Annotated in this window: 42 protein-coding genes and 1 tRNA gene (1 of these 43 cut by a window edge); 28 read left to right on the forward strand and 15 right to left on the reverse strand. The window is 72.7% G+C overall.

Features of this window, described 5'->3' with window-relative positions; translation table 11 throughout:
- From IEZ04_RS14480 to IEZ04_RS14550, 15 genes are all read left to right on the forward strand, one after another.
- Nucleotides 1-144, forward strand: the 3' portion of a protein-coding gene (locus IEZ04_RS14480; protein ID WP_189217249.1) for an ATP-binding protein. The gene continues 1,884 nt to the left of window position 1, outside the view; the window shows 144 of its 2,028 coding nt (coding positions 1,885-2,028); its start codon lies beyond the left edge, outside the window; it ends in the stop codon at nt 142-144.
- Nucleotides 135-428 (forward strand): hypothetical protein, encoded by a 294-nt coding sequence (locus IEZ04_RS14485; RefSeq protein ID WP_189217250.1) that lies wholly within the window; start codon nt 135-137, stop codon nt 426-428. Before IEZ04_RS14480 ends, IEZ04_RS14485 begins: the two co-directional genes overlap by 10 nt.
- A complete protein-coding gene (locus IEZ04_RS14490) occupies nt 425-7,315 on the forward strand; it encodes an eCIS core domain-containing protein (protein WP_189217251.1) in 6,891 nt (2,296 codons plus the stop codon). The genes IEZ04_RS14485 and IEZ04_RS14490 overlap by 4 nt, the downstream gene beginning before the upstream one ends.
- Nucleotides 7,316-7,386: 71 nt before the next feature.
- On the forward strand, nt 7,387-7,920 hold the full coding sequence (locus IEZ04_RS14495; RefSeq protein ID WP_189217252.1) for a hypothetical protein: 534 nt from the start codon (nt 7,387-7,389) through the stop codon (nt 7,918-7,920).
- Entirely contained in the window at nt 7,917-8,621 is a 705-nt protein-coding gene (locus tag IEZ04_RS14500; RefSeq protein ID WP_189217253.1) for a hypothetical protein, read from the forward strand. Before IEZ04_RS14495 ends, IEZ04_RS14500 begins: the two co-directional genes overlap by 4 nt.
- Before the next feature lie 8 nt (nt 8,622-8,629).
- Nucleotides 8,630-9,025, forward strand: a complete 396-nt coding sequence (locus IEZ04_RS14505) for a LysM peptidoglycan-binding domain-containing protein (RefSeq protein ID WP_189217254.1) — start codon at nt 8,630-8,632, stop codon at nt 9,023-9,025.
- Nucleotides 9,018-10,157, forward strand: a complete 1,140-nt coding sequence (locus tag IEZ04_RS14510; protein WP_189217255.1) for a hypothetical protein — start codon at nt 9,018-9,020, stop codon at nt 10,155-10,157. The genes IEZ04_RS14505 and IEZ04_RS14510 overlap by 8 nt, the downstream gene beginning before the upstream one ends.
- Nucleotides 10,158-10,196: 39 nt before the next feature.
- Nucleotides 10,197-10,733, forward strand: coding sequence for a phage baseplate assembly protein V (locus IEZ04_RS14515; RefSeq protein WP_189217256.1), 537 nt, complete (start codon nt 10,197-10,199; stop codon nt 10,731-10,733).
- 30 nt (nt 10,734-10,763) lie between these two features.
- Nucleotides 10,764-11,111 carry a hypothetical protein gene (locus IEZ04_RS14520; RefSeq protein WP_189217257.1) on the forward strand — a complete coding sequence of 116 codons (348 nt, stop codon included), beginning with the start codon at nt 10,764-10,766 and terminating at the stop codon, nt 11,109-11,111.
- 7 nt (nt 11,112-11,118) lie between these two features.
- Complete coding sequence (locus tag IEZ04_RS14525; RefSeq protein ID WP_189217258.1) at nt 11,119-11,523, forward strand: GPW/gp25 family protein; 405 nt, start codon at nt 11,119-11,121, stop codon at nt 11,521-11,523.
- Nucleotides 11,520-14,756: a baseplate J/gp47 family protein gene (locus IEZ04_RS14530; protein WP_189217259.1), complete on the forward strand. Its 3,237-nt coding sequence runs from the start codon at nt 11,520-11,522 to the stop codon at nt 14,754-14,756. Before IEZ04_RS14525 ends, IEZ04_RS14530 begins: the two co-directional genes overlap by 4 nt.
- Nucleotides 14,753-18,544, forward strand: coding sequence for a putative baseplate assembly protein (locus tag IEZ04_RS14535; protein ID WP_189217260.1), 3,792 nt, complete (start codon nt 14,753-14,755; stop codon nt 18,542-18,544). The genes IEZ04_RS14530 and IEZ04_RS14535 overlap by 4 nt, the downstream gene beginning before the upstream one ends.
- Nucleotides 18,541-20,634: a hypothetical protein gene (locus IEZ04_RS14540; protein WP_189217261.1), complete on the forward strand. Its 2,094-nt coding sequence runs from the start codon at nt 18,541-18,543 to the stop codon at nt 20,632-20,634. The genes IEZ04_RS14535 and IEZ04_RS14540 overlap by 4 nt, the downstream gene beginning before the upstream one ends.
- 53 nt (nt 20,635-20,687) lie before the next feature.
- Entirely contained in the window at nt 20,688-22,214 is a 1,527-nt protein-coding gene (locus IEZ04_RS14545; RefSeq protein ID WP_189217262.1) for a DUF6519 domain-containing protein, read from the forward strand.
- Entirely contained in the window at nt 22,214-23,092 is an 879-nt protein-coding gene (locus tag IEZ04_RS14550; protein ID WP_189217263.1) for a peptidoglycan-binding protein, read from the forward strand. The genes IEZ04_RS14545 and IEZ04_RS14550 overlap by 1 nt, the downstream gene beginning before the upstream one ends.
- Before the next feature lie 65 nt (nt 23,093-23,157).
- Here IEZ04_RS14550 and IEZ04_RS14555 read toward each other — a convergent pair.
- A tRNA-Leu gene (locus tag IEZ04_RS14555) sits at nt 23,158-23,245 on the reverse strand.
- Between the two features lie 210 nt (nt 23,246-23,455).
- Between IEZ04_RS14555 and IEZ04_RS14560 the strand changes: the two genes are divergently transcribed.
- The 3 genes from IEZ04_RS14560 to IEZ04_RS14570 all read left to right on the forward strand — a co-directional run bounded on the left by IEZ04_RS14560 (nt 23,456) and on the right by IEZ04_RS14570 (nt 26,455).
- Nucleotides 23,456-24,781 carry a M20/M25/M40 family metallo-hydrolase gene (locus IEZ04_RS14560; protein WP_189217264.1) on the forward strand — a complete coding sequence of 442 codons (1,326 nt, stop codon included), beginning with the start codon at nt 23,456-23,458 and terminating at the stop codon, nt 24,779-24,781.
- Between the two features lie 137 nt (nt 24,782-24,918).
- On the forward strand, nt 24,919-25,155 hold the full coding sequence (locus tag IEZ04_RS14565; protein ID WP_189217265.1) for a chaplin: 237 nt from the start codon (nt 24,919-24,921) through the stop codon (nt 25,153-25,155).
- Nucleotides 25,156-25,273: 118 nt separating this feature from the next.
- Nucleotides 25,274-26,455 (forward strand): chaplin, encoded by a 1,182-nt coding sequence (locus tag IEZ04_RS14570; protein ID WP_189217266.1) that lies wholly within the window; start codon nt 25,274-25,276, stop codon nt 26,453-26,455.
- Nucleotides 26,456-26,530: 75 nt separating this feature from the next.
- On the opposite strand, the gene IEZ04_RS14575 is transcribed toward IEZ04_RS14570, so the two are convergent.
- Nucleotides 26,531-26,719 (reverse strand): DUF5703 family protein, encoded by a 189-nt coding sequence (locus IEZ04_RS14575; RefSeq protein ID WP_189217267.1) that lies wholly within the window; start codon nt 26,717-26,719, stop codon nt 26,531-26,533.
- Nucleotides 26,720-26,766: 47 nt separating this feature from the next.
- Between IEZ04_RS14575 and IEZ04_RS14580 the strand changes: the two genes are divergently transcribed.
- On the forward strand, nt 26,767-27,462 hold the full coding sequence (locus IEZ04_RS14580) for a hypothetical protein (protein WP_189217268.1): 696 nt from the start codon (nt 26,767-26,769) through the stop codon (nt 27,460-27,462).
- A 99-nt stretch (nt 27,463-27,561) separates the two neighbouring features.
- Here IEZ04_RS14580 and IEZ04_RS14585 read toward each other — a convergent pair whose 3' ends face one another.
- Together IEZ04_RS14585 and IEZ04_RS14590 are read right to left on the reverse strand one after the other, a co-directional pair.
- On the reverse strand, nt 27,562-30,153 hold the full coding sequence (locus IEZ04_RS14585; protein WP_373296313.1) for a helix-hairpin-helix domain-containing protein: 2,592 nt from the start codon (nt 30,151-30,153) through the stop codon (nt 27,562-27,564).
- The gene (locus tag IEZ04_RS14590; protein WP_189217269.1) at nt 30,150-31,133 is read right to left on the reverse strand and encodes an aldo/keto reductase; all 984 of its coding nucleotides are present in this window, start codon (nt 31,131-31,133) and stop codon (nt 30,150-30,152) included. The genes IEZ04_RS14585 and IEZ04_RS14590 overlap by 4 nt, the downstream gene beginning before the upstream one ends.
- 172 nt (nt 31,134-31,305) lie before the next feature.
- Between IEZ04_RS14590 and IEZ04_RS14595 the strand changes: the two genes are divergently transcribed.
- Both IEZ04_RS14595 and IEZ04_RS14600 read left to right on the forward strand, forming a co-directional pair.
- Nucleotides 31,306-32,361, forward strand: a complete 1,056-nt coding sequence (locus tag IEZ04_RS14595; RefSeq protein WP_189217270.1) for an LLM class F420-dependent oxidoreductase — start codon at nt 31,306-31,308, stop codon at nt 32,359-32,361.
- Between the two features lie 237 nt (nt 32,362-32,598).
- On the forward strand, nt 32,599-33,405 hold the full coding sequence (locus tag IEZ04_RS14600; RefSeq protein WP_189217271.1) for a ferritin-like domain-containing protein: 807 nt from the start codon (nt 32,599-32,601) through the stop codon (nt 33,403-33,405).
- 24 nt (nt 33,406-33,429) lie between these two features.
- On the opposite strand, the gene corA is transcribed toward IEZ04_RS14600, so the two are convergent.
- Entirely contained in the window at nt 33,430-34,425 is a 996-nt protein-coding gene (gene corA / locus IEZ04_RS14605; protein ID WP_189217272.1) for a magnesium/cobalt transporter CorA, read from the reverse strand.
- Between the two features lie 119 nt (nt 34,426-34,544).
- Here corA and IEZ04_RS14610 point away from each other — a divergent pair, with 119 nt between their 5' ends.
- The 4 genes from IEZ04_RS14610 to mshC all read left to right on the forward strand — a co-directional run bounded on the left by IEZ04_RS14610 (nt 34,545) and on the right by mshC (nt 38,150).
- The gene (locus IEZ04_RS14610) at nt 34,545-35,231 is read left to right on the forward strand and encodes a histidine phosphatase family protein (protein WP_189217273.1); all 687 of its coding nucleotides are present in this window, start codon (nt 34,545-34,547) and stop codon (nt 35,229-35,231) included.
- 98 nt (nt 35,232-35,329) lie between these two features.
- Nucleotides 35,330-35,920, forward strand: a complete 591-nt coding sequence (locus IEZ04_RS14615; protein ID WP_189217274.1) for a DUF3090 domain-containing protein — start codon at nt 35,330-35,332, stop codon at nt 35,918-35,920.
- Entirely contained in the window at nt 35,884-36,729 is an 846-nt protein-coding gene (locus tag IEZ04_RS14620) for an SCO1664 family protein (RefSeq protein WP_189217275.1), read from the forward strand. Before IEZ04_RS14615 ends, IEZ04_RS14620 begins: the two co-directional genes overlap by 37 nt.
- A 191-nt stretch (nt 36,730-36,920) precedes the next feature.
- On the forward strand, nt 36,921-38,150 hold the full coding sequence (mshC, locus tag IEZ04_RS14625) for a cysteine--1-D-myo-inosityl 2-amino-2-deoxy-alpha-D-glucopyranoside ligase (protein ID WP_189217276.1): 1,230 nt from the start codon (nt 36,921-36,923) through the stop codon (nt 38,148-38,150).
- A 114-nt stretch (nt 38,151-38,264) separates the two neighbouring features.
- On the opposite strand, the gene IEZ04_RS14630 is transcribed toward mshC, so the two are convergent.
- The 8 genes from IEZ04_RS14630 to IEZ04_RS14665 form a co-directional block, all read right to left on the reverse strand.
- Entirely contained in the window at nt 38,265-38,930 is a 666-nt protein-coding gene (locus IEZ04_RS14630) for a hypothetical protein (protein ID WP_189217277.1), read from the reverse strand.
- Between the two features lie 102 nt (nt 38,931-39,032).
- Nucleotides 39,033-40,769, reverse strand: coding sequence for a S8 family peptidase (locus IEZ04_RS14635; RefSeq protein WP_189217278.1), 1,737 nt, complete (start codon nt 40,767-40,769; stop codon nt 39,033-39,035).
- A 471-nt stretch (nt 40,770-41,240) separates the two neighbouring features.
- On the reverse strand, nt 41,241-42,212 hold the full coding sequence (locus IEZ04_RS14640; RefSeq protein WP_189217279.1) for a PAC2 family protein: 972 nt from the start codon (nt 42,210-42,212) through the stop codon (nt 41,241-41,243).
- Between the two features lie 222 nt (nt 42,213-42,434).
- Nucleotides 42,435-43,106 carry a FadR/GntR family transcriptional regulator gene (locus tag IEZ04_RS14645; protein WP_189217280.1) on the reverse strand — a complete coding sequence of 224 codons (672 nt, stop codon included), beginning with the start codon at nt 43,104-43,106 and terminating at the stop codon, nt 42,435-42,437.
- A gap of 129 nt (nt 43,107-43,235) precedes the next feature.
- Nucleotides 43,236-44,852, reverse strand: coding sequence for a glycerol-3-phosphate dehydrogenase/oxidase (locus IEZ04_RS14650; RefSeq protein WP_189217281.1), 1,617 nt, complete (start codon nt 44,850-44,852; stop codon nt 43,236-43,238).
- A gap of 18 nt (nt 44,853-44,870) precedes the next feature.
- Nucleotides 44,871-46,412 carry a glycerol kinase GlpK gene (gene glpK, locus IEZ04_RS14655; protein ID WP_189217282.1) on the reverse strand — a complete coding sequence of 514 codons (1,542 nt, stop codon included), beginning with the start codon at nt 46,410-46,412 and terminating at the stop codon, nt 44,871-44,873.
- Nucleotides 46,413-46,491: 79 nt separating this feature from the next.
- Nucleotides 46,492-47,283 (reverse strand): MIP/aquaporin family protein, encoded by a 792-nt coding sequence (locus IEZ04_RS14660; protein ID WP_189217283.1) that lies wholly within the window; start codon nt 47,281-47,283, stop codon nt 46,492-46,494.
- 366 nt (nt 47,284-47,649) lie between these two features.
- Complete coding sequence (locus IEZ04_RS14665) at nt 47,650-48,414, reverse strand: IclR family transcriptional regulator (protein WP_189217284.1); 765 nt, start codon at nt 48,412-48,414, stop codon at nt 47,650-47,652.
- A 345-nt stretch (nt 48,415-48,759) separates the two neighbouring features.
- On the opposite strand from IEZ04_RS14665, the gene metH reads away from it, so the two are divergent.
- The 3 genes from metH (at nt 48,760) to IEZ04_RS14680 (ending at nt 55,245) form a co-directional block, all read left to right on the forward strand.
- Nucleotides 48,760-52,308: a methionine synthase gene (gene metH / locus IEZ04_RS14670; protein WP_189217285.1), complete on the forward strand. Its 3,549-nt coding sequence runs from the start codon at nt 48,760-48,762 to the stop codon at nt 52,306-52,308.
- 160 nt (nt 52,309-52,468) lie between these two features.
- The gene (locus IEZ04_RS14675; protein ID WP_189217286.1) at nt 52,469-53,185 is read left to right on the forward strand and encodes an HAD family hydrolase; all 717 of its coding nucleotides are present in this window, start codon (nt 52,469-52,471) and stop codon (nt 53,183-53,185) included.
- 455 nt (nt 53,186-53,640) lie between these two features.
- The gene (locus IEZ04_RS14680; protein ID WP_189217287.1) at nt 53,641-55,245 is read left to right on the forward strand and encodes an ABC transporter substrate-binding protein; all 1,605 of its coding nucleotides are present in this window, start codon (nt 53,641-53,643) and stop codon (nt 55,243-55,245) included.
- Nucleotides 55,246-55,328: 83 nt separating this feature from the next.
- Here IEZ04_RS14680 and IEZ04_RS14685 read toward each other — a convergent pair whose 3' ends face one another.
- On the reverse strand, nt 55,329-56,003 hold the full coding sequence (locus tag IEZ04_RS14685; protein WP_189217288.1) for a response regulator: 675 nt from the start codon (nt 56,001-56,003) through the stop codon (nt 55,329-55,331).
- Between the two features lie 14 nt (nt 56,004-56,017).
- Nucleotides 56,018-56,926 carry a RecB family exonuclease gene (locus IEZ04_RS14690; RefSeq protein WP_189217289.1) on the reverse strand — a complete coding sequence of 303 codons (909 nt, stop codon included), beginning with the start codon at nt 56,924-56,926 and terminating at the stop codon, nt 56,018-56,020.
- Nucleotides 56,927-57,671: the final 745 nt, after the last annotated feature.

A 57,671-nucleotide genomic window follows, 5' to 3' on the forward strand; every position in this document is an offset into this window, starting at 1 on the left:
CGCAACATCGCCCTCTCCGGCGCGTTCCTCGCCGCCGAGGAGGGCGGCCGCCTCGGGATGCGCCACATGCTCGCGGCGGCCCGCACCGAGTACCGCAAGCTGGAACGGCCCCTGACGCCCGCGGAGGTACGGGGATGGCTGTGACCAGAGGCCCCGGTGAACCCTCCGCCGTCCGGGTGGAGATCGCCGAACTCTCCCTCCAGGGCTTCCGCGCCGACCCGGAACGGGTCACGGCCGCGTTCGAACGTGAACTGACCCGGCTGGTCCGGGAGCACGGCGTACCACTGTCGACGGCCGGCCCGCTGTCCGTCGACACCCTCTCCGGCCTGCCGCCCCTCCCCGCGGGCCTCTCCGCGCGCCGCCTCGGCCAGGAACTGGCGCGCGCGGTGCACGCGGGGCTGAGCGGCGAGGGCGAGGTGACACGATGAGCGGTTCCCGGTCCACCGCCCGGCAGGACCGTACCGACCGGTCCGCCGAGCAACGCCGCCGCAGACGCAGGGAACGGGCGGCCAGGTCCCGCACCGCCGAACCGAAGGACGTCGTCAGCGGCGCCGGCCAGCCCCTCGACCCCGGCACCCGCCGCGAACTGGAGGAACAGTTAGGCCACGACCTCGGCCGCGTACGCCTGCACACGGACCGCGACGCCGGACAGCTGACCCGCCTGCTCGGCGCCGACGCGGTAGCCGTCGGCCAGGACATCTTCTTCGGCGAGGGCGCGTACGTACCCGGCACGGCCGAGGGCCGCCGCCTGCTCGCCCACGAACTCCTGCACACGCTCCAGAACCCGCACGGCCTGGGCACGCTGCGGGCGGGGCGGGAGCTGGGGGCGGTGAGCCTGCCGCAGGAGGGGATCGAGCGGGAGGCGGAGTCGGCGGCACGGGAGGCCGTACGACCGGAGCGGGAGTCCGCCCGGCAGGACGCCTTACCGGTCGAGGAGGGGCAGGCCACACCGGGCTGGCTGCGGTACGCGACGGTGGACGCCGACCGGCTGCGCGCCGAGGCCGTGGATCCGGCGACGCTCGTGGACCGGCTGGCGAACTCCGTGCTGCGGTCGCTGCGCGGCGATCCCGAGGACCTGTCGAAACGCACCCGCAGGCAACTGGCCCGGCTGCCCGGGGAACTGCTCGACGGGGTCCTCGTCAGGCTGGACGACAAGCTGCTCGGCTCGGAGTACGACCGGGTGCTCGACCTCGTGGACGAAGCCGAGGCGTACGACGACCACGCGGCCGAGGGACTGGAGCGGGACACGCAGGACGCGCCGGCGATCGAACCGGACACGGCCGACGACATACGGGCCGAGCGGCAGAACGAGCGGCAGCGCGCCGAAGAAGGGCGGGCGGAGGAGAAGCGGCCGGACCTCGCACCCGGGCCGGAGAAGGAACGGCCCGGCGAGGAGGGCGCGCCGGGCAGCACCCCGCAGAACGGCGGCACGCCGGAGCACGGCACAACTCCGCAGGGCGGGGCCGCGCCGCGGGAGCCGGATCAGGGATCGTCGGCGGCGGCACCGGCCGCCCCGACGGAACAGACCTCGTCGTCACCTCCGGCCTCCGCGGACAAGACGGACGCCGGGCAGCGCAGCGGCGGCGAGAGGCAGTCCGCAGCCCCGGCGGCCGGCAAGGAGAAGGGCGAGGACGAAGGCGGTCAGGAGGCCACCGAGAGGCAGGAGACGCCCGCCGCCGGCAAGGAGGAGTCCGCGGCCAGGAACCGTCCGGGCGCCGCCGAGGCGGCCGTGTCCGGGCAGCAGGTCAGGCAGGAGGACAAGCGGGGGCGGCAGCAGCCCACCGGTTCGCCGACCGTCGCAGGCCAGGACACCCGGCTGCCCGGTGCCGCGAGCACGTTGGAGGGCAGGCGCAGCCAGGACCTCGAAGGCATGGAGGAGGAGACGGAGGAAGATCTCCTCGGCTCCGGCAGCGAGTCGGAGGTCGAGGCCGGAGGCGGGGATCCGAGCGCCTGGGACATCAAGCTCCAGCCCGAGGACTTCCTTCCGCAACGGGACCTCGACGTGTCCGGCGTACCGACGGCCGACGACCTGGATCCGTCCTCCTCCGCGACTCCGCCGATGCCGTCGGTCCCCGCGCCGCCGCCGACCAGGGCCGAGGAGGTGCAGGCGCAGCGGGACGCCGAGGACGCGGAGGACGCGGCGGCGGAGGCCGAGGCGGAGGAGGAGACCGGTGACGCTCTCGCCGCCGAGGCGGAATCCTCGGCACCGGAGACCGAGGGCGGACCGGACGGCGACGGAGGACTCGGCGGTCTCGTACTGGAGCGGGCCGCCGCGGCGCTGCCCGTACCGGGCTCCGCGGCCCGCGACCCGAAGGCCGGTGACGACCCGAAGGCGGGCCCGGTCGCCGCGCAGACCACGGTGCAGGAGGCGCCGGGCGGGGCCGACGGGAAGTCGGAGGGCGGCAGCGACGTCAGGGAACCGGCCGCCAAGGAGGAGAAGGGTACGCCCGCCGCCGGCGACAGGACCTCCGCCGCGCCGGAGAAGGAGTCGCAGCAGGCGACCGGCGGGCGGTCGGCGCAGTCCGAGGCCGGTACCAGCGGGTCGGCAGGCGCGGACGCGGGCACTTCGGACACCCAGGACCGGGCGCCCGCACGGGAGGCGGCAGGGACCACGGGTGGATCGAGCGGTTCGGGGGCGGGCGCCTCGGGCGCGTCGGGCACGGCAACGACGGGTGGGGCGCAGGAGACAGGGGCCGAACCGAGCGCGCGCCCGGAGCCTTCGGTGACGGCGACAGCACCCAGGCCGGCTTCCGCCCCTTCCGAGCCCACCGCCGCGCCCGCCCCGAAGACGGCTCCCGGTGCGAAGGACGCCCGGGAGACCGAACCGGCCCCCCGATCGGCTGCACCGTCCGGCGGTGCCGCTCGTACGGGAGGGGGCGGTGGCGGCGCGGCCGCCCCGGCGCCCGGCAAGGGCAAGAAGGACTCCGGCCCGGCACCCGACCTCTCGGGCGTCTCCCCGGAAGCGGGCCTGGCCTCCGCCTCGAAACTCAAGCCGCACAAGGCACTTGAGGCCATGGGCGGTGTGGGTGGCGCGGTGGACCGTACGGTCGGCGACGAGCACCGGACGCTGGCTTCCGCACCCCCCGGAATGGAACGCCCGGCGGGCGCCCCGCGCACCCTGGAGGGCGATCCGAGCACGGACGCCCCGGCGCAGTACTCGCAGGACCCGGCGCAGCAGGCGGAGGAGCCCGACCGGGAGGACGCGGAGGTCACGGGGGAGAAGGAGCCCGAAGGCCAGATCGAGGCGGAGAAGGCCGAGGAGCCGAGCGGCTGGGACACCTTCAAGATGGCCCTGGGTTTCGGCATCGGCTGGGTCGCGGAGAAGCTGGGTTTCGAGGTGGACGCCCAGGAACTGGCGGCCAAGTTCGCCGGCCTGCCGACGAAGGACGAGGCGCTCAAGCAGGCACAGGCGGGCAACGCGCCGGGTGTGGAGATGCAGGGCGCGGCCGGCCAGAAGGCCGACGAGCAGGACGGTCACGTCGACGCGAAGGCCCAGGAGACCGTCACGACGGCACGCGACGACTCGGGCCGCGGGATGGGCGAGGATCAGGTCTACCCGAACGCGCCCAAGGAGCAGTTGACGGCGCGGGTGCCGGGCCGACAGGGCGGTGGCGGTGAGGGCGCCGGGGCGCCGGGCGGCGGAGCGACGGGCGCCGTACCTCCCGAGGCGGCCTCCGAAGTGGCCGAGCACGAGCGCGGACCGCAGTTCCAGGCGGCGTTCACCGAGGGCCGGAAAGGCATCTCCGAAGGTCGGCAGACCAAGGACCGCGACTTCCGTGGCGCGCAGGCCGAGCACAGGCAGCAGGTCGACGCCGAGATCGCGGCCGGCACCGACGCGCAGGCGGGCGAGCGCGAGAAGGCGATGGCCGAGGTCACCGCCCAGCGCGAGGAGTGGCGCACGGAGCAGGACGCGGAGCTCAAGACCCTTGGCGACAAGAAGACCGACCGCCACGACAAGGTCCGTACGGACGTCGAGGACCAGGAACGGGAAACAGACGACGACGTCGAGAAGGAGAAGGAGAGCAGCGACAAGAAGATCAAGGACGAGAGCGACCGCGCGGAGAAGGAGGCGGAGCAGAAGAAGGACGGCGCCGTCCAGGAGTCCGGCAACTGGATCACGAAGGCCTTCGAGTGGATCAAGCAGAAGGTCATCGAGATCAAGAACGCGATCGTCCGGGTCATCCGCGCGGCACGCGACGCCGTCGTCGGCTTCATCCGCAACTTCAAGGACACGGTCGAGCGCTGGATCAACGAGGCCCGCAAGAACATCGTCGAGGCGATCAGGACCTTCATCAGAGACCTGATCGAGTTCGCGAAGGCGATGGTCCGGGCGATCATCGACCTGGCCAAGCGCGTCCGCAACCTGATCGTTTCCCTGGTCAAGGCGGCGATAGCCCTCGTCAACCGCTTGGCCCAGATGCTCAAGCAGGCCGTCACGGACCTGCTGAACGCCATCGGCAGGCTGCTCAGCAGCATCATCGACACCCTGAAGAAGGCGCTCCAGGCCGCGGTCAAGGCAGTCGTGGACGCGGTGAAGGCGGTCATGCAGTTCGCCGCCGGCCTCCTGAGCGCGCTCGGCGACTTCATGCTCATCGCGGTCGACTTCCTCGCCGACCCCGGCGGCTGGCTGGGCGGCGCCAAGAACTCCGCGGTGGACGGCGCGAAGAACCACCTGTTCCGCGAGGTCAAGGCAGCCGTCAAGGACTGGTTCCAGTCCAAGATCGAGGAGATCCTCGGCGTACCGAGAGCCATCCTGGACAAGCTGATCAAGGGCGGCATCACCCTCGAACAGATCGTCAAGGAGACGTGGGACGCGATCGTCCCCCAACTCCCCGTGATCATCGGCGAAATCGTCATCACCAAGGTCATCGCCAAGCTGATCCCGGGCGCCGGCTGGGTGATGGCGGTCATCGACGCCATCCGCACGGCCATCGGCGCCCTCGGCGAGATCCTGCGCGCGATGGGCGCGGTCCTGGACTGGCTGAAGGCGGTGCGCAGGGGTGGTGCCGGCGTCCTCTTCGCCAAGGCGGTGGCGGCGGGGATCGTGGCGCTGCTGGAGCTGGCGTACGAGGCGCTGCTGAGCGGCATCGGCAAGTACGTCGCAAAGGTCGGCCGACGCTTCAAGGACGTCGCCGCGAAGCTGGGCGGCAGAGGCAAGGGGGACAAGCCGGGCGGCGACAAGGGCGGGGACGGGAAGCCCCCCACCGACCCCGCGAAGAGGCCCGCCACGGACCCGAAGACCCAGACGGCAACGACGCTGAAGCCGGGCCAGGGCAAGGACGGCGCGCCCGGGAAGGCCGGTACTCAGGCCGACGCCAAGAAGCCCGCACCCGTAACGAGCAAGGACAAGAACGGCCGACCACAGGACAAGGACGGGAAGCCGGACACGGCGCCGGCCCCCACGGCAAAGCCGAAGCCGAAGACGGAGCCCCCGGCCAAGCCGAAGCCCGAGCCGGGCGCCAAGCCGAAGGGCACCGACGGCAGGGGGCAGGACGACCGGAGGAGCACGGACGGCAGGGACCAGGGCGAGCCCAAGGTCGCCAGGGACACCACCGGGGGCACGCCGAGGTCCAAGGACGCGGACGGCGAAACTCCGGACAGTCCGAAGAACCAAGACACGAGCAAGCCCAGGGGCGATGGTAGGGACTCTCCTGCCAAGCCCATGCACGACAAGGGAGGCCTCAGGTCGAAGCTGGACAAGGACACTCCGGGCAAGCCGATACAGAAGCCGGACAAGGGTGGTGCGGACAGACCCGGGTCCAAGCCGGGCGGGAAGGGCCTCGACACGTCGAAGGCTCGCCCGGAGAGGAGCGGTCCGGGCAGGCCGAAGTCCAAGCCGCAGAAGGAGCGGCGAAAGAAGGACGAGGATTCCAAGGATTCGAAAGACGCTCGGCTGACGAAGATCGTGGCCCGTATCCGGCCGAAGGTGCGGCAGATGCTGAACCGGGGCACGGGACGGCGCCTCCACACCGCGGCATTGGGTGCCATGCGTGCCTGGTACCGGCTCACGGGGCTCGACCTGAGCGGCGGATCGGCCTTCCAGGACATCGCCTCGCTCAACCCCCAGCGCCTCGTCATCAACGGCGCGACCTTCGACTCGGAACCCGTCCTTCGGTTCATCCGGAAGGCCGAGCGCGACATCGACACGCAACGGGCGCAGCAGCTTCAGGGCGGGGCGTCGGGCGTCTTACAGGAGCAGAACGATGCCAAGACGACCACGAGCACGGTGAGACCGGGAACGGACATGCTGACTGCCGGTCTGCTCATGGAAGATGAACTGGGGGAGCCGGGCAGGCACAACATCGTCAACTACCAAGGGCCCGGCGGCGGAGAGATCTCCTCGAAGAAGCTCGGGAGCAGCGCTGCACGGTTGTACGTGGAGAAACGGCAGGACGGGAAGATTCAGCGAGAGAGCGGCACGTACGACGCGGCACTCAGGCGCATTCTCGAGGATGGGTTGATCGAGGAGAGTGCGCAGTCGCTCGGAACGTATCAGAGCGGACGGGCCACCGACTTCGGGGCCGACAACTCCGAGATGGCTCTTCTGGGGCATCTGGCACACAACACTGAGCCTGCTCGCAATGCTGGTACCAAGGTGCTCTCGGTGCTGCACCAGGACTTCTACCGGACAATTCCCGGTCTGACGAGCAGGCAGGAGAAGGTCAGGGCCTTCATCCGGGCGTATATGCGGCAGACCATGCTGCCGGTCGGCTCCGCAGGTGCGGCTACGCTGTGGCACAAGCATATGAAGACGCCAGGATCCCTCGATAACGCCATTGCCAAGCAGGTGGCTCTGATCCAGAAGAACATGCGGAAGAACGGCACCAATCCGTCGCTGTACGAAGGGGACCTCAGAGCCAATCCCCACTGGCAGCTGCGCACCCGGTCGATCCGGGAGGCGGAGCAGCAAGTTCAGCGTGCAGGCGGCGCGGTGGCCAGCCGTAAAAAGGATCTCAGGGAAGCCGAAAAGTCGAGCGACCGGCAGAGAGCAGCGGATGCGCAGAAGGCGCTGGACGAAGCCAAGAAGGCTCAGACCGTGGCCCGAAAGAAGCTGAGTCGAGAAAAGTTGCAGTTCCGCACCAGGGAGGGGACGTCGTACAACTCGCTCAGAAATCTCGAACGCCTACAGGATGCCGAGAAACTGGCCAACCGTGAGGTAGCACTGATACAGAGCTGGTTCAACACGAACGGGGCGATCGATACGGAATCCCAAGGAAAGGCTGCTGAGACCGAGATGCTCCTGAAGAAGAAGATCGTCGAGCGCCTGCAGCGTGAATTCCCCTGGTGGCAGCCTAGTGGAGACTTGTTGACATGAATGTGATGGAACGACCCGGGGGTTTTCGGTCCCGGCGATTCGTCTTCAGGGACCTTCATGCACTGGCGGAGGTGCAGAGCATCGCGAACGCCGCCGGTTGGCGCCAGACGCTCAACCGGCCGGCTGAGGGCGACACCCCGCTGCTCGCGAACTGGGAGGTGTTGCCGGGGCTCACCGTCTCCTACACGGAGAAGACCACCATCGAGACGTCGTTCGCCATGGCTGCGAGCTCGCTCGGCGCCGAGGAAGTCGAGGGATGTGTTGCGGTCTTTGCCGCGCATCCACATGTGCTCACGTTCGACGAACTCATCGCCGGTTGCGACACCGCCGACACTCCACCCGTGCAGGGCATGACACTCGCCCGGGCGGGACTCGGCGCCCCCGTCGAGCCGGACGAGCGCTTTGTCGAGCGGCTCGAGGCGGGTGCGTTCTCCGGCGACGGGGCAGTGCGCGAAGGCGCCCTCTGGGGCATGGCGTACGCCGAGTGGCCCACATTTCGTGCCTCTTTGCGACAGGCGTCCCAGAGCGACCCCGACGAATTCCTCAGGCGTGTCGCGATCAGTGCGCTGCGTTCCTTCGACCGGATTGGGGTGGCCGAGCAGTGACCCGCTACCCCGACATCCCCAAACCCATCCGCTCCGGCATGGTCACCCTCGACCCCGACACCGGCACCCCGCAACGCGTCATCGTCCTCCAGTTCAACCCGGACACCCTCGAACGGAGCGTCAGCCCCCAGTCCGCCGGCGACAGCAGCGACTCGGGCAGCGGCGGCACCGGCAGCGGTGACCGCAACGAAGCGCTCCGGCTCAAGGGCCCCGCCCAGGAGACCTGGAAGTTCACCGCCGAGATCGACGCCACCGACCAGTTCGAGATCGCCGCGCCCGACGGCATCCACCCTCAGCTCGCCGCCCTCGAGATGCTCGTCCAGCCGACCACCGAGCAGCTTCGCGCCGCGACCCGGCTGTCGCAGCGGGGGGCCATCGAGATCACTCCGATCGAGATGCCGCTGACCCTCTTCACCTGGGGCGGCAAACGGGTCCTGCCGGTACGGCTCACCGAGCTGTCCGTCAACGAGTCCGCCTTCGACGTCGATCTCAACCCGATCCGGGCCTCCCTCTCCATCGGCATGAGGATCCTCACCATCAGCGACCTGCCCGCCGGGCACCGCGGGGCCGACCTCTACATGGCGCACCTCGCGCAGAAGGAGCGGCTCGCGGCTGCTGCGCGCGGGGGCGGTCCGAGCTCCCTCGGGAGTCTCGGGGCCCTGGGGATCACAGGACCCGGCGCCATGACAGGAAGGGGCTGAAGCACACCATGGCCGACATCGAACCGTACGAGACCGCCCTGGACGCCATACCCGGCACCCACCCCTACCCCCGCACCAGCCGCTACCACGACGCCGAGATCGGGATTCACCGTCAGCCCGACGGCACGGAAGTGCGTTACACCAAACGCCGGTTACTGCCCCCGCTCGACCAGGCCGTCGACGGCACCGACGGCGCCGGCAGCGACGCCGTCCAGCCCCACACCGTCACCACCGGCGACCGCCCCGACCTCCTCGCCCAGCGCTACTTCGGCGACCCCGCCCAGTGGTGGCAGATCGCCGACGCCAACCCCGTGCTCCACCCCGACGAGCTGACCGACGAGCCCGGCCGGGTCATCGGCATCCCGCTCGCCGGCGGCTTCCCGCAGGGCGGTCGGCGTGTTTGACGTCCCCGTGGGTCAGGGCCCCGTCCACATCACCCTCCTCATGGGCCCGCGGACCGCCCGCCCCGTCCCCGCCGAGGTCACCGAAGCCCTGCTGTCCGCCCAGATCACGGCCACGGCGGGGGAGCGCAGCGGCTTCCAGCTCGCCTTCGACCTCACCAAGAACGGGATCATCGGCAGACGACTGCTCCCCGAGGGCTTCTTCGATCCCAAGACCCGTCTCGTCGTCACCGTCAACGTCAGGGGCACGACCGCCGTCCTCTTCGACGGTCTGGTCGTCCGCCAGGAGGTCGGCGCCAGCAACCAGCCCGGCCACTCCACCCTCACCGTCACCGGCGAGGACCTCTCCCTCCTGCTCGACCTCGAGGAGCGCACGACGAGCTATCCCAACCTGTCACCCTCCGAGCGCGTCCTCGCGATCCTGCGCCGTTACGCCGACTACGGCATCCGGCCCGACGTCTACCGCGAGAAGATCGCCCAGCCGCCTCACCAGAACCTCCGCGTGCACTACCAGACCGGCACCGACCTGCAGTACGTCACCGAGCTGGCCCGCGCCAACGGCTACACCTTCTACCTGGAGCCCGGGCCCACCGCCGGCCGGTCGTCCGCCCGCTGGGGACCCGAGGTCCGGCTCGGCGTCCGCCAGCACGCCCTCAACGTCAACATGGACGCCCACTCCACCGTCGACCAGCTGACGTTCGCGTACGACGGAACCGCCCGCGAGGAGCCGCAGGCGCGCTGGCAGGATCCCGGCACCCGCCGGTCGACCCTGCTCCCGCAGCCGGCGATCAGTCCCCTGCGGCCGGCCCTCGGCGCACGGCCGACGCCCGCCCTCAAGCGCAGGACACTCCCCGGCACCGCCAAGCACCAGCGAGAACAGGCCGAGGCCGAGCTCCTCGCACGCGCCGCCGTCTCCGCCGACGTCGTCTCCGGGTCCGGCTCGCTCGACGTCAACCGGCACGGCTACATCCTGCAGCCCCGTCAGCTCGTCGGCGTACGCGGCGCCGGACGGGCGTACGACGGCGACTACTACGTCAAGTCCGTGACGCACAACCTGCGTCCGGGCTCGTACCAGCAGAACTTCACCCTCTCCAGGGAAGGGCTTGAAGCCCGCAGCGACTACGTACGGCCGTGACGACGAACACCGGACCGATCCCCACCAGGAGCGCCTCACATGGCAGCACCCAGCAACCGCCACCTCGGCAAGTTCCGCGGCCGGGTCGTCGACAACGACGACCCGCTGCGCATCGGCCGTGTCACCGTCGAGGTCCCCGACGTCCTCGGCAACGAGCCGTCGACGTGGGCGCTGCCCTGCCTGCCGTTCACCGGACCCGAGGCGGGGCAGTTCGTGGTGCCGCCGCCCGGTGCCGGCGTGTGGGTGGAGTTCGAGCAGGGAGATCCGAGCTTCCCGGTGTGGACCGGATGCTGGTACGGGGCCGCGGAGGAGCTGCCGCCCGACGCCCGACGCGAGCTCCAGGCGTCCTCGCCGCACAAGCCGGTCGTCGTGCAGACACCGCAGAACCACAAGCTCGTGCTCAACGACACGCCCGGTGCCGACCAGGGGATCCTCCTGCAGGCCCAGGGCGGCGCGTACATCCGCATCACCGCCGAAGCCGTGGTCATCGCGACCGGGGCGGGCGCCGAGATCCTGCTGCGCGGTGAGGAAGTGACCATCAACGAGGGTCAGTTGACCGTGCTCCCGAAGCGATAGACAACTGCGACAGACAACGGGGGAACCATCTTGTCCGGGACTCTGCTCGACGCGGGTGCCGTCATCGGCTGCCCGCACGGCGGCCGCGTCACCGCCGCCACCACACTGTCCGGGGACGTCACCGTCGCCGGTGCCGCCGTCGCCACCGCGGCGCACGGGTACGTCGTGACCGGCTGCCCGCACACCGTCGACGGGGTGCCCACCCCTTGCGTGTCGGTCGACTGGACCGCGGCCGACACCGGCATCACGGTCGGCGGCGCCCCGGTACTGCTGGACGTCTCGGCGGCCCAGTGCCTGACGGCGGCCTCCATGCCGCAGGGCCCGCCCGTCGTCCAGGCCGCGCAGCGCACCGTCACCGTCCGACGAGCCGCCAGGTGAGCCACTCATGAACCCACGCACCCGTACCAGCGCCGGCACCCGCCCCCGCACCGACATCGCCTTCCCCTTCCACCCCGACCCCCGCGGCCGCACCGCCCACGCCCGCCCCGACGAGCACATCCGCGACCTGATCGAGCAACTGCTGTTCACCAGCCCCGGCGAGCGCGTCATGCGGCCGGACTTCGGCTGCGGCCTCCTCGATCTCGTCTTCGCCGCAGGCAGCCCCGAGCTGCTCAGCACCGTCGAGCTCTCCGTGCAGGCGGCCCTCCAGCGGTGGCTCGGCGACCTCATCGACGTGGAGGACCTCGACGTGGCCGGCGAGGACCACGTCGTCCGCGTCCGGCTCTCGTACACCGTCCGCGCCACCGGGACCCGGCGCGAGGACGACTTCGAAGGGAGGGCCGCCGCATGACCAGCCGCACCACCGCCACGTCCCGGCGCGCCAAGGTCAGAGCCGCCCGCCTCAACGGCGTGGACGCCGTCGAGGTGAGCGACGACGGGCTGCTCCTCACCGTCACCTTCCTCGGCAAGGCCCCGCGCGGCCTCGGCCCGGAGAACGTGCGCATCGACGGCGGCCGGCGCGTCACCGGCATCACCGCGGTCGACGTCAGCGTCGAGCGCGAGGAGGACCCGGAGCTCGACGACCGGCTGTACGTCACCCTCGACAGGGCCGGCGACACCTCCCGCTACCTGCTCTCCCTCGTGGAGGCCGACCCGTACGGACGGCCCGGCACCGAGCCGTACCGCGGCTTCGACCAGCGCTACCACCGCGCCCACTTCGGCTTCCACCCCGACCGTCCGACACCCTTCGACCACCACAGGGACGACCACGCGGAGCAGGCGCGGCCGGACTTCCCCGACACCCCCGTCATCGACTACACGGCCCGCGACTACGACAGCGTCCGCAAGCTGCTCCTGGACCGGCTCGCCCTCACCACCCCCGACTGGGTCGAGCGCAGCCCCGCCGACCTCGGCGTGACGCTCGTCGAACTGCTCGCGTACGCCGGCGACCGGATCGGTTACCAGCAGGACGCCGTGGCCACCGAGGCCTACCTCGACACCGCGCGCCGCCGGGTCTCCGTACGCCGGCACGTCCGCCTCGTCGACTACCCGATGCACGACGGCTGCGCGGCCCGCGCGTACGTCACCGTCGAGACCGCCGACGATCACACGCTCGCCCCGGGCACCTACCGCTTCGCCTCCGTCGACGTCCGTGACCTCAACCGGCACGACCACGAACGGCCCGGCACCGTCATCGGCGACGACGAGCTCGCGGACCTCGACGAGCGCGGCGCGGCGGTCGAAGTGTTCGAACCGGTCGTCGCCGCCGATCCGCTGGAGCTGCGCGTCGCCCACAACGCGATCCGCCTGTGGACCTGGGGCGGCGAGGTCCGCGCGTTACCCAGGGGCGCCACCTCGGCCACCCTGCGCGACGAGTGGCGGGACCCCGAGACCTGCCGGGAGCGGCGACTCGAACTGGAGCCGGGGGACTTACTCCTCCTGGAGGAGGTCAAGGGAGCGCGCACCGGAACCCCCGGCGACGCCGACCCCGCCCACCGCCAGGCCGTCCGGCTCACCTCCGTCACCCCCGGCGTCGACCGCATCGAGGACCAGCCGGTGCTGGAGGTCACCTGGGCCGCCGAGGACGCCCTCCGCTTCCCGCTCCGCCTCACCACCCGCGGCGGACCCGACTGCCTGCCCGTCGAGGACGTCACCCTCGCCCGCGGCAACGTCGTCCTCGTCGACCACGGGCGCACCCTCCACGGTCTCCGCGAGACCGTCACCGTGCCACCCGTACCCGCTGTCCTCGCCCCCTGCGGCCCGTCCGCCTGCGGCTGCCCGGACGGGTTCGGCGGCGGGGGACGGGCCAGCGCGCCCGCCCGGCTCATCACCTCCCTCACCGACAAGGCCGAGCGAGGCGTTCCCCTCACCGCCGACGACATCCGCGACCTCCACGACGTCGTGGGCGAGCCCGCCACCACCCGCGCCGGCCTCGGTCTCGGCGCCGGGCAGCGGCAGCACGACCATGTCGTCCCCGGTACGGCGCCCGCCCAGGCCACAGCCCTCCGGACGCTGCTCGCCCAGTCCGCCCACCCGGGGATCAGGCCCCGCTTCCGGCCCGTCCTCGGCCACGCACCGGTCACCCAGGCCGTACCGTTCCCCGACCCGCGGACCGTCTCCGCCGGGCAGGCCGAGCGCATCGCCGCCATCCCGGGGCGGGTACGGCAGCGGCTCGTCGAGCTGTGGCGCAGCGCCCGCGACCGCGACGGGCTCGGCGGCGACGAGATCGCCGAACTCGCCGTCGTCTACGGCCTGAAGGTCCTCGACCGCACAGAACTCCGCCGCCACCCCGTGCGTGCCCTCCGCGAACTGCTGCACCGCACCGACCACCTGCTCGCCGCCAAGCTGCGCCGCATCGAGATCCTCGCCGCGCGGGCCCGTGCGGGCACGGTCCTCGACGAGAACGTCGTCTGGGAGATCGAGCAGAGCTGGGGTCCGGCGTACGCGGCCGGGCTGCACCCCGGCGATCCGGTGCTCCGCGGCTCCGCGACCGGCGCGCTCACCCAGGACCCGCGCCGCGCCCTGCCCGCCGTGCGCCTCCTCCGTGACACGCCTCACGACGAGGAGATCTGGGAGCCGCGCCGCGACCTCCTCGCCAGCGGCCCCCGCGACCGCCACTTCGTGGGCGAACTGGAGGACGACGGCCGCCTCGCCCTGCGCTTCGGCGACGGCCGCAACGGTGCGAGGCCCGCTCCCGGCACCCGGCTGACCGCCCGTTACCGGCTCGGCGGGGGCACCGCGGGCAACGTCGGCGCCGAGGCCATCACCCACCTCGTCGTGCGCCTCCCCGGCGACCACAAGCATCACGACGGCCACAAGCATCACGACGACCACAAGCATCACTACGACCACAAGCATCACTACGACCGCGAGATCCCACCCGTCACCGCCGTCCGCAACCCGCTCCCCGCCACCGGCGGCACCGAACCCGAACCCGTCGAGCAGGTCCGCCGGCTCGCCCCGCTCGAAGCGCGCCGCACCCGCCTGCGCGCCGTCACCGCCGACGACTACGCCGCCCTCGCCTCCGCACTGCCCGGCGTGCAGCGGGCCGCCGCCGAGATCCGCTGGACCGGCAGCCTCCAGGAGGCGCACGTCGCGATCGACGCCCACGGCACCGGCACCCCGTCCGGCGAACTGCTCGCCACCGTCGCCCAGTCGCTGGAGGCGTACCGCCGCATCGGCCACGACCTCGTCGTCGGGCCCGCCCGGCTCGTACCGCTCGACATCGCGCTGACCGTATGCGCCCGGCCCGGCCATCGGCACGGGCAGATCCTGGCCGACCTGTACCGCGCCCTCGGCACCGGCCGGCTGCCCGGCGGACGGCTCGGCGCCTTCCACCCGGACGCGCTGACCTTCGGCGAACCGGTCCGGCTCAGCCGTCTGGTCGCCGTCGCCGCGGCGGTCCCGGGCGTGGACGACGTCCGGGTGACCCGGCTGCGGCGGCTGTTCGAGCCGGACCGGGGAGAGCTGGCGGACGGCCTGCTGCGGCTGGGCCCGCTGGAGATCGCCACCTGCGACAACGACCCCGACCGGCCGGAGAACGGCCGGCTGTCGATATCCCTGGACCTGGGAGGTGCCCGATGACCGCGACCGGCGGCTTCCACGACGATGACGGCGGCGGGTGCGGGTGCGGCGGCGCCTGCGGGCGCGCCGGCCACGACGAGCGCCTCGCCCCCGCCCCGCCGCACAACCCTCCGGGCCGCACCGCCCTGGACCACCGCGTCGGCGAGTACGGCTCCTTCCTCGCCGCCCTCCTGGACCGGCTCGCCTCCCCCGCGTACCCCGCGCTCGACGGACTCACGGTCCGTACCCCCGACGACCCGGCGATCGGCCTGCTCGACGCCGCCGCCGTCCTCGGTGACCTGCTGACCTTCCACTCCGAGCGGATCGCCGACGAGGCGTACCTGCGGACCGCCGACGAGCACCGCTCGCTGGTCCTGCTCGGCCGGCTCGTCGGCCACCGTCCGCGCCCCGGCGTGGCCGCGTCCACCCACCTCGCGTACACCCTCGAACGAGACCCGCGCGCCGGGGCCGTCCCCGTGCTGATCCCGCGCGGGGCGCGCAGCCACAGCGTGCCCGCCTCCGCCGACGAGGAGACCCTGACCTTCGAGACCGGCCGCGACCTCACGGCCCGCTGGGACTTGAACGAGCTGAAGGTACGGCGCCGCCGCCCCTCCCTCATCACCCCGGAGGACCTGGAGCGCCGCTCCGCCCTCTTCGTCGAGGGCACCGCCACCTCCCTCCGCACCGGGGACCAGCTCCTCCTCGTGTTCGGGGAACGCGCGGGCGGCGAGCGGAAACTGCTGCCCGTCCGATCCGTCCACGTCGACCGCGACGACGCGGTCACCGTCGTCTCCCTGCCTCCCTCGGCCCCGCCGACGCTGGGCGAACTCGTCGAGGAGGTACGGCGCTGGACCGCCGCCCCCACGGCCCCGGGCGAGCCCGGCGAGGAACCGCCCACCCCCGACGTCCCCAACCCGCGTCCGGTCAGCCGGCTGATCGGGGACTTCGACGACCAGGTGCTCGCCCCGCTGCGGGCGGACCTGGAGGAGGTGACGACGCCCGAACGGCTCGCCGCCCGCCTGGCGGAGCCCGTGGCCCGCCTCGGCGAGGCGCAGGTGCTGGCCGCGCCGTACGAGGACGTGGCGGCGTGGTTCGCGCGGCTGGAGGCCGTACTCGCGGAACTCGCCGACCGCGCACTGGACCTGGCACCCGCGCAGCCCGTACAGCCCGACCCGGTGACCGCACACACCGCTGTGCCATCCGACCCCCGCACCACCGCCCTCCGCACCCTCACCACCCTCGTCCCGGCCCTGCGCACCCCCGTCCCCACGGTCACCTCCCGCCCGGGGGGCCCGGACCCCGCCCGCCTCCTCCCCGCCCTGAACCCCGCCCTCGGCGGCCTCCACCAGGCCTGGCGCACGACCGTCGTAGCCCCCGGCACCCCCGACACCCCCGACACCCCCCAACTCCTGCGCGAACTGCTCGCGATGCGCGTCACCGCGGCCCCCTTCGGCGCCACGGCCCCCCTCAAGCCGGTCCAGGACGAGCGCGGCCGGGTCGTCCGCACCGCGGGCTGGCCGCTCGCGGGCGCCTCCCTGGTCAGCATGCGCGTCGTGTACGACACGGCGGGCAAGGTCCCGGTGCGGGCGGAGTTCCAGTACGTCGAGGGCAGCGGCTCCGACCAGCGGTCCGAGAACCTGCCCGTCGCCCAGCCGGTGACCTTTCCGCTCGGCGCGGGCGAGGTGCGGCTGACCTCGCGCGAGCAGGAGCCGGACGCCGTCGTCAGGGCCGAGCTGACCGAGGGCCTGCCCGCGCGCACCCTCACCGTCTCGCACCCCGGCGACGACGGCCGGGTCCGCGTGACCGTCGGCACCGGCGGCGACAGCGGCGACGGCGGCACCGACGGCACCGAGGAGCGCACCCTGCGCCCCGGCGCCCCCGCCGAACAGTTCACGCACGGGGCGTACGAGATCAGCCTCCGCTACACCGTCGGCAGCACCGAACCGAACGTCGAGGCCGTCGTCGCGAGCAGACCGGAACCCGCGGCCCGCCGCGTGCTCCGGCTCGACACCGTGCACAGCGGCATCACCGTCGGCAGCTGGGTCGCGATCCGGCGCCCCGCCAAGGGCGCGGAGAACGGCGTACCCGGCGACCCCGCGCTCGCCTTCGTCACCACCCGCGTCGTCGCCGCGCGCACCGCCGCGTACGCCCAGTACGGCATCACCGGCCGCGGCACCGAACTCACCCTCGCCGACCCCTGGCTGGACGAGTCCGACGTGCTCCTCTCGCACATCCGCGACACCACCGTGCACGCGGCGGGCGAACCGCTGCGCCCGGCGGACGAACCGCTCGGCGAGGACGTGCACGGCAACGAGATCGAACTCGCCGAGCTGTACGAGGGACTCGAACCCGGCCGCACCCTCGTCGTCACCGGCGAGCGCAGCGACCTCCCCGGCACGGCGGGCGTCACGGCCACCGAGGTAGTGACGGTCGCCGCCGCCGACCCCGTGGTCGATCCCGGGCTCCCCGGCGACCACGTCCACACCGTGCTCACCCTCACCGCCGGCCTCGCCCACCGCTACCGCCGCGACACCGTCCGCGTCCTCGGCAACGTCGTCGAGGCCACCCACGGGGAGTCCCGCGAGGAGGCCGTCGGCAGCGGCGACTCCGGGCGGACGAACCAGACGTTCGCGCTCTGGCAGTCCCCGCTCACCTGGCTCGCGGACCCGGGCCCCCTCGGCGCAGCGCCCGTGCTGGAGATCCGCGTCGACGGCGTCCTCTGGCACGAGGCGGACAGCCTCGCCGGGCGCGGGCCCCGCGAGCGCGTCTACGTCACCGGCACCACCGCGGACGGCCGTACGACGGTGACGTTCGGGGACGGCGTGCACGGCGCCCGGCTGCCCACCGGCCACGACAACGTCCGGGCCCGCTACCGCTTCGGCACCGGCGGGGCCGCGAACGTGCCGGCCGACCGCATCACCCAGCCCCTCACCCGGCCGCTCGGTGTCACGGCGGTCACCAACCCCCGTCCGGCCACGGGCGGCGCCGACGCGGACGGGCCCGCCCTGACCCGCCGTACCGTCCCGCTCGCCGTGTCCGCCCTCGACCGTCTCGTCTCCCCGGCCGACTACGAGGACTTCGCCCGCTCCCGCGCCGGCATCGGCCGGGCCGCCGCACGCGAACTCTTCGACGGACGGCGGCGCGTGCTGCACGTGACGGTCGCGGGCGCGGACGACGCGCCGCTCGCGGACGACTCCGAGCCGCTCCGCGCCCTGCGCGCCGCCCTCACCGAGTACGGCGACCCGGGCCTGCCCGTCCGCGTGGACGTTCGCGAACTGGTCCTGCTGCTCGTCGCCGCGAAGGTCGGCACGGCCCCCGGCCACGCCTGGGAGACCGTCGAGCCACGCCTGCGCCGGGCACTGCTGGCCCGGCTCGGCTTCGCGGGCCGCGAACTGGGACAGCCGGCCCGCCTCTCCGAGGTCCTCGCCACGGCCCACACCGTGCCCGGCGTCGACCACGTGGACGTCGACGTCTTCACCGGCATCCCCGCGTCCGCCACGCCCGAGGAGCTCACCGAACTGCTCACCCGGCCCGGCCCGCCGAGGCCGGCCGTCCCGGCGCGCCCGGCGGCGTACGACGAACGGACCCACACCGTCCGCGCGGCGGACGGCGAGACCCTGTCGTCGGTCAGCGCCCGGTACGGCGTCCCGCTCGACGGACTCCTGCGCCTCAACCCCGACATCACCGACACCCGGCGCCTGGCCCGGGGCCGGTCGGTGGTCGTCTTCCGCGGCATCCGCCCGGCCCGGCTCGCGCTGCTGTCACCGGCCGTCGCGGACACCCTCATCCTCACGGAGGTCAAGCGATGACCAGGGACCCCGACGCGCTGGCCGCACTGCTGCCCCGCCGGCACCGGCAGCGCGACGCCGAGGAGGGCGAGCCGCTGCGCGCCCTCCTCGCGGTGATCAACGAGCAGCTCGACCGCGTCCGTGACGGCGTGGAGCAGGGCTACGAGGACCTGTTCGTGGAGACCGCGGCCCCCTGGGCGCTGCCCTACCTCGGCGACCTCGTCGGATACCGCACCCTCCCCGGCCACGAGTCCGTCGCGCCGCGCGCCGACGTCGCGGCCACGGTCGCGAGCCGCCGCCGCAAGGGCACCCTCCACCTGCTGGAGGAGATCGCCGGCCGGGTCACCGCCTGGCCCGCCCGCGCCGTCGAACTGTCCCGCCTCGTCGCCCACACCCAGCCGGTCAGGCTGTACGGGACCGGCGCCGCGGGGGACCGTGCCCGCCGCGGCCGCCTCGCCGACCTCCGCGACGGCGCCGCGCTCGCCCTCGCGGGCGGCCCCTTCGACACCACGGCCCGCACGGCCGGCGTCCGCAGAGCCGGCTCCGCCCGCGGACAGGGCGGCCGGACCCCGGCCGGCGTCGGGCTCTTCGTGTGGCGGCTGAAGGCGTACCCGCTGACGTCGTCCCCGGCCTACTGCGTGGACCGGGCCCGCAACCTGTACACCTTCTCCCTCCTCGGCAACGACAGCCCGCTGGTCACCCGGCCGGTCCCGGAGCCCTCGCCCACCCACGTATCAGCCGTCGACAACGTCCCCGGTTTCATCACCCGCCGCCTGCTCCACGACCGCCTGGCCGACTTCTACGGTCCCGGCAGGAGTTTCGTCATCCGGCGCGACGGCACCGACCGGCCCGTACCGCCCTCCGACCTCGTCGTCGCCGACCTCTCCGGCTGGCGCTACCGTCCCGGGCGGGATCAGGTGGCCGTCGATCCCGAACTCGGCCGGATCGCCTTCGGCTCCCGCTCCGCGCCCCGTCAGGGGGTGTGGGTCGACCACCACTACGCGTTCGCCGCCGACATGGGAGGCGGCGAGTACGCGCGCGACCGCGAGCCCCGCCCGGACGCCGCCGTCCACCGGGTCGGCCCCGGGCAGCCGCACCGGCAGATCATGGACGCCTACCGCGCCTGGCGGAGCGACCGCCGGGCCGGGCGCACCGGCCCCGACGGCATCATCGAGATCACCCACAGCGGTGCCTTCCAGGAGCAGCTGGACTTCGACCTGGAACCCGGCGACCGGCTCGAGGTGCGGGCCGCCGAGGGCACCCGGCCCGTGATCCGCCTGCTCGACTGGTACAGCAACCGCCCCGACGCCCTCAACATCCGCGCGATCTCCGACGACTGCGCCCCGCACGAACGGCCCCGCGTCGTCCTCGACGGGCTCCTCGTCGCCGGCCGCGGCGTCAACGTCACCGGCCCGATGGGCACCGTCGTCCTCCGCCACAGCACGCTCGTCCCCGGCTGGTCCCTGGAACCCGGGTGCGCACCGCACTCCCCGGACGAACCGAGCATCGTCCTGGAACGCACCACCGCCTGCCTCCAGGCCGAGCACAGCATCCTCGGCACCATCGAGGTCATCGGCGACGAGGTGTCGGAGGACCCCCTCGGCATCCACCTGAGCGACAGCGTCCTCGACGCCACGGGACACGACCGCGTGGCCCTGTCCGCCCCCGACTGCCGCCACGCCCACGCCGTGCTGCACCTGCACCGCACCACCGTGATCGGCGAGATCCACACCCATGCCGTGCGGATCGCCGAGAACTCGGTCCTCACCGGCAGGCTCCATGTCGCCCGCCGGGGCATCGGCCACCTGCGCCACTCGTACGTCCCCGCCGGCTCCCGGACGCCCCGCCGGTACCGCTGCCTGCCGGATCCGGCCGGCCCGGCGGACGCGGCCCGCGTACGGCCGCTGTTCACCGCCGAGCGGTACGGGACGCCCTGGTACGGCCTGCTGTCCGACCGCTGCGCCGAGGAGATCCGGCGCGGCGCGGACGACGGCGCCGAGATGGGTGCCTTCCACGACCTGTACCGGCCGCAGCGCGAGGACGCCCTGCGGGCCCGGCTCGCGGAGTACACGCCCGCGGGCACGGACGCCGGGATCTTCTTCGTGACGTGAGCGGCGCGCCGTACGACCCACCCGCACCTTCTCGAACCAGGGGGACCCCTTTCATGCACGCTGACCTCTCCCGTTCCACCTTCCGTCCGGAACGGCACTACTCCGCGGTCGTCGCCCAGCAGGGCCGCGTCCAGCTCGACGCCGACCTCAACGAGCAGACCGCCATCCAGCTCCACCAGACCCGCACCCTCGCCGCCGACCTGATCGGACCGCACGGCGGGCCGAGCGGCGCCACGGGGTTCCGTATCGAGTACGTGAGCGGCAAGCAGGACATCGACAGTCTGAACATCCACGGCGGCCGCTACTACGTCGACGGCATCCTGTGCGACGCGGACCGGCCCGCCCCCGGCACCCCCGTGCCCGACGAGGACACGGACGCCGGCACGGAGGAGCAGCGGTCCGCGGCCCCGCCCGCGCACTGGACCTACTGGGACCAGCCCGACGGCTTCCGCGACCCCGAGCGGGCCGGTGACCGGCTGCCCTCGCCCGCGCAGGCGCCGTTCGTGGTCTGCCTGCGGGTGTGGGAACGTTCGGTCGGCGCGGCCGAGGACCCGGCGCTGCGCGAGGTCGCGCTCGGCGCGGCCATGCCCGACACCGCCGTCCGCGCCAAGGTCGTCTGGCAGGTGCTGCCGCTGTCCCTCGCCGAGCTGGGGATCGGGGACACCGATCCGTCCGCGGAGGCGGTCCGCGAGGCCTTCGCCCGCTGGGCCGAGCGCGAGGCGGCCCCCTCGGCCCGCATGGCCGCCCGCGCCGAACGGCCCGGCCACGCCGACGAGGACCCCTGCCCGGCCGCCCCCGACGCCCGCTACCGCGGCCCGGAGAATCAGCTCTACCGCGTCGAGGTGCACGAGGGCGGCGAGGCGGGGGACGCCACGTTCAAGTGGTCCCGCGAGAACGGCTCCGTGGTCTTCCCGGTCGACGCGCTGGACGGGACCTGGGTGGAGCTGGCCTCCCTCGGTCCCGACGCCGGGCTCGGCCTCGACGTCGGCGACCTCGTCGAGTTCACCGACACCGCGTACGCCTCCCGCCTGGAGGCGCTGCCGCTGCTCCGGGTGGAGGAGCTGGACCTGCCGGGCCGCCGCGTCCGGCTGTCCGGCGAGCCCGCGCCGGGCGTCGGACGGCTGCCCCGGCGCCACCCGTTCCTGCGCCGTTGGGACCACCGCGGGGGCCCGCGGCGCAAGGGCCGTACGACCGCCCTGCGGGGCGGCGCGGTCCCGGTCACGGAGGGGGAGTGGCTGCCCCTGGAGGACGGCGTCGAGGTGTACTTCGCCGAGGGCGGCGCCTACCGCACCGGCGACCACTGGATCGTGCCCGCCCGCACCGCCACCGGAAGCGTCGAATGGCCGGCCGACCCGGCCCGCCGCCCCCTGCTGCGGGCCCCCGCCGGCATCGCCCGCCACCACGCCCCGCTGGCCCTGGTCAAGGGCGAGGGCGACATCGTCGACCTGCGGCTCGCCTTCGGCCCGGCGGCGGTCGTGGCTCCGGCGGCGGACGACGTCCCGGCGGCGGAGGCCGCCCCCTCCCGCGGCCGGTCGCGAGCCGCGCGGCGGGCGGGGCACGCCAAGGAAGGAGAGAAGTGATGGCCACTCCCCTGAGCGCTTCGAGAATGGTGCAGATCCTCCGTGCGGAGGGCCTCACCGTGCACGAGATACGCAACTGGCGCACCCACAACCGCAACGCGAAGGGCCCCTGGGGCCCGGTCAACGGTGTGATGATCCACCACACCGTCACCTCGGGCACCACCGCCTCGGTGAACCTCTGCTACGACGGGTACTCCGGCCTGCCGGGCCCCCTCTGCCACGGCGTCATCGACAAGCAGGGCCACGTCCACCTCGTCGGCAACGGCCGCGCCAACCACGCGGGCCTCGGCGACAGCGACGTCCTGCGCGCCGTGGTCAACGAGACGGCCCTGCCCCCCGACAACGAGGCCGACACCGACGGCAACCGGCACTTCTACGGCTTCGAGTGCATCAACCTCGGCGACGGCAAGGACCCCTGGCCCGAGGTCCAGAAGGAGGCGATCGAGAAGGTCGCCGCCGCGATCTGCCGCCATCACGGCTGGAACGAGCGGTCCGTCATCGGCCACCTGGAGTGGCAGCCCGGCAAGATCGACCCGCGCGGTTTCACGATGGCGAGCATGCGCACCCGCATCGGCGCGCGGCTGCGCGGCAGGCCCGACGGCGGGAGCGGCGGGCAGGCCCCGAAGCCGGCGTACGAGCCGTTCCCGGGCAGTGGCTGGTTCCGCGAGGGCCGCAGATCCCCGGTGATCACCGCCATGGGCCGCCGTCTGGTGGCCGAGGGCTGCGGCCGGTACCGGGAGGGCCCCGGCCCCGAGTGGACCGAGGCCGACCGCACGTCGTACGCGGCCTGGCAGCGCAAGCTCGGGTACACGGGCCGGGACGCGGACGGCATCCCCGGGCGGACCAGCTGGGACAGGCTGAGGGTTCCCGCGTCCTGAGCGGCCCGCGCTGCCGCGGTCTCATGCCGAAAGCCCCGCTCCGAAGAGAAGCGGGGCCTTCGCCGTGGTGTCCGAGGGGGGACTTGAACCCCCACGCCCGATAAAGGGCACTAGCACCTCAAGCTAGCGCGTCTGCCATTCCGCCACCCGGACAAGGTGTCTGTCGTGCGGGGTTTCCCTCGCGGCGACAAAGGAAACATTACCAGGCTTTCGAGGGCGTCCGATCACCCCCCGGCGCCGCTCGGCCGTCGTCCTCCGCGTTCCGCGTGAACGGCGTGTGACGGGCCGGGCCCCGTCTTGGGCGGGCGGGGGAGCGGAGAGAGGATGGACGGGACCACCAGCACGACAGCGGGAGGAAGCACCGTGAGCGAGACGGGCACGACCAGGGGCGTCACCGGCGAGGACGAGGTCGTCGACCTCTGCCGCGACCTCATCCGCATCGACACCAGCAACTACGGCGACCACTCGGGCCCCGGCGAGCGCAAGGCCGCCGAGTACGTCGCCGAGAAGCTCGCCGAGGTCGGCCTCGAACCGAAGATCTTCGAGTCGCACCAGGGGCGCGCCTCCACGGTCGCCCGGATCGAGGGCGAGGACCCGTCCCGGCCCGCGCTCCTCATCCACGGCCACACCGACGTCGTCCCGGCGAACGCCTCGGACTGGACCCACCACCCCTTCTCCGGCGAGATCGCCGACGGGTGCGTGTGGGGGCGCGGCGCCGTCGACATGAAGGACATGGACGCCATGACCCTGGCGGTCGTGCGCGACCGGCTGCGCAGCGGCCGCAAGCCCCCGCGCGACATCGTGCTGGCCTTCCTCGCCGACGAGGAGGCGGGCGGCACGTACGGCGCGAAGTACCTGGTCGACAAGCACCCGGACCTCTTCGAGGGCGTCACCGAGGCGATCGGCGAGGTCGGCGGGTTCTCTTTCACGGTCAACGAGAAGCTGCGGCTCTACCTCGTCGAGACCGCCGAGAAGGGCATGCACTGGATGCGGCTCACCGTGGACGGCACGGCCGGGCACGGCTCGATGACCAACACCGACAACGCCATCACCGAGCTCTGCGACGCCGTCGCCCGGCTCGGGCGCCACACCTGGCCGGTGCGGGTCACCAAGACGGTACGGGCCTTCCTGGATGAGCTGTCCGACGCGCTCGGCACCGAGCTCGACCCGGACGACATGGACGAGACGCTCGCCAAGCTCGGCGGCATCGCCAAGATGATCGGCACGACCCTGCGCAACTCGGCCGCCCCGACCATGCTGGGCGCCGGCTACAAGGTCAACGTCATCCCGGGCCAGGCCACCGCCCACGTCGACGGCCGCTTCCTGCCGGGCTACGAGGAGGAGTTCCTCGCCGACCTCGACCGGATCCTCGGCCCGCGGGTCAAGCGGGAGGACGTGCACGCGGACAAGGCGCTGGAGACCGACTTCGACGGCCGGCTCGTCGACGCCATGCAGAGTTCGCTGCGCGCCGAGGACCCGATCGCCCGGGCCGTGCCGTACATGCTCTCCGGCGGCACCGACGCCAAGTCCTTCGACGACCTCGGCATCCGCTGCTTCGGCTTCGCGCCGCTGCAGCTGCCGCCGGAGCTGGACTTCGCCGGCATGTTCCACGGCGTGGACGAGCGGGTGCCGGTGGACGGCCTGAAGTTCGGCGTGCGCGTGCTCGACCGTTTCATCGACGCCTCCTGACGGGCTATTCGTCAGCACGTACGATGATCGACCTGCCCGAGTGAATGCGACCGTAAGCTCGTATCCCTTTCCAGTTCTCCTCGTTGCCAATCATGTGATCCGAATATTCGGATCCTGTTGGTCGACTAGGAGGAATAATGATCAAGAAGGTCGCCGCCGTCGCTGTTGCCACGGGCGGTCTCGTTCTCGCGGGTACGGGCATGGCCGCCGCCAGCACGGGCGGCGCCCAGGGCACGGCCGTCGAGTCCCCGGGGATCGTCTCCGGCAACGTCATCCAGGTGCCCGTCGAGGTCCCGGTGTTCGTCTGCGGCAACACGATCAACGTGGTCGGTGGGATGAACCCCGCAGTTGGCAACACCTGCTCCGCCAACTGACGTTGTGCCCCGTCCCGTGAGGGTCTGAGTCCGTCGGCCCCGGAGTGCGCGATATGCGCTCCGGGGCCGACCGGCTTTTCCGGAAGGTCAGCGAACAGTGAAAGCAGGAATTGCAGAAATGCGACAGGTCACCCGCAAGAGCCTGATGACCGTGGCGGCCGCGACGGGCGTCATCGCCGCGACCGGCGGCCACGCGAGCGCCGACTCCGGCGCCCAGGGCTCCGCCTCCCACTCGCCCGGTGTGCTCGCGGGCAACTCCGTACAGGTGCCGGTGCACGCCCCCGTCGACGCCTGCGGCAACACCGTGAGTGTCGTGGGTGCGTTCAGCCCGTCGACGGGCAACAGGTGCACGCAACGGAGCGACGGCGCACACGAGGACGGCCACGGGCGCGGACAGGGAGCGGAGGCGCGGACCGCCGACTCAGCCGGGATCGGCTCGGGGAACAGCGTCCGGGTCTCGGTCGACGCCCCGGTCGACGTCTGCGGCAACAGCGTGAACGCCGTCGCCGTCGACGACCCCGCCACCGGCAACGAGTGCGGTGACGGCTTCGACGGGAACCGTCGGACACCTCCGGGCGGTGGCCACGGGAACTCACCCGGTGACGGCCGTGGGAACCAGGTGGGTGATCGCGGGCGGCCGGCGGACCCCGGGGCTCCGGGGAGCGCGGGCGGTGCCGGTCGCTCGGGAGGGTCCGAGGGGGCGGACCGGTCCGACGAGCCCGGGAGTTCCGGTGACGGTGCTGAGGGCGGCGAGGGAGGCGAGAGCGGTGACGGCGCATTCCCCGAGGACCCCGGGATCGGCATCGGGCCTTCAGCCGCCGGTGACGCCGAGGTCACCGATGAGCATGAACACGGACTTCCCGGTGACTCCGGAACCGGCGGACGGGAGCAGGCCGGTGGCCGCGGCGGGCCGGGCGGGCCCGGGACCCCGAGTGGTACCGGCACTCCTCACGGCGCCGCGGCCGGCGGACCGGAGCACGAGCCGTTCCGTGATCTCGGTCACCCCGTCGCCGAGGCGCCGAGCGTCGAGGAGCCGGGTGCCGAGGATCCGGGCGGCGTGGTTCCACGAGGTGCCGGCGGCGACGGGGAAGCGCGCGCCGCGGCCTTCGGCGCCGGTGCCGTGGTCCCGGGCGGCAGCCGGGGGAGCGCCACGGATGCGCCGGCCGTCACCCGGCCCCGGGGCGCCGCGCAGCTCGCCCGGACCGGTGGGGGACTGCCGCCCGGTCCCGTGATCCCGATGAGCGCGGGCACGCTGCTCGGCGGGGCCCTGCTCTACCGCAAGGCTCGCGCGGCCATGTGACGGACGGGCGCGCGCACGACGTGGCGGGCCCCGTACCCACGGGGCCCGCCACGTCCGTTCCTCGGCCGCCCGTCCTCACCACGTCGCGCGCAGCTGGCGGATGATCCGCCGGCGCAGTCGCACCCTGCGGCTCCCGTCACGCAGCAGGCTCAGGCGGTCCAGTTCCCAGTGACCGTATTCGGCATGGTCCGTCAGGAGACGCGTCGCTTCCTTGCGGGAGACCCCGCGCGGCACGTACACGTCGACAAATTCGTATTCCGGCATCGCATCTATTGTGCGGGCTGGGGCCCGGTACGGATAGCGTCTGCACTATGTCTGATGCTGCGCAGCCGACCGCTGCCGAGGTACGCGCCGCCGCCGAGGCGGTCAAGACCGCGCTCGACCGCCATCTGGCGGCCGTCGAGCGGGGGACGGGGAAGGACACCCCGACCGTCACCGAAGCGTTCAACGAGCTGGCCGCGGCTGCCGAGGCCTACGACGAACTCCTCTTCCAGCGTTACAACGAGGTCACGCCCTTCGACATCCCGGGCACGGTGCCGCCCTACGCCGGACCGGAACCCGAGGCCATCAGCGTGCTGATCCGCCGCGACTACACGGTGGCGGAGCCCCAGCGGCTGCTGGCCCAGGCACAGCGGGTGGAGGCCGTCGAGGACGAGACGGACGGCGAGGACCCCGGCGCCGGTACGGCGCACGCGCTGGACATCGTGTTCGGCGAGTTCGAGGCGGACGAGATCGCCTCACGGCACAAGGAGTTCGGCCTGGAGGAGGGCGACTCCACGCTCTGGGTCACGGTCCTGGACGAGCCCGCCGAACCCGGTGAATGGCTGGAGGCCCCCTTCGAACAGCCCGAGCAGGACCGGGTGATCTGCCGGTTCGACGCCAGTGCCGTCTTCGACGAGGACGAGGACGAGGACGACGACCTGGGGAGCGGCCTTCGCCGCGCGCCCGCGTACGTCGGGGAACTGGACGACGACGAGGACCTGGAGCCGCTGGACGCCGATCGCTGAGCGGGCCGGACGGCCGGCACGGGGCGGTCACCGCACCGCGGCGACCGCCCCGTCCGTGTCCCGGCCCGCGTTCGATGGCCGGTGGCCGGGCCGAGGGGGTCAACCGACCGTCGGCACCTGTGTCTTGAGCAGCGTGACCAGACGCGTCGTCCGGGGGGCCGCGGGCACTTCGGCGACCGCCCGGGGCAGCGCCTGCTCCACGCCGTGGACCACGGACAGATGGCGCTCGGCCCGCCCGAAGGCCGTGTAGATCCACGGCCGGGTCAGCGCCTGGGCCGCGTCCCCGGGCAGCACCACGACCACGGCCGGCCACCGCTGTCCCACGGCCTGGTGCGCGGTCAGCGCCCACCCGTGTCGTACGGACCGCTCCACGCGCTCCCTCGGTACGACGACGGGTGCGCCCGCGCACTCCAGGCGCAGCCCGTCGGCGTCGGCCCCCACCACACGGCCGGGCACCGTACGGCCCGGCGCGGGGGACCAGGCGATCCGGTCGCCCGGGTCGAAGCCGCCGAAGCGGCCCGGACCGGGGTTCAGCCGCTCCTTGAGCGCGGTGTTGAGCGCACGCGTGCCGGCCGCGCCGCCGTGGCCCGGAGTGATCACCTGGGTGTGCTCCGCCGGCACCCCGATCGCCCGCGGCACCGAGTCCACGACCAGCTGGACGGTGCGGTGCACGGCCTCGCCGGCGTCCCGCACCGGCACGATGACGATCTCCTTGCCGGGTGCGCCGACCTGGTTCAGTTCGCCGATGCCGATGCCGGAGACCAGCTCGCCGAGCGGCCCCGGGTCGGGCGTGCGGGAGGCGACCTGGGGGCAGACGCGAGCGGCGAGCAGGTCGGCGAAGACCCGCCCGGGGCCCGCGGACCACAGGACGCCGGGATCGCCGCTCAGCACGAGCCGGGCGCCGTCGGGCAGCGACTCGGCCAGCACGGCCGCGGTCTCCACGTCGAGCTGCGGGGCGTCCAGCACGACGAGGAGGTCGAGGTCCAGCGCCCCGTCCGCGTCCCGCCCGGGCCCCTGCGCGCCGGAGAGCAGCCCGGCCACGGTGGTGACCGGCGGGAGGGCGTCCTGTGCCTCGCGGGGCGCCCCGCCCGTCCCGTCCCCCGCCGCGGCGGCGAGCAGCCGTGCGAACCGCTGCCTGCCGTCCGGGCCGTGCGCGGCGGCCCAGGCCCGCAGGCCGAGCGTGTGGGCCGCCGCGAGCAGGGCCGCCGGTTCGGCGCGGGACGCCTCGCCGCCGGTGTGCAGGACCAGGCCGTGGCCGGCGACGGCGCGGATCAGGTCCGCCGCGGCCCCCGGGGCCGACGCGGCGGCCGCGGACCAGTCCGCCGGGTCCTCCTTCGGCAGGGAGTTGATGACGCGGGCGAGCCCGTCGGCGAGGCTCTCCTCGGCGAGGGCGTACCGCTCGGAACCGATCAGCACACGGACGGGGCGCTCCTCCTCCGTGTCCGCCGCGGCCTCCGTGTCGTCCTCTGGGGATCGTGTGGCTTCCGCGGGGGCGGCAGCCGGGGCCGTCGGGTCGAGGGCGTCCTGGAAGACCAGGGCCTCGCCCTCCGCGACGGTGCTCCGCACGGCCGCGTCCGGATCCGGTACCGCGTACCGGCCGAGGGCCGCGGCGAGGGCCGGGACCTCCAGCGCCGTGTGCCCGGCGAGCGCGGCCTGCTCCAGCAGCCGGACGGTGAGCGCCCGGCCCCGCCGCTCGTCATCCGGGCCGCACTCCGCGCCGAGCAGGGCCCGGGCGAACCCGTCCGCCTGCTCGGGCCGCACCCCGGCGACGCGCAGCAACTGCCAGGGATCGGCCCGTAGTTCCCCGGCCGCGCCGTCGCCGAGCGCCGCGGCGACCGGCGTGGCGAGCGACTCGGGCGCGCCGCCCTGGGCCAGTACGGCGCGGACGGCGTCGACGGTCTCGCGCGCGGGAGCCGCGGCGGCGGGAGGGGGCGCCGCGGGCTGCGGGCGCCGCACCGGTTCGGGCGCGGCCCTGCGCGGCGCGGGCTCCGGCTCGGCGAACGCGGTGGAGACGGGCTTCCGGCCGCTCTCCACGGCCCGTACGGCGGCGAGCAGATCGGCGGCCGTGCCGCTCAGCCTGCTCCCGCTGTCGATCGGTGCCGCCTTCTCGGCCTTGCGCCGCTCGATCCGCTCCCGCTCCACCCGCTGCGCCACCAGCTCGGCCTGCGCCTCGGACAGGTCGGACGCGTCACCCGGGGTGCCGTCGGGCGTGCCGTCACCGGCCACCGCCGCACCGTCACCGGCCACCGTCGCACCGTCATCGGCCGCCGCGCTGCCGTCTCCGGCCGCCGCGCTGCCGTCTCCGGGCTCCGCGGTGCCGTCTCCGGGCTCGGGCGTGCCGTCACCGGCCACCGTCGCACCGTCATCGACCGCCGCGCTGCCGTCCCCGGGCTCGGGCGTGCCGTCACCGGCCACCGTCGCACCGTCACCGGCCGCCGCGCTGCCGTTTCCGGGCTCCGCGCTGCCGTCCCCGGGCTCGGGCGTGCCGTCATCGACCGCCGCCGCGCCGTCCCCGGCCGCCGCGGGGCCCTCCGTCGCCTCGCCGTCGTCCGCGTCCGCCCCGCCGTCGGGCGTGTCCGGGGTCTCCGGTGTGTCCGACGTGTCCGCCCCCGGCGCCCCGGCCGCGGCGGCTTCCCCGCCGCCCGGGCCCTCGGGCTCGGCCGGCTCCGTGGTCGCGGGGTCCGTGGTCACAGCGTGCTCCAGTCGTGATCGGGATAGCGGTGCACGGGCGCCGACACGTCGTCGAGCGCCCGGCAGATCTCGTCAGGAAGCGTAAGGCTCTCCACTGACAGTGCCGCCGTGAGCTGCTGCGCGGTGCGCGCGCCGACGATCGGGGCGGTGACGCCGGGCCGGTCCCGGACCCAGGCGAGGGCCACGTGCAGCGGGGTCGTGGCGAGGCCGTCCGCCGCCGTCCGCACGGCGTCCACGATGCTGTTCGCCGCGTCGTCGAGGTACGGCGCGACGAACGCGGCCAGGTGCTCCGAGGCGCCCCGCGAGTCGGCGGGCGTGGAGTGCCGGTACTTGCCGGTGAGCACGCCGCGGCCGAGCGGTGAGGAGGGCAGCAGGCCCACGCCCAGATCCAGCGCGGCGGGCAGCACCTCCCGCTCCACGCCGCGCTGGAGCAGCGAGTACTCCATCTGCGTGCTGGCCAGGCGGGTGCGTATGCCCGGCGCCGTGAGCTGCCAGGTCGCCGCCTTCGCGAGCTGCCAGCCGCAGAAGTTGGACACGCCCGCGTACCGCGCGCGGCCGCTGCTCACCGCCAGGTCCAGCGCCTGCAGGGTCTCCTCCAGCGGGGTCCGGGGGTCGTAGGCGTGGATGTGCCACACGTCCACGTGGTCCGTGCCGAGCCGGGCCAGGGAGGCGTCCAGCGCGGAGAGCAGATGGCCACGGGATCCGTCGAAGCGGTGCTCGGGGTCGGGGACGCTGCCCGCCTTGGTCGAGACGACCAGGTCCCGGCGCGGCACCAGGCCCTCCATCAGCTTTCCGAGCAGGTACTCGGCCTCCCCGTCGCCGTACACGTCGGCCGTGTCGACGAGGGTGCCGCCCGCCTCCCAGAAGGCCTTCAGCATGGCCGCCGCGTCGTGCTCGTCCGTGTCACGTCCCCAGGTCAGGGTGCCGAGCCCGATCCGGGACACACGCAGGCCGGTCCGGCCGAGATGCCTCTGCTCCATGCACGCGACATTACTGGCCTGAACACATGACGTGGGGAGCCTGTGGACAACCGGCCGCACCGCCGGTGCCGGCCCCCGTCCGCACGGGGCGAACCGCCCTCTCACCACGGCACGTGCCCGCGCGCTAGTGTCTGCGACGACAGCGACGTTACTGATCGGTAAGGGGATCGGCATGCAGCTCGGGATCAACCTCGGCTACTGGGGTGCCGGAATGGACGCGGACAACCTCGCCGTCGCCCGGGAGGCCGACCGGCTGGGCTACGCGGTGTGCTGGGCCGCCGAGGCGTACGGCTCCGACGCGGCCACCGTGCTCGCCTGGGTCGCCGCGCAGACCGAGCGCATCGACGTCGGTTCGGCGATCTTCCAGATCCCGGCCCGCCAGCCCGCGATGACCGCGATGACCGCCGCCACGCTCGACTCGCTCTCCGGCGGCCGGTTCCGCCTCGGCCTCGGCGTCTCCGGCCCGCAGGTCTCCGAGGGCTGGTACGGCGTGAAGTTCGACAAGCCGCTGGCGCGGACCCGCGAGTACGTCGGGATCATCCGCAAGGCGATGACCCGTGAGCGCCTCAGTCACCAGGGCGAGCACTGGACCCTGCCCCTGCCGGACGGCCCCGGCAAGCCGCTGAAGCTGACCGTCCACCCGCAGCGCGAGCACATCCCGCTCTACATCGCCGCGATCGGGCCCAAGAACCTGGAGCAGACCGGAGAGATCGCCGACGGCGCGCTGCTGATCTTCCCCTCGGCCGCGCACCTGGAGGACACGGCCGTGCGGCACCTGCGCGCCGGACGGGAGAGGGCGGGGCTGACGATGGACGGCTTCGACGTGTGCCCGACGGTGCCGATCGCCGTCGGCGACGACAAGGACGTCACCGCGCTCGCCGACACCTTCCGGCCGTACACCGCGCTGTACGTCGGCGGCATGGGCAGCCGCAAGCAGAACTTCTACAACCAGCTCGCCCGGCGCATGGGGTACGAGGAGGCGGCCGGCGACGTCCAGGACAGGTACCTGTCCGGGGACAAGGACGGCGCGGCGGCGGCCGTCCCGCACCAGCTGATCGACGAGACGACGCTGCTCGGCTCGGTGCAGCGGATCGCCGACCGGATGACGGCCTACGCCGAGGCCGGGGTCACCACGCTCACGCTGGCCCCCGCGGGCCTCACGCTCGAGGAGCGGACCGCCTCGCTGCGGGCCGGCGCCGAGGCGCTGGAGCTGGCCGGGCTCGCGTAGGGCGGCGGGGAGGGACGCGCGGGACGGCGCTGAGCGGTATCCGCGGCCGTGGTGGGGGCTCGGGGGTCTTCCCCGCCACGGCCGGCACCGGGACAACGCCCCGCCGTCCCGGTTGGTTACGCCCCCTGGAGTCCGTCCCGTCCGTCGTTCGACGGATTCGCCCGACCCGGGTGTTGCACTGCCCCTGCCGCCGCATTTGACTCCTTCCCTGCGGAGACCTGCAGAGAGGCGCCCAGCATGCTGTCGGCCAAGAGCCTGTTCCAGGAGATCCTCGACCACGACGAGTCCTTCCGGCTGTTCTGCTCCATCGCCGCCGGCGGGGAGGCGCAGGGAGGCTGGGAGAACGGCCGTATCGCGGCCCTCGTGCCGGAGATCGAGCGCGCCCTCGCACCCAGGATCGCGCGGCACGGCGCCGACGAGGACAAGCACGGGCGCATCTTCGACGCCCTCCTGAGGAAGCGCGGCCTCGAACCCGTCGAGGTCCCGCCCGACACCGACTACACGATGCTCCTGGAGCGCGGCGGCATCGGTCTCGCCCACGACCGGCTCAGGTCCGACCGGCCGCTCACCGTCGGGGACATCGTCGTCTACCTCGCGCACAGCAGGGTCACCGAACAACGCGCCGCCGAGCAGATGGCACTCCTGCGCAAACACTTCGCCGACCATCCCGACATCGGCCGCGCGGTGAAGATGATCTCCCAGGACGAGGACGCCCACCTCGCCTACTGCCACGAGGAACTGCTGCGCCTCGCCGCCGCGGGCCACGGCCGGACGATCCGGCGCACCCTGCGGGAGTGCGCCCTCGCCGAGATCCGCGTCCACCGGGACGTGAGCCTCGCCGTGACGGCCGCCATGGGCCGCCTTCTCCGCTGGCCGGGGGCCAAGGCGGCCGTCCTCGCCGCGGGCATCCACGGTGTCTATCTCTACGAACGGCTCGGCGGCTGGCGGCGCATGGTGGCGCTGCGGATGCCGGAGCGCCGCGACGCCCTGGGCGGGCCGGCCGCGGTCTCCCCGGAGGCTCCCGAGGCTCCCGAGTTCGCGTGACCGCACGCCACGCGCGCGTGCGCCCTACAGCCACCCTCTCCGCTTGAACAGCCGGTACAGCAGCACCTCCAGAACCGCCATCACCGCGATCACCGCCGGGTACGACCACGTCCAGTGCAGCTCCGGCATGTGCTCGAAGTTCATGCCGTAGACGCCCGCGAGCATCGTCGGGACCGCGGCCATCGCCGCCCACGAGGAGATCTTCCGCATGTCGTCGTTCTGCCGGACGCCCATCTGCGCCAGGTGGGCCGACAGCACGTCCGACACCAGCCGGTCGAGGCCCTCCACCGACTCGTTGACCCGCGTGAGGTGATCGTTCACGTCACGGAAGAACGGATGGGCGCCGGCGTCCACGAAGGGCACCGCCCCGGCGGCGCCGCCCGGACCCGAGAGCCTGCTCATGGGCGGGGCGAGCGGACCGGTGGCCCGCCGGAACTCCAGGACCTGCCGCTTGAAGGTGTAGATCCGGGACGCGGTGTGCCGCGAGTCGCCGTCGTCCGGCGAGAAGACCTCCGCCTCGAGCTCCTCCAGGTCGTTCTGGAGCTCGGTCGCCACGTCCAGGTAGTGGTCCACCGTCGCGTCGGCGATCGCGTACAGCACGGCCGTCGGGCCCTTGCCGAGCAGTTCGGGCTCCTGCTCCAGACGGCGCCGTACGGCCGCGAGGGGCGCGCCCTCCCCGTGCCGCACGGTCACCACGAAACCGTCGCCGAGGAACACCATCACCTCGCCCGAGGAGACGGAGTCGCTGGCAGGCTCGTACACGACCGGCTTCAGCACCAGGAACAGCGAGTCCTCGTACACCTCCAGCTTGGGCCGCTGGTGCGCCTTCAACGCGTCCTCGACGGCCAGCGGGTGCAGCGCGAACTCGCTGCTGACGTGGTCGAACTCCTTCTCCGTCGGCTCGTGCAGCCCGACCCAGACGAAACCGCCCGCGGCCCGCGCCGCGCTCAGCGCCTCGGAGAAGTCCTCCGGTCCCTCCGTACGGCGCCCTTCGCGGTAGACGGCACAATCGACGATCACCGAGCGAGTCCCTTCGCCGTGCGGAACGGTACGTGGCGCCCCGTCGTACGGCCCGGGAGGCGTCCCGGGCCGTGAAATACCCCGTGGAATAGCCGGGACACCCGTTTAGGCTGGGCCGCATGCCCACGTTGATCCTTGTCCGGCACGGGCGGTCCACCGCCAACACCTCCGGGGTGCTCGCCGGGTGGACGCCCGGCGTCGCCCTCGACGAGCGCGGCACCGCGCAGGCCGCGGCGCTGCCCGGGCGGCTCGCGGCGCTGCCGATCTCCGAGGTGGTCACCAGTCCCCTGCAGCGCTGCCGGGAGACCCTCCGGCCGCTCCTCGACGCCCGCCCGGAACTGCGCCCGCACACCGAGGACCGGATCGGCGAGGCCCACTACGGCGACTGGTCCGGCCGCAAGCTCGCCGAGCTGACGGACGAGCCGCTGATGGAGGTCGTCCAGGCCCACCCCTCCGCGGCCGCCTTCCCGGGCGGCGAGTCGATGCGGGCCATGCAGGCACGCGCGGTGGAGGCGGTGCGCGAGTGGAACGCGCGCGTGGAACGGGACCACGGCGCCGATGCCGTGTACCTGATGTGCTCGCACGGAGACATCATCAAGTCCCTCGTGGCGGACGCTCTCGGGCTTCATCTCGACCTCTTCCAAAGGATCTCCGTGGAACCGTGTTCCATCACGGCGATCCGTTACACCAGGCTGCGCCCGTTCCTCGTACGCCTCGGGGACACCGGAGACCTGACATCCCTGGCACCGCGGGACGAGACACCCGGCCCCAACGCACCGGTCGGGGGCGATGCGGGCGCACCGTGATCGTCAACCGCAGTAGGGTGAAGCGGTCGCGGCGGTGCCGAACTCCTCGAGCGCCGGCAGCGGCCCGGCCCCGACGTCGATTCCAATGGAGACAGGACGTGTCCCGTCAGGTGTTCCTCTACGACCCCCCGGACCGCTTCGTGGCCGGTACGGTCGGGCTGCCCGGGCGCCGTACCTTCTTCCTGCAGGCCACCTCGGGACCCCGCGTCACGAGTGTGGCCCTGGAGAAGACCCAGGTCGCGGCGCTCGCGGAACGCATGGACGAACTGCTCGACGAGGTGGTCCGGCGCAGCGGCGGCAGTGCCGCCGTCCCGGCCGTCGCCCCCGCGGAGGTCTCGGACACCGCGCCCCTCGACACCCCCGTGGAGGAGGAGTTCCGGGTCGGCACCATGGCGCTGGCCTGGGACGGCGAGGAAGAGCGCATGATCGTCGAGGCGCAGGCCCTCGTGGAGCTGGAGGCCGACACCGACGAGGACCTCGCCGAGGCGGAGGAGCGGCTGCTCCAGGACGACGAGAACGGCCCGCCGATGCTGCGCGTCCGGCTCACCGGCGCCCAGGCCCGGGCCTTCGCCAAGCGCGCCCTCGACGTGGTCAACGCCGGGCGCCCGCCGTGCCCGCTGTGCAGTCTGCCGCTCGACCCGGAAGGACACGTATGTCCGCGCCAGAACGGATACCGCCGCGGAGCATGACCCCGAGCCCGGGGACCACCGCCGAACTCCTCGCCAAGGGCGAGCTGACCGTGCGCGGACGGATCCGCGAGGCGTCCAACGCGGCGCTGTACTGCACGGTCGTCCAGGGCGAGCGGGAGGCGGCCTGCATCTACAAGCCGGTGGCCGGGGAACGCCCGCTGTGGGACTTCCCCGACGGCACGCTCGCCGGGCGTGAGGTCGCCGCCTACGAGGTGTCCGAGGCCACCGGCTGGGGTCTCGTGCCGCCCACGGTGCTGCGCGACGGACCGTACGGCGAGGGCATGTGCCAGCTCTGGATCGAGCCGGACCCCGAGCCCGGGCCCGACGACGGGCTGCTCGCGCTGGTCGACGGGGAGGAGCCCGGGGAGGGCTGGAAGGCGATCGGGTTCGCCGAGGTGGGCGAGGGCCGGACGGCACTCCTCGTGCACGCCGACGACGAGCGGCTGCGGCGCCTCGCCGTCCTCGACGCGGTCATCAACAACGCCGACCGCAAGGGCGGCCACCTGCTGCCCGCCGCCGGGGGCCGGCTGTACGGCATCGACCACGGGGTGACCTTCAACACCGAGAACAAGCTGCGCACCCTGCTCTGGGGCTGGGCGGGCGAGCCGCTCACGGCGGAGGCGACCGGGGTGCTGGCCACCCTGCGGGAGGGTCTGGCGGACGGCGGGCCGCTGGCGGCGACGCTGTCGGAGCTGATCACCGGCGCCGAACTCGACGCCACGCGCGCGCGGGTCGACGCGCTGCTCGCCTCGGGCCGGCACCCGGAGCCCGGCGGTGAGTGGCCGGCGATCCCCTGGCCGCCCGTGTGAGCGACCCGGCTGCCGCCGTGCGCCCCCGGCGCCCGGCGGCACGCCCCGGCGCCCCGTGTCCCTGGCTCTGCGCCGCCCACCGGCGCCGACCAGGGAGAACGCACAGGACGATGCGGGCGCAAGAGGGCCCATCCGGCCATCCGGCCCGGTCCCGTTCGTATACGGAACATCCGTCCGGTTAGGCTCATGACATGCATGCCTGGCCCGCTTCCGAGGTCCCCGCCCTGCCTGGTCAGGGCCGCGACCTGAGGATTCACGACACCGCGACCGGACGTCAGGTGACCCTCGACCCCGGTCCCGTCGCCCGTATCTATGTGTGCGGTATCACACCGTACGACGCCACCCACATGGGGCACGCGGCGACCTACAACGCGTTCGACCTCGTGCAGCGCGTCTGGCTCGACACCAAGCGGCAGGTCCACTACGTACAGAACGTCACCGACGTCGACGACCCGCTGCTCGAGCGAGCGCAGCGGGACGGCGTCGACTGGACGGCCCTCGCCGAGCAGGAGACCGCCCTCTTCCGCGAGGACATGACGGCCCTGCGCATGCTGCCCCCGCGGCACTACGTCGGCGCCGTCGAGGCGATACCCGCGATCGTCCCGCTGGTCGAGCGGCTCCGTGAGGCGGGCGCCGCCTACGAGCTCGAAGGGGACATCTACTTCTCCGTCGGCTCCGACCCCCACTTCGGCTCGGTCTCCCGCCTCGACGCCGCCGCGATGCGGATGCTGTCCGCCGAGCGCGGCGGCGACCCGGACCGCCCGGGCAAGAAGAACCCGCTCGACCCGATGCTGTGGATGGCCGCCCGCGAGGGCGAGCCCAGCTGGGACGGCGGCTCGCTCGGCCGGGGCCGGCCCGGCTGGCACATCGAGTGCGTGGCCATCGCCCTGGAGCACCTCGGCATGGGCTTCGACGTCCAGGGCGGCGGCTCCGACCTGGTCTTCCCGCACCACGAGATGGGCGCCTCGCACGCGCAGGTGCTGACCGGAGAGTTCCCCATGGCCAAGGCGTACGTGCACGCCGGGATGGTCGCGCTGGACGGGGAGAAGATGTCGAAGTCCCGGGGCAACCTGGTCTTCGTGTCCCGGCTGCGGCAGGACGGCGTCGACCCCGCCGCCGTACGGCTCGCGCTGCACGCCCACCACTACCGCGCCGACTGGGAGTGGACCGACCAGGTCCTCCGCGACGCCGAGGCACGGCTCGGCCGGTGGCGCGCCGCCGTCTCCCGGCCCGACGGCCCGCCCGCCGAGGCCCTGGTCCAGGAGATGCGCGAGGCCCTCGCGAACGACCTGGACGCCCCGGCCGCGCTCGCCGCGGTCGACCGCTGGGCGGCGCTCCAGCAGGAGGCGGGCGGCACCGACACGGGCGCGCCCGGTGTGGTGACACGTGCGGTGGACGCGCTGCTGGGCGTGGCCCTCTAGGTCCGGGCGACGTCGTCCGGCGACGGTGACGGCGACAGCAGGAGGGGCGCCTCCCCGCTCGGGGAGGCGCCCCTTGTCGCTCACGTGCTCACACAGGAGCCGGGAGCCGGTGGATCAGATGTGCTGGATCCGCAGGCTGCGCAGGATGTGCGGCGACTGCGTGTCCCAGACGCCGACGACCGGCTGCCGGGTCGCGAAGGCCTGCTGGACCTCCACGAGGGCGTCCGGGGTCGGCGACTGCAGGACCCGGAGCTGGCCGTTGATGCGCAGGATGATGTGGCGCGAGTGGCCCTGCAGCGGGTGGACGACGTTGATGAAGCCGTCCGCCACGCCCGAGGCGAGGCGCTGCTGCTGCACGTGCTGGACGACCTGCTGGACCGCGGCGATCAGCACCTGCTGGAGCTGCTGCTGGATCTGCTGCTCCTGCTGCTGCGCCTGCTGGTCCTGCTGCTGCTGTTGCTGCTGCCCGTACTGCTGCTGCCCCTGCTGGCCCATCTGCTGGAGCAGCTGCTGGAAGGGCTGCTGCTGCCCGAGCTGCTGGAGCTGCTCGAGCGAGCCGCCCATCATCCCCATGGGCTGCTGCTGGCCGAACGGCTGCTGGCCGAAGGGCTGCTGCTGCGCGAACGGCTGCTGACCGTACTGCTGCTGCCCGAACGGCTGCTGCTGGGCGTAGCCCTGCTGCCCGAACGGCTGCTGGCCCTGCTGCTGGAACGGGGACGTGCTCGGGAACTGCTGGCCCTGCTGCTGTCCCAAGTGACTCATCTGCGGGGTGGTGCTCATGCGGGTGCCACCTTCCGTGGATGTTGTTGGCATTGCGTCGGTCCGTCGGTCCGTCGGTCCGTCCGTCCTCGGTCCGCGGGCGGCCATGTCCGCCCGCGCTCTTCAGCCCGTGACCACCAGACCGACGATCTCGTCGTCCGAGTACCAGACCCGGACGTCCGGCCGTCCCCCCGCGAACGCGGCGTGCACCGCGTGGCGGATCTCGGGGGACGGGTCGTTCAGGTTCCGCCAGGTCCCGGCCACGAACAGCCGGAGCCTCGGCGGGAGCTCACGCGGGTACGGCAGCAGCTCGTCCCAGTACCTCTCGGCCTGGCCCGATCCGACCGCCTCCGGCAGCAGACGGGAGACCGCCGCCTTGATGTCCGGCCGGCTGCCGATCCGCTGGGACGCGGGCCGGCCCGGCGCGCTCTGCTGCGGGGAGCCGGTGGCCCGCAGCACCTGACGGGCACGTTCCGGGGACATCGGGTCCTGGCCGGACGCCTTCAGCATGCCCTGCAGGCAGGCCAGGGCGCCGACCACCACCGGGGAGGCGGACGAGGTCCCCGAGAACGTGTCCGTGTACCAGACGACCTCCTCCGCCCCGCCCTGAAGATCGCCGGGCCGGTCCCAGAAGCCTCCGGTCGTCGTGACCTCGCGTCCCCAGCCCTGCGCGTCCACGCGTCCCCCGTAGTTGGAGAACGACAGGCGCGAGCGGTCCGGCCCGTGGTCGCGGCCGTGCGTGCCCGGCGGCGGGGCACCGGCGCCGACCAGGATCGCGCCCGAGGACTGGTTGGAGGGGTTGAACGGGTTGCGCCACCACTCGGGGAAGAAGTCCGGACGGCGCTCGTAGACCGCGTCGTCCAGCGACTCCCCGCCGTTGCCCGCCGCGGCCACCACGAGGACGCCCTTGGCGGTCGCGTACCGGATGGCCGCGAAGTCGTCGGGCCACCACTCCAGCGGGATGTAGCCGCGCTGGTCGTCGCGCACCTCGAAGTCGTTGCGGGGCCCGGGCCGGTGCAGTTCCACCAGCACGATGTCGCCCGGTCCGAGCCGGTCGGCGGCCGCCTGGACCGCGGCCGCGGACCCGATGTCCTGGATGGACGCGGCCGCGGCGGTCGCGTCCGGCGCGATGCCGGTGATGCCGTACTCGTTGCGGTCGCCGCCGATCACCCCGATCACGGCGGTGCCGTGGTTGCGCCAGGCCAGGTCCGTCAGCGGGGTGCCGGCCACGACACCCGCGAGCTTCGCGGACAGGTCTTCGTGCCCGAACTGCCAGGCGCCCTCCACGTCGATCACGGTGACGCCCTGCCCGGTCCCGCCGGGCCGCTGCCAGGCCCAGTACGCGTCGACGCCCTCGGGCGCCGGGCGCAGATAGCCCTGGCGGCTGGTGAAGTCGGGGGTGACCGGAGCACCCTCCTTGATCCTGCGGTTGTCGTCGGAGCTCTGCCCCACCGAGCCGAGCGACGCGGGTACGGCGCCCGGCTTCACGTACGCCGTGTCGATGCCCGGCAGCGCGGCGATCCTCGACCGCAGCTCCTCGGCCCGGTCGCCACCGCCGCGGACCCGGTAGAAGAGGGTGAGGTCGGGTACGTGCTCACCGCTCGCGGCGGTGGTGTGCAGCCGTTCCTCGCTGCCGAACAGCGGCTCCAGCGTGAGCTGCTCGTCGCTGAGGAACATGTTCAGCGCCGAGACGTCGGCACCGGCCGCCGAACGGACGCCCTCCGGCCGGGCGCGCAGCCGGGCTTCGGGGCGGGCGACGACGATCAGTTCCTGCTCGGCTCCTCGGTAGGTGAATCCCGCTCCGTCGGGTCCGGGTCCGGACGCCCCCGGGCCCTGCTCCGGCTGTACCTGGTCGGTCATCGGGTACCGCTCCTTCCGGTCCGTGCGGGTGCCAAGTAGCGGGTGGCCCGGAAGCGGACCGGGCCATGAGGGCGGGATGCCATGTACCGCCCCCCGGGCCGCGCCTCCGGAGCACAACCAAGCACGCCCGGGACGCCCCGTAAAGGGCGCCGTCGCCAACTCGGTTTCAAAACAAGTTGAATTGGGTAACCTGTGCAATCCGTCTCGAAAGAGATGTCACGCACCAAACCGGCCAGATGCTGTCGATGAGCTGTCGAGCCGTCGCGGGGATGCCCGTGGGGGTCGGGGGCACAGGCGTTCTGTGAGCTGTGGGGGAGTGGTGTGGCGAAGCAGACACGCACCGGAGGGGATGCGGCATCACGCGGCCGGGGCGGTGCCCGGTGTGCGCCGCCCCTCCGCCCGCGTTGCCGTCGGGTACCCGAGCCCTCGGAGCTCTCGGTCCCGGAGTTCTCGGACTCGGTCCCGGGAGCGTCAGTCCTCGGAGGAATCGTCGTCGTCGGTGCCCGGCCGCTGCGGCGGCTTCGGGGGGCGGGGCCGGGTGCCGGGGTTGTCCCGCAGGTACGAGGCGCCATCGCCGTCCGCGGTGGCGTGCCCGCCCGGGCCGCCGTCCCGCCTGCGCAGGTACCGCTCGAACTCGCGGGCGATCGCCTCGCCCGACGCCTCGGGCAGCTCCGCGGTGTCCCGGGCCTCCTCCAGCGTCTGCACGTACTCGGCGACCTCGCTGTCCTCCGCGGCCAGCTGGTCCACGCCCACCTGCCACGCCCGCGCGTCCTCGGGCAGCTCACCGAGGGGGACGCGCACGTCGATGAGGTCCTCGAGACGGTTCAGCAGGGCCAGCGTGGCCTTCGGGTTCGGCGGCTGCGACACGTAGTGCGGGACCGCCGCCCACAGCGAGACGGCCGGGACGCCCGCGTGCGTGCACGCCTCCTGGAGGATGCCGACGATGCCCGTGGGGCCCTCGTACTTGGTCTCCTCCAGGTCCATCCGCCGGGCCAGGTCGGGATCCGAGGTCACCCCGCTGATCGGCACCGGACGGGTGTGCGGGGTGTCGCCGAGCAGGGCGCCCAGGACGACGACCAGCTCCACGCCCAGCTCGTGCGCGAAGCCGAGCAGCTCGTTGCAGAACGAGCGCCACCGCATGGACGGCTCGATGCCGCGGACCAGGACCAGGTCACGGGGCTTGTCCCCGCCGACGCGGACCACCGAGAGTCTGGTCGTCGGCCAGGTGATCCTGCGCACCCCGCCGTCCAGCCACACCGTGGGGCGGTTCACCTGGAAGTCGTAGTAGTCCTCGGCGTCCAGCGCCGCGAACACCTCGCCCTTCCACTCCCGGTCGAGATGGGCGACCGCGGCGGAGGCGGCGTCGCCGGCATCGTTCCAGCCTTCGAACGCGGCCACCATGACTGGGTCGATCAGCTCGGGAACCCCCTCCAGCTCGATCACCCAGCGCCTCCTTCCGACGTGCCTCGTGTACATCCCAACCTTACGGCGTGCCGAGTCGGCCTCCGCAGCCCCCGTGCACGGGGGAGTGAACGGATCACTGCCCCGTTCGCCAGGCCGACACACCCCCCATTGATCGGAGCTGTCACCAGGCCCTGCGACGACCTGAAGCACGGGAACGAGCCCCGCGCGCGAACCGGGCACGGGGCGCCCGGCAGGGGCGTCTCACAGGGTCGAGCGCAGCCACTGCTCCACGGACGCGATGTGCACCGTGGCCCAGGAGCGGGCCGCCTCCGCGTCCCGGTCGCGGAGCGCCGCGAGGATCATGCGGTGCTCGTGGAGGGTGCGGCTCACCGCGTCCTCCTGGGTGAGGCCGCGCCAGACGCGGGCACGCGTCGTCGGGCCGGAGAGGCCGTCCAGCAGCGAGCAGAGCACCGAGTTGCCGGAGGCCTGCACGATGCCCCGGTGGAAGTCCAGGTCGCAGGCGACGAGCTCCTCCACCGACGGCTCGTCCCCGAGCCGGTCCAGCTGGGCCGCCAGCGCGTCCAGCTGCTGCTCGCCGATGCGGGGCGCGGCCATCGCCGTGGCCGCCGGCTCCAGGATGCGGCGCACCGCGAGGAACTCCAGGACCGTGTCGTCGCGGTGGAAGTCGACCACGAACGAGAGCGCCTCCAGCAGGAGCTGCGGGGCCAGACTCGTGACGTACGTGCCGTCGCCCTGCCGTACGTCCAGGATGCGGATGAGCGCGAGGGCGCGCACGGCCTCCCGCAGGGAGTTGCGGGACAGACCGAGACCGGAGGCGAGCTCGGCCTCCCTGGGCAGGCGGTCGCCGGGGCGCAGCGCGCCCGAGACGATCATTCCCTTGATCTTCTCGATCGCCTCGTCCGTGACAGCCATACGCGCCTCCCGGGATAGACATCCGATGTCTGGGTCGACATTATGCGCCACCCCACCGGACGCCGGTCCCGGCGCCGTGGACGGGACGGCCCGCAGGGGGCCGCCCCGTCCCGGTTCACGCGTCCCGCGTCACTTCTTGTCGAGCAGGTCCTGCACCTTGCCCCGCACCTCGTCCGTGGCCAGGCCGCGGATCGTCAGGGTGGTGCGGCGGCGCAGCACGTCGTCGGCCGTCTCGGCCCACTCGTGGTCCCGGGCGTAGACGACCTGCGCCCAGATCTCCGGGGCGTCCGGGTGGACGCGCTCGCCCAGCTCGGGGTTCTCGTTGGCGAGCCGGGCGATGTCGAAGGCCAGCGAACCGTAGTGGGTGGCCAGGTGCCGGGCGGTGTCCGCCGCCATGCGCGGGCCGGGCGCGGGCCGGTCGACCAGCAGCCGGTGGGCGACCGCGCGCGGGTTGGCGACACCCGGCAGCGGCAGCTTCTTCGGCAGCGCGGAGACGGACTCGAAGTCCCCGCCCAGCGGGTGCCCCGGCAGCGCCTCCAGCTTCTTCATCACCGTGCGGCCGATGTGCCGGAAGGTGGTCCACTTGCCGCCCGCGACGGACAGCATGCCGCCCCGGCCCTCCGTGACGACCGTCTCGCGCTTGGCCTTGGAGGTGTCGCCCGGGCCGCCGGGCAGCACCCTGAGGCCCGCGAAGGAGTACGTGATCAGGTCACGCGAGAGCTGCTGGTCGCGGATGGAGAAGGCCGCCTCGTCGAGGATCTGGGCTATGTCCTTCTCGTTGACCGCGACCTCGCCCGGGTCGCCCTCGTACTCCTCGTCGGTGGTGCCGAGCAGCAGCATGTCCTCCCAGGGGAGGGCGAAGGTGATGCGGTACTTGTCGATGGGCGTGGCCAGCGCGGCCTTCCACGGCGAGGTGCGCCTGAGCACCAGGTGCGCGCCCTTGGACAGGCGGATGGACGGCGCCGCGCCCGGGTCCTCCAGCTTGCGCAGGTGGTCGACCCAGGGGCCGGTGGCGTTGAGCACCAGCCGGGCGTCCACGCCGAACTCGTCGCCGGAGAGCCGGTCCTTGACCTCCGCGCCGGTGACCCGGCCCCGGGTGAAGCGCAGCCCGGTGACCTCGGCGTGGTTGAGGACGACGGCGCCCGCGTCGACGGCCGCGCGGACCGTCATCAGCGCCATCCGGGCGTCGTTCATCTGGTCGTCGCCGTACACGGCCACGGCCTTCAGGTTGTCCGTGCGCAGCTCCGGCACGTCCCGCGCGGCCTTCGCCGGGCTCAGCAGGTGGCCCACGCCGTCACCGAACGCCGACAGCGCGGAGTAGGCGAAGACGCCCGCCCCGAGCTTCGCCGCGCCGTGCGGCCCGCCCTTGTACACGGGCAGGTAGAAGGTGAGCGGGTTCGCCAGGTGGGGGGCCACCTGGCGGGAGACCGCGCGGCGCTCGAAGTGGTTCTCCGCCACCAGCTTCACCGCGCCGGTCTGCAGGTAGCGCAGACCGCCGTGGAGGAGCTTGGAGGAGGCGGAGGAGGTGGCGCCGGCGAAGTCGCCGGCGTCGACCAGGGCCACCCGCAGACCGGACTGCGCGGCGTGCCAGGCGGTGGAGATGCCCAGGATGCCGCCGCCGATCACGAGGAGGTCGTACGACGCCTTGGAGAGCTGCTCCCGGGTCTCGGCGCGGCTCGGGCCGGTACCGGCGGCCGGACGCGTTCCCAGGGCAGGCACGGACTGCAGGGTGGACTGACTGGTCATTTCGGGTCTTGCTCCTCGTCAGTTTTCGTCGTCGTCGAGCCAGCCCATGGTCCGCTCGACGGCCTTGAGCCAGTTCTTGTACTCACGGTCGCGGGTCTCCGCGTCCATGCGGGGGGTCCACTCGGCGGCCCGGCGCCAGTTGGCGCGCAGGTCGTCGGTGCTCGCCCAGAAGCCGACGGCGAGACCGGCGGCGTAGGCGGCGCCGAGGCAGGTGGTCTCGGCGACCATCGGGCGCACCACGGGGGCGTCCAGGAAGTCCGAGATCGTCTGCATCAGCAGGTTGTTGGAGGTCATGCCGCCGTCGACCTTGAGCGCGGCCAGCTCGACGCCGGAGTCCTTGGTCATGGCGTCGGTGATCTCGCGGGTCTGCCAGGCGGTGGCCTCCAGGACGGCGCGCGCGAGGTGCGCCTTGGTGACGTACCGGGTCAGACCGGCGATCACACCGCGGGCGTCCGAGCGCCAGTACGGGGCGAAGAGGCCGGAGAAGGCCGGTACGAAGTACGCGCCGCCGTTGTCCTCCACCGAGGTCGCGAGCGTCTCGATCTCGGCGGCGGTGGAGATGAGGCCCATCTGGTCGCGCATCCACTGCACCAGCGAACCGGTGACGGCGATGGAGCCCTCCAGGGCGTAGACCGGCTTGTTGTCGCCGATCTGGTAGCCCACGGTGGTCAGCAGCCCGCTGTACGAGTTGATGGCCTTCTCGCCGGTGTTCATCAGCATGAAGGTGCCGGTGCCGTACGTGGACTTGGCCTCGCCCTCGTCGAAGCAGGTCTGGCCGAACAGGGCCGCCTGCTGGTCGCCGAGCGCGGAGGCGACCGGGATGCCGCCGAGCAGCTCGCCGAGGCGGCCGCCCTTGACCTCGCCGTAGACCTCGGCGGAGGAGCGGATCTCGGGGAGCATCTGCCGCGGCACACCGATCGACTCGCAGATGCGGTCGTCCCACTCCATCTTGCGGAGGTTCATCAGCATGGTGCGGGAGGCGTTGGTGACGTCGGTGACGTGCCGGCCGCCGTCCACGCCGCCGGTCAGGTTCCAGATGACCCAGCTGTCCATGGTGCCGAACAGCAGGTCGCCGGCCTCGGCGCGCTCGCGCAGGCCCTCGACGTTGTCCAGCAGCCAGCGCGCCTTGGGACCCGCGAAGTAGGAGGCCAGCGGCAGGCCGGTCTCGCGGCGGAAGCGGTCCTGGCCGACGTTGCGGCCGAGCTCTCTGACCAGGGCGTCGGTGCGGGTGTCCTGCCAGACGATCGCGTTGTGGACGGGCTCACCGGTGTTCCTGTCCCAGATCAGCGTCGTCTCGCGCTGGTTGGTGATGCCGATGGCCTTGATGTCGTCGCGGGTGATGCCGGCCTTCTCGACGGCTCCGGCGACCACCTCCTGGACGTTCGTCCAGATCTCGGCGGCGTCGTGCTCGACCCAGCCAGGCTTCGGGAAGATCTGCTCGTGCTCCTTCTGGTCGACGGAGACGATGCGGCCGTCCCGGTCGAAGACGATGCAGCGGGACGAGGTCGTGCCCTGGTCGATGGCGGCGATGAAGGGTCCGGCGGTGTGGGCGTCGGTCACGGGTGTGCTCCCTGCTTCTCGGTGGCTCGTGGCGCTCATGGAGTCGTATCCGGGGTGGTGACGGCGGCTGTCCGGCGCGTCACGCGAAGGCGAGGTTGTAGATGCCGCCGGCGATCGCGCCGCCGATCAGCGGTCCCGCGACCGGGATCCAGGCGTAGGCCCAGTCCGAGCCGCCCTTGTTCGGCAGCGGCAGCAGGCTGTGCACGATGCGCGGACCGAGGTCGCGGACCGGGTTGATGGCGTAGCCGGTCGGACCGCCGAGCGAGAGGCCGATGCCCACGACGAGCAGCGCGGTGATCAGGGCGCCCAGCACCCCGAGGCCGTCGCCGCCCGCGTTCAGGCCCTGGGTCAGGATGACCAGGACGAGCACCACGGTGGCGATGATCTCCGTCGCGAGGTTCTGCGCGGCGTTGCGGATCTCGGGGCCGGTGGAGAAGATGCCGAGCACGGGGCCCGCCTTCGGCGCGGTCCTCTGGTCGACCATGCCTTCCTCGACCGGCTGTGCGGCGATGACCTCGGGGTCCGTCAGGTGGGCGCGGAACTGCCCGTAGTACGTGATCCAGACCAGTACGGCGCCGATCATCGCGCCGAGGAGCTGCGAGGCCAGGTAGAGCGGGACATTGCTCCACTTGGTGCCGCCCTGGATCGCGAGACCGATGGTGACCGCCGGGTTCAGATGGGCACCGGAGACCCCGCTCGACAGGTACGCGCCGGACAGGACCGCGAAGCCCCAGCCGAACGCGATGGCCAGCCAGCCGGCGTTGTACGCCTTCGAGCGCTTGAAAGTGACGGCGGCGCACACGCCGCCGCCCAGCAGGATGAGCACGGCGGTACCGATGGTCTCGCCGATGAAGATGTCGGAGCTGGACACCCGCGACTCCTTTGTCCTTCGTCCAGGGGGAGGCGAACCCCGGGTGAACCGCGGGTCCCTCCGGTGGTTCGTCGCGCTCTCAGGGATGAGAGCGAATCCGGCCCTTGGCGTTGTCCCACTGTAACGCGTATTACCGGTAAGTGTTCGACAATGCCGACCGATGGACGCGAGTCTCGTCCTGTCTCCACATATCCGTCAAGAGTTCCGTTGTTGAAAACACGATCGTTATTGATCGCTTCGGCCTCATACCCACCTGGGCGTGTTACGCACGTGCGTGCAGAGGGGCGGACGGGCGCGGGCGGGAGGGCAGAGGGGAGGCCGGGACGCCCGGTGCGGCGGCCCGGCCCCCGTGGGCGCGGTACGGGGTCAGAACCGGGCCGCGCCCAGGTCCCGGGAGATCGCGCGGGCGCAGTCCCGTACCGACGCGATCAGCTCGGGGCGCAGCTCCTCGTCCCGGCGGATCCGTTCCACGGCGCCGGTGATGCCGACCGCCCCGACCGGCATGCGGCGCCGGTCGTGGATGGGCGCCGCGATGGACGCCACACCCTCCCAGGTCTCCTCCACGTCCGCCGCGTAGCCGCGCGCGCGGGTGAGCGCCAGGACGTTCTCCAGCTCCTGCAGCCCGCTGATCGTGCGCTCCGTGAACGTCTTGCGGTCGCTGTCCACCACCTCGCTGTGCGCGACCGGGTCGTACGCCGACAGCACCTTGCCCAGGGCCGTGGAGTGCAGCGGCTGCATGACCCCGATCTCCAGGACCTGCCGGCTGTCGTCGGGCCGGAAGACGTGGTGCACGATCAGTACGCCCTGCTGGTGCAGCACCCCGAGGTAGACGCTCTCGCCGCTGGCGCGGGCCAGGTCGTCCGCCCACACCAGGGCGCGCGCCCTGAGCTCGTGGACGTCCAGGTACGTGGTGCCGAGGCGCAGCAGCTCCGCGCCCAGCTGGTAGCGGCCGGAGGCGTCGTCCTGCTCCACGAAGCCCTCCTGCTGGAGGGTGCGCAGGATGCCGTGGGCCGTGCCCTTGGCGAGGCCCAGCGACGAGGCGATGTCGGAGAGACCGAGCCGTCGCTCGCCGCCCGCGAGCAGCCGCAGCATCGCGGCCGCCCGTTCGAGCGACTGGATGTTCCGTGCCATGGCCGTCTGCCTCCGTCCCCTTCGGCCGCCGGTGTGCGACTCGACTGACACCGTTCGGCAATGCCGAACACTACCCGTGACTGTCAGGGCGCGGCCAATGTCCGACGCCGCATTCTCGCCGCGGTGAAGGCGGGGAGGTTCGGGATTTCCCTGGAACGGACCTGGCCCCGCCCCCGCGCGACGAGGGCGGTCGTCGGAGTAAACCGCATGTCGCGGGCGCGCCGAGGCACGTCCGTCCCGTGGACGCCCCTGACGGGATCGCGCCGCTCCGGGCTACCCTGGCCGCGTGCGCCTTCCGAGGGAAGCCGCAAAGCCGACAGCCGTCGCACTCCAGGGAGCACCTTCATGGCCTCGTCGCCGAACCCGTCCCCCGCAGCCCCCGCCTCCGCCGCCGGGGACACCGCCCCCGACAGCCGGACCCGGTCCGACGCCCTCCGCCACGCCCTCGCCACGCGCGTCGTGGTCGCCGACGGAGCCATGGGCACCATGCTCCAGGCCCAGGAGCCGACCCTGGAGGACTTCCAGAACCTCGAAGGCTGCAACGAGGTCCTCAACCTCACGCGCCCCGACATCGTCCGTTCCGTGCACGAGGCGTACTTCGCCGTGGGCGTCGACTGCGTGGAGACGAACACCTTCGGCGCGAACCACGCGGCCCTCGGCGAGTACGACATCGCCCACCGCGTGCACGAGCTGTCCGAGGCGGGCGCGCGGGTGGCCCGTGAGGTGGCCGACGAGTTCACCGCCGGTGACGGCCGGCAGCGCTGGGTGCTCGGCTCGATCGGCCCCGGCACCAAGCTGCCGACCCTGGGCCACGTGCCGTACGCCACGATCCGTGACGGCTTCCAGGCCAACGCCGAGGGGCTGCTCGCCGGCGGCGCCGACGCCCTGATCGTCGAGACCACGCAGGACCTGCTCCAGACGAAGTCGTCCGTCCTGGGCGCCCGGCGCGCCATGGAGGCCACCGGCGTCGAGGTGCCGCTGCTGGTGTCGATGGCGTTCGAGACGACCGGCACCATGCTGCTCGGCTCCGAGATCGGTGCCGCGCTGACAGCCCTGGAGCCGCTCGGCATCGACATGATCGGCCTGAACTGCTCCACCGGCCCCGCCGAGATGAGCGAGCACCTGCGCTACCTCACCCGGCACTCCCGCATCCCGCTGCTGTGCATGCCGAACGCGGGCCTGCCCGTGCTCACCAAGGACGGCGCGCACTTCCCGCTCGGCCCCGAGGGTCTGGCCGACGCGCAGGAGAACTTCGTCCAGGACTACGGACTGAGCCTCGTCGGCGGCTGCTGCGGCACCACCCCCGAGCACCTGCGCCAGGTCGTCGAGCGGGTCCGTGACCTCACCCCGGTCGAGCGCACCCCCCGCCCCGAGCCGGGCGCCGCCTCCCTCTACCAGACCGTCCCCTTCCGCCAGGACACCTCGTACCTGGCCATCGGCGAGCGCACCAACGCCAACGGCTCCAAGAAGTTCCGCGAGGCCATGCTGGACGGCCGCTGGGACGACTGCGTGGAGATGGCCCGCGACCAGATCCGCGAGGGCGCCCACATGCTCGACCTCTGCGTCGACTACGTGGGCCGCGACGGCGTCGCCGACATGGAGGAGCTGGCGGGACGTTTCGCCACCGCCTCGACCCTGCCGATCGTGCTGGACTCCACCGAGGTCGACGTCATCCGCGCCGGGCTGGAGAAGCTCGGCGGCCGCGCGGTGATCAACTCGGTCAACTACGAGGACGGCGACGGCCCCGAGTCCCGCTTCGCCAGGGTCACGAAGCTGGCGAAGGAGCACGGCGCCGCGCTGATCGCGCTGACCATCGACGAGGAGGGCCAGGCCCGTACGCCCGAGAAGAAGGTCGAGATCGCCGAACGGCTGATCGCCGACCTCACCGGCAACTGGGGCATCCACGAGTCGGACATCCTCGTCGACACGCTGACCTTCACCATCTGCACCGGCCAGGAGGAGTCCCGCAAGGACGGCATCGCCACCATCGAGGCGATCCGCGAGCTCAAGCGCCGCCACCCGGACGTGCAGACCACCCTCGGCCTGTCGAACATCTCCTTCGGCCTCAACCCGGCCGCGCGCATCCTGCTCAACTCCGTCTTCCTCGACGAGTGCGTCAAGGCCGGCCTGGACTCGGCGATCGTGCACGCGTCGAAGATCCTCCCCATCGCCCGCTTCGACGAGGAACAGGTCACCACCGCCCTGGACCTCATCTACGACCGCCGCAGCGAGGGCTACGACCCGCTGCAGAAGCTCATGGCGCTGTTCGAGGGCGCCACCGCCAAGTCGCTGCGGGCGTCCAAGGCCGAGGAACTGGCCGCGCTGCCGCTGGACGAGCGCCTGAAGCGGCGCATCGTCGACGGCGAGCGCAACGGCCTGGAGGCCGACCTGGACGAGGCCCTGACGGAGCGCCCCGCGCTCGACATCGTCAACGAGACGCTCCTGGACGGCATGAAGGTGGTCGGCGAGCTGTTCGGCTCCGGCCAGATGCAGCTGCCGTTCGTGCTCCAGTCCGCCGAGGTCATGAAGACCGCGGTGGCCCACCTGGAACCGCACATGGAGAAGTCCGACGCCGAGGGCAAGGGCACCATCGTGCTGGCCACGGTCCGCGGCGACGTGCACGACATCGGCAAGAACCTCGTCGACATCATCCTGTCCAACAACGGCTACAACGTGGTCAACCTCGGCATCAAGCAGCCCGTCTCCGCGATCGTCGAGGCGGCCGAGGAGCACCGGGCCGACGTCATCGGCATGTCCGGCCTGCTGGTCAAGTCCACGGTGATCATGAAGGAGAACCTGGAGGAGCTCAACCAGCGCGCCCTGGCCGCCCGCTTCCCGGTCATCCTCGGCGGCGCCGCCCTCACCCGTGCGTACGTCGAGCAGGACCTGCACGAGATCTACGAGGGCGAGGTCCGCTACGCCCGCGACGCGTTCGAGGGCCTGCGCCTGATGGACGCCCTCATCGCGGTCAAGCGCGGCGTGCCCGGGGCGAGCCTGCCGGAGCTTCGGCAGCGCCGGGTGCGGGCCACCGCGCAGACGGCCGTCGAGGAGCGCCCCGAGGAAGGGCACGTGCGCTCGGACGTCGCCACCGACAACCCCGTGCCCACGCCGCCGTTCTGGGGCACCCGCGTGATCAAGGGCATCCAGCTCAAGGAGTACGCCTCCTGGCTGGACGAGGGCGCGCTGTTCAAGGGCCAGTGGGGACTCAAGCAGGCCCGCACCGGCGACGGTCCGTCGTACGAGGAACTGGTGGAGACCGAGGGCCGCCCGCGCCTGCGCGGCCTGCTGGACCGGCTGCAGACCGAGAACCTCCTCGAAGCCGCCGTCGTCTACGGCTACTTCCCCTGCGTGTCCAAGGACGACGACCTGATCCTGCTGGACGAGTCGGGCAACGAGCGCACCCGCTTCACCTTCCCGCGCCAGCGCCGCGGCCGCCGGCTGTGCCTGGCCGACTTCTTCCGCCCCGAGGAGTCCGGCGAGACCGACGTGGTCGGGCTGCAGGTCGTCACCGTCGGCTCCCGCATCGGCGAGGAGACCGCCAGGCTCTTCGAGGCCAACGCCTACCGCGACTACCTGGAACTGCACGGCCTGTCCGTGCAGTTGGCCGAGGCGCTCGCCGAGTACTGGCACGCGCGCGTGCGCTCCGAACTCGGCTTCGCGGGCGAGGACCCGGCCGCGATCGAGGACATGTTCGACCTGAAGTACCGCGGCGCCCGGTTCTCCCTCGGCTACGGCGCCTGCCCGGACCTGGAGGACCGCACGAAGATCGCCGACCTGCTGCGGCCCGAGCGGATCGGCGTGACGCTCTCCGAGGAGTTCCAGCTCCACCCCGAGCAGTCCACCGACGCCATCGTCATCCACCACCCCGAGGCGAAGTACTTCAACGCGCGCTGAGCGCTCCGCGGGACGCGGGCCGGGCGAGGCCGTGTCCCGCCTCTTGCGCCGCGGCCGTACCGAGCGCCGCGGCGGGCGGAGTCGTACACTGGTCGGCCCATCGCAGGCCGGTTCCCCGCACGGGAACCGGCCTGCTCGTCCCCCAAGGAGGTGTGCCGGGATGACGACGACGGTCCCCGCGCCAGGTACAGGTGCGACCGACGGCTCCGCGCTGCAGGCCGTGCTCCTCGACATGGACGGCACCCTGGTGGACACCGAGGGTTTCTGGTGGGACGTCGAGGTGGAGGTCTTCGCGCGCCTCGGCCACACGCTCGACGACTCCTGGCGTCATGTCGTGGTCGGCGGCCCCATGACCCGCAGCGCCGGGTTCCTGATCGAGGCCACGGGCGCGGACATCACCCTCGACGAGCTCTCCGTGCTGCTCAACGAGGGGTTCGAGGACCGGATCGGGCGCACCCTGCCGCTGATGCCGGGCGCCGCCCGGCTCCTCGCCGAGCTCTCCGCGTACGACATCCCCACCGCGCTGGTCTCCGCCTCCCACCGGCGCATCATCGACCGGGTCCTCGCCTCGCTGGGACCCCAGCACTTCCACCTGACCGTCGCGGGCGACGAGGTGCAGCGGACCAAGCCGCACCCCGACCCGTACCTGCTGGCCGCGTCCGGGCTGGGCGCCGATCCGGCCCGCTGCGTGGTGGTCGAGGACACCGCGACCGGTATCGCGGCCGCGGAGGCGGCGGGCTGCCAGGTGGTCGCGGTCCCCTCGGTGGCACCCATCGTCCCCGCCGCCCGGCGCACGGTCGTCCGTTCCCTGGAAGAAGTCGATCTGCCCTTTCTCCGCGCCCTCATGGCGGCGGAAGGAGACCCGACTGTGGTCTGATGGGCTGATCACGGAAATGCGCCAGGTGATCACCTGGCGTACGGACGGGAATGCGCCGTAAAGCCGGAACGGCCCCGGCGCGCGGAATTCGGCGGCTCCGGCCGGCCGAATTCCGATAGCCGCCGATCCACTCCGCCGTTGTGACGTTCGCCACTCGACGAGGGGTCGACATCGCTGTCGGGGCGTGCCCGCATGTCCCGTTCCGGGGTGATCGGTGCACCCATGTGTCCCGATTGGCGCATCGTGCGCCCATCGCGCGGCTGAGTGTCTGTTCAGTGCGTCCACACCCGGTTCCGCTGCGTGATGGAAGGTGAGTACGGATCAACTCCGGTGCCCGCAAGCGGTGCTCACGGTTCGGTCTAATGTCGTCGCGACAACACTGTTTACCCCCGTGACCCGCCCGCACACCCCAGCCGCCGGGTCCACGCCATCGACAGCTCTGGAGAAACACGAGCATGAAGCGCAAGACCCTGGTGCTGCCGGCCGTCATAGGCCTGCTCACTCCCGTGCTCGCCGCCTGCGGCGGATCCGACGGCGGGGGCGGCGGCGGGGAAGCGATCGTCGTGGGCACCACCGACAAGTTCACCGTGTCCAAGGAAGCCCCGGCGCCGCTCGACCCCGCGTACGCGTACGACATCGGTACGTGGAACATCCTGCGGCACACCGTGCAGACCCTCATGGCGCAGCCCCGCGGCGAGGGCGAGCCCGAGCCCGAGGCGGCCGAGAGCTGCCGCTTCACCGACAGCGGCAACGAGCGCTACACCTGCACGCTGCGCGAGGGCCTGGAGTTCGCGAACGGAGACCCGGTCACCGCCGAGGACGTGAAGTTCTCCATCGACCGCGCGCGCTCCATCGAGGCCGACAGCGGTGTCTACGCCCTGCTGTCGACGATCGAACTCGTGGAGACCAAGGGCGACCGCGAGGTGATCTTCCACCTCAACAGCCCCGACGCCACCCTGCCGTTCAAGCTCTCCACCCCCGTGGCGGGCATCGTCAACTCCAAGGACTACGCCAAGGACAAGCTCCGTGACGGCGTGGAGGTCGACGGCTCCGGGCCGTACACCCTCAAGGCCGAGATGGAGAACGGCGCACTCGCCAAGATCGTCTTCACCAAGAACCCCACTTACAAGGGGATCCTGACGCCGAAGAACGACAAGGTCGAGCTGCGCGCCTTCGACGACGCCGACGCCATGGGCGCCGCGCTCGAGAAGGGCGACATCCAGGTGATGACCCGCAGCATGACGCCGGAGCAGATCGACAAGCTCTCCGCGTCCTCGGGCGGCGACATCGACCTGGTCGAGACGTCGGGTCTGGAGATTCGTTACCTCGGCTTCAACACCACCGCCGAGCCGGTCAAGGACGCCGCCGTCCGCCAGGCCATGGCCCAGCTCATCGACCGCGGCAAGCTGATCACGGAGGTGTACGGCACCCAGGCGGCGCCGCTCTTCTCGCTCGTCCCGGCCGGCGTCACCGGTCACACCAACTCGTTCTTCAACAGGTACGGGGAGGCCGACCGCGGCAAGGCCGAGGAACTCCTCACCGAGGCCGGCGTCACCACCCCGGTGAAGCTGACCCTGCACTACACGACCGACCACTACGGCTCCGCCACCAAGCAGGAGTTCGAGCAGCTGCAGAAGCAGCTCAACGACAGCGGGCTGTTCGACGTCGACATCGAGGGCACCCCCTGGGAGACCTTCCGCCCGGCCGAGATGGACGGCGAGTACGCCGTCTACGGCATGGGCTGGTTCCCCGACTTCGCGGACGCCGACAGCTTCACGGCCCCGTTCCTCGACGCGAACAACATGCTCGGCTCGCCGTACGACAACAGCGAGATCCGCAAGACCCTCATCCCCGAGTCCCGCCGCGCGGCCGACCGCCTCAACGCCGCGGAGAGCATCAACAGGATCCAGGACATCGTCGCCAGGGACGTGCCGGTCCTGCCGCTGTGGCAGGGCAAGCAGTACCTCGCGGCGCGGGACGGCATCACGGGCGCGGAGTGGGCCATCAACTCCTCCGCCATCCTGCAGCTGTGGGAGCTCGGCCGCGGCGTCACCGGCTGACCGGACCACGCCGCCGCCCCACCCGGCCAGACGCACCGAGGGCGCCCCTTCGCCGCGAAGGGGCGCCCTCGGTGCCGTACGGACTACTGCGCGGCGCCGGGACGGACCAGCCCGCTCTCGTACGCGTACACCGCCGCCTGCACGCGGTCGCGCAGGCCCAGCTTGGTGAGGACATGGCCCACGTGCGTCTTAACGGTGGTCTCGCTGACGAACAGATCGGCCGCGATCTCGGCGTTGGACAGCCCCCGCGCCACCAGCTTCAGCACCTCGACCTCACGGTCGGTCAGCGTGTGCAGCGCGTCCGGCACCGGCTCCTCGCCGGAGGGCAGATGCGTCGCGTACTTGTCCAGCAGCCGGCGCGTGATGCTCGGCGCGAGCATCGCCTCGCCGGCCGCCACCACACGGATCGCCTGCACCAGCTCGCCCGCCGGCGCGTCCTTGAGGAGGAAGCCGCTGGCCCCCGCCCGCAGCGCCTCCACCACGTACTCGTCGAGATCGAAGGTCGTCAGCACCAGCACCTTGGCCGGACCGTCCCGGCCGGGCCCGGTGATCTGCCGGGTCGCCTCGACACCGTCCATCCGCGGCATACGGATGTCCATCAGCACCACATCGGGCTGCAGCGCCCGCACCTGGTCGAGCGCCTGGAGGCCGTCCCCGGCCTCGCCGACGACCGCGATGTCCTGCTCCGCCTCCAGGATCATCCGGAAGCCGGTTCTCAGCAGCGGCTGGTCGTCGACCAGTAGGACACGGATGGCCACAGGAGTCTCCTTCGCTAGTCCCGCCCCATTCTGCCCTGGGCGTCCCCGCCCGCCACGGGCGCCCTGACCGGCAGCGGATACGGCGGGGGAGTCCCGCCGAACTCCGGGCAGACCGCCCGGTGGTCGCACCAGCCGCACAGCTTGGTGGGGCGCGGCCGCCAGTCACCGGTCTCGGTGGCGAGCCGGATCGCCTCCCACAGCGCCAGCAGCTTGCGCTCCACCCGCTCCAGATCCGCGACGACCGGGTCGTACGTCAGCACGTCACCGCTGCCCAGGTACACCAGCTGCAGCCGGCGCGGGACCACCTTCCTCAGCCGCCACACCACCAGCGCGTAGAACTTCATCTGGAACAGCGCGCCCTCGGCGTACTCCGGCCGCGGCGCCTTGCCCGTCTTGTAGTCGACGATCCGCACCTCACCGGTGGACGCCACGTCGACCCGGTCGATGATGCCGCGCAGTCTCAGCCCCGACTCCAGCTCGGCCTCGACGAACAGCTCACGCTCGGCGGGCTCCAGCCGGGTCGGGTCCTCCAGCGTGAACCAGCGCTCGACCAGCCGCTCCGCCTCGCCGAGCCAGCGGGCCAGCCGCTCGCCCTCCGGATCGTCCGCGAACAGCTCCGCGACCTCCGGCCGCGCCTCGCGCAGCCGCTCCCACTGGCCGGGCACCAGCGCCGTGGCCCGGGGCACCGTACGCTCGGCGGCGGGCGCGTCGAAGAGCCGCTCCAGCACCGCGTGCACCAGCGTGCCGCGCGTGGCCGCCTCGGTCGGTCTCTCGGGCAGCTTGTCGATCACCCGGAACCGGTAGAGCAGCGGACACTGCATGAAGTCGCCGGCGCGCGAGGGCGACAGCGACGACGGGGGCGCGGCGGCCACGGCACCGCTTGACGCGGGGGAGCCGGTGCCGTCGGCGGTGCGGGTTTCCATGCCCAAGACCATACGGCCCACCACTGACAGAAGGCCCGCCCGGCGGTCACCCGGGAAGGCGTACCGGGAGGCGTACCGGTGTGCGCGCCGTCACGGACGGTTGCGGCGAGGGGCGGCGGGTACCTGTGCGGGCGGCGGTGTCCACCTGGTCACGGACGGTGCCGCCGGGCCGCACCGTGGCCGGATCCGCGCACACGGGGCGGGAGCCGCCGTACGACAGCGCGGGGAACGGAAGGGGTGCCGGGGCGGAACGAGCGGGAACGACCGCATAGCATCGACCGCAAACCCCTCCGCTCCGCATGAGCGACGGCGGAGGACGCTTCGAATGAGGGGACACCGTGGACGAGAGCGGCGGGAGCGGGCAGCCGCGATCCGGCAGCGACGAGGCGGCCGAGCGCCCTGCGGGGCCGTCGACCCCGGCCGCGGACACCGCACACGAGGCGAAGCCGCGCGACGACCGGCCGACCCCCGAGAACACGACCGACCACACCACCCCCACCCGAGAGCACCCCGCACCCAAGACCACCCCCGACGGACCGGCGCGCCCTGACGGCCCCCTGCCGGGCCCGGGACCCGCGGGCGCTCCCGACGACGAGCCTGCGCACCCCGAGCCGTCGGTGCGTGACGGCGTGCCGCCGGTGTCCGGCTCGGCGGCCGGTCGCGACGAGCCGGCGCGGCCCGAGCCAGCGGTTCCGCACGGCGGCCCGCCGGGCCCCAGCCCCGCCGCCGTTCCCGACGACGAGCC

This window comes from Streptomyces ruber, from assembly GCF_014648075.1.
In the GTDB taxonomy this organism is placed as follows: Bacteria; Actinomycetota; Actinomycetes; order Streptomycetales; family Streptomycetaceae; genus Streptomyces; species Streptomyces ruber.

What these genes read in the sequence shown, in the direction of transcription:
- IEZ04_RS14650 (WP_189217281.1), bottom strand. Translation starts at nt 44,852, where the DNA reads ATGACCAGTCAGTCCACCCTGCAGTCCGTGCCTGCCCTGGGAACGCGT.
- IEZ04_RS14490 (WP_189217251.1), top strand. Translation starts at nt 425, where the DNA reads ATGAGCGGTTCCCGGTCCACCGCCCGGCAGGACCGTACCGACCGGTCC.
- IEZ04_RS14570 (WP_189217266.1), top strand. Translation starts at nt 25,274, where the DNA reads ATGCGACAGGTCACCCGCAAGAGCCTGATGACCGTGGCGGCCGCGACG.
- IEZ04_RS14515 (WP_189217256.1), top strand. Translation starts at nt 10,197, where the DNA reads ATGGCAGCACCCAGCAACCGCCACCTCGGCAAGTTCCGCGGCCGGGTC.
- mshC (WP_189217276.1), top strand. Translation starts at nt 36,921, where the DNA reads ATGCATGCCTGGCCCGCTTCCGAGGTCCCCGCCCTGCCTGGTCAGGGC.
- IEZ04_RS14620 (WP_189217275.1), top strand. Translation starts at nt 35,884, where the DNA reads ATGTCCGCGCCAGAACGGATACCGCCGCGGAGCATGACCCCGAGCCCG.
- IEZ04_RS14550 (WP_189217263.1), top strand. Translation starts at nt 22,214, where the DNA reads ATGGCCACTCCCCTGAGCGCTTCGAGAATGGTGCAGATCCTCCGTGCG.
- IEZ04_RS14565 (WP_189217265.1), top strand. Translation starts at nt 24,919, where the DNA reads ATGATCAAGAAGGTCGCCGCCGTCGCTGTTGCCACGGGCGGTCTCGTT.
- IEZ04_RS14545 (WP_189217262.1), top strand. Translation starts at nt 20,688, where the DNA reads ATGCACGCTGACCTCTCCCGTTCCACCTTCCGTCCGGAACGGCACTAC.
- IEZ04_RS14525 (WP_189217258.1), top strand. Translation starts at nt 11,119, where the DNA reads ATGAACCCACGCACCCGTACCAGCGCCGGCACCCGCCCCCGCACCGAC.
- IEZ04_RS14590 (WP_189217269.1), bottom strand. Translation starts at nt 31,133, where the DNA reads ATGGAGCAGAGGCATCTCGGCCGGACCGGCCTGCGTGTGTCCCGGATC.
- IEZ04_RS14600 (WP_189217271.1), top strand. Translation starts at nt 32,599, where the DNA reads ATGCTGTCGGCCAAGAGCCTGTTCCAGGAGATCCTCGACCACGACGAG.
- IEZ04_RS14575 (WP_189217267.1), bottom strand. Translation starts at nt 26,719, where the DNA reads ATGCCGGAATACGAATTTGTCGACGTGTACGTGCCGCGCGGGGTCTCC.
- IEZ04_RS14630 (WP_189217277.1), bottom strand. Translation starts at nt 38,930, where the DNA reads ATGAGCACCACCCCGCAGATGAGTCACTTGGGACAGCAGCAGGGCCAG.
- IEZ04_RS14485 (WP_189217250.1), top strand. Translation starts at nt 135, where the DNA reads ATGGCTGTGACCAGAGGCCCCGGTGAACCCTCCGCCGTCCGGGTGGAG.
- IEZ04_RS14635 (WP_189217278.1), bottom strand. Translation starts at nt 40,769, where the DNA reads ATGACCGACCAGGTACAGCCGGAGCAGGGCCCGGGGGCGTCCGGACCC.
- IEZ04_RS14645 (WP_189217280.1), bottom strand. Translation starts at nt 43,106, where the DNA reads ATGGCTGTCACGGACGAGGCGATCGAGAAGATCAAGGGAATGATCGTC.
- metH (WP_189217285.1), top strand. Translation starts at nt 48,760, where the DNA reads ATGGCCTCGTCGCCGAACCCGTCCCCCGCAGCCCCCGCCTCCGCCGCC.
- IEZ04_RS14665 (WP_189217284.1), bottom strand. Translation starts at nt 48,414, where the DNA reads ATGGCACGGAACATCCAGTCGCTCGAACGGGCGGCCGCGATGCTGCGG.
- IEZ04_RS14505 (WP_189217254.1), top strand. Translation starts at nt 8,630, where the DNA reads ATGGCCGACATCGAACCGTACGAGACCGCCCTGGACGCCATACCCGGC.
- IEZ04_RS14595 (WP_189217270.1), top strand. Translation starts at nt 31,306, where the DNA reads ATGCAGCTCGGGATCAACCTCGGCTACTGGGGTGCCGGAATGGACGCG.
- IEZ04_RS14610 (WP_189217273.1), top strand. Translation starts at nt 34,545, where the DNA reads ATGCCCACGTTGATCCTTGTCCGGCACGGGCGGTCCACCGCCAACACC.
- IEZ04_RS14675 (WP_189217286.1), top strand. Translation starts at nt 52,469, where the DNA reads ATGACGACGACGGTCCCCGCGCCAGGTACAGGTGCGACCGACGGCTCC.
- IEZ04_RS14680 (WP_189217287.1), top strand. Translation starts at nt 53,641, where the DNA reads ATGAAGCGCAAGACCCTGGTGCTGCCGGCCGTCATAGGCCTGCTCACT.
- IEZ04_RS14580 (WP_189217268.1), top strand. Translation starts at nt 26,767, where the DNA reads ATGTCTGATGCTGCGCAGCCGACCGCTGCCGAGGTACGCGCCGCCGCC.
- IEZ04_RS14540 (WP_189217261.1), top strand. Translation starts at nt 18,541, where the DNA reads ATGACCAGGGACCCCGACGCGCTGGCCGCACTGCTGCCCCGCCGGCAC.
- IEZ04_RS14530 (WP_189217259.1), top strand. Translation starts at nt 11,520, where the DNA reads ATGACCAGCCGCACCACCGCCACGTCCCGGCGCGCCAAGGTCAGAGCC.
- IEZ04_RS14535 (WP_189217260.1), top strand. Translation starts at nt 14,753, where the DNA reads ATGACCGCGACCGGCGGCTTCCACGACGATGACGGCGGCGGGTGCGGG.
- IEZ04_RS14690 (WP_189217289.1), bottom strand. Translation starts at nt 56,926, where the DNA reads ATGGAAACCCGCACCGCCGACGGCACCGGCTCCCCCGCGTCAAGCGGT.